General features: G+C 39.0%; 72 protein-coding genes and 2 other annotated features (1 of these 74 running past the window's edge). Of the genes, 2 read left to right on the forward strand and 70 right to left on the reverse strand.

Annotation, left to right across the window (positions count from 1 at the left end):
- Window positions 1-293 precede the first annotated feature (293 nt).
- Window positions 294-524, reverse strand: a complete 231-nt coding sequence (locus ACFSUL_RS09410; protein WP_071413612.1) for a hypothetical protein — start codon at window positions 522-524, stop codon at window positions 294-296.
- A gap of 128 nt (window positions 525-652) precedes the next feature.
- On the opposite strand from ACFSUL_RS09410, the gene pdaB reads away from it, so the two are divergent.
- Window positions 653-1,402 (forward strand): polysaccharide deacetylase family sporulation protein PdaB, encoded by a 750-nt coding sequence (gene pdaB, locus ACFSUL_RS09415; protein ID WP_377934812.1) that lies wholly within the window; start codon window positions 653-655, stop codon window positions 1,400-1,402.
- A gap of 276 nt (window positions 1,403-1,678) precedes the next feature.
- On the opposite strand, the gene ACFSUL_RS09420 is transcribed toward pdaB, so the two are convergent.
- A complete protein-coding gene (locus ACFSUL_RS09420; RefSeq protein ID WP_377934813.1) occupies window positions 1,679-2,296 on the reverse strand; it encodes a KinB-signaling pathway activation protein in 618 nt (205 codons plus the stop codon).
- Window positions 2,297-2,872: 576 nt separating this feature from the next.
- Here ACFSUL_RS09420 and gerD point away from each other — a divergent pair.
- Window positions 2,873-3,505 carry a spore germination lipoprotein GerD gene (gene gerD, locus ACFSUL_RS09425; protein WP_071413615.1) on the forward strand — a complete coding sequence of 211 codons (633 nt, stop codon included), beginning with the start codon at window positions 2,873-2,875 and terminating at the stop codon, window positions 3,503-3,505.
- Window positions 3,506-3,733: 228 nt separating this feature from the next.
- Here gerD and ACFSUL_RS09430 read toward each other — a convergent pair whose 3' ends face one another.
- The 68 genes from ACFSUL_RS09430 to clpC form a co-directional block, all read right to left on the reverse strand.
- Window positions 3,734-4,792: a P-loop NTPase gene (locus ACFSUL_RS09430; protein WP_377934816.1), complete on the reverse strand. Its 1,059-nt coding sequence runs from the start codon at window positions 4,790-4,792 to the stop codon at window positions 3,734-3,736.
- A gap of 240 nt (window positions 4,793-5,032) precedes the next feature.
- Window positions 5,033-5,743, reverse strand: coding sequence for an N-acetylmuramoyl-L-alanine amidase CwlD (cwlD, locus tag ACFSUL_RS09435; protein WP_071413617.1), 711 nt, complete (start codon window positions 5,741-5,743; stop codon window positions 5,033-5,035).
- A 371-nt stretch (window positions 5,744-6,114) separates the two neighbouring features.
- Window positions 6,115-6,561, reverse strand: coding sequence for a DUF2521 family protein (locus ACFSUL_RS09440; protein WP_071413618.1), 447 nt, complete (start codon window positions 6,559-6,561; stop codon window positions 6,115-6,117).
- 203 nt (window positions 6,562-6,764) lie between these two features.
- Complete coding sequence (gene rpsI / locus ACFSUL_RS09445) at window positions 6,765-7,157, reverse strand: 30S ribosomal protein S9 (RefSeq protein ID WP_071413619.1); 393 nt, start codon at window positions 7,155-7,157, stop codon at window positions 6,765-6,767.
- A gap of 22 nt (window positions 7,158-7,179) precedes the next feature.
- Window positions 7,180-7,617, reverse strand: coding sequence for a 50S ribosomal protein L13 (rplM, locus tag ACFSUL_RS09450; protein WP_377934820.1), 438 nt, complete (start codon window positions 7,615-7,617; stop codon window positions 7,180-7,182).
- A gap of 188 nt (window positions 7,618-7,805) precedes the next feature.
- Window positions 7,806-8,552 (reverse strand): tRNA pseudouridine(38-40) synthase TruA, encoded by a 747-nt coding sequence (gene truA, locus ACFSUL_RS09455; protein WP_377934822.1) that lies wholly within the window; start codon window positions 8,550-8,552, stop codon window positions 7,806-7,808.
- A 14-nt stretch (window positions 8,553-8,566) separates the two neighbouring features.
- On the reverse strand, window positions 8,567-9,364 hold the full coding sequence (locus ACFSUL_RS09460) for an energy-coupling factor transporter transmembrane component T family protein (RefSeq protein ID WP_377934824.1): 798 nt from the start codon (window positions 9,362-9,364) through the stop codon (window positions 8,567-8,569).
- Window positions 9,361-10,230 (reverse strand): energy-coupling factor ABC transporter ATP-binding protein, encoded by an 870-nt coding sequence (locus ACFSUL_RS09465; protein WP_377934826.1) that lies wholly within the window; start codon window positions 10,228-10,230, stop codon window positions 9,361-9,363. The genes ACFSUL_RS09460 and ACFSUL_RS09465 overlap by 4 nt, the downstream gene beginning before the upstream one ends.
- Window positions 10,206-11,042: an energy-coupling factor ABC transporter ATP-binding protein gene (locus ACFSUL_RS09470; protein WP_377934828.1), complete on the reverse strand. Its 837-nt coding sequence runs from the start codon at window positions 11,040-11,042 to the stop codon at window positions 10,206-10,208. The genes ACFSUL_RS09465 and ACFSUL_RS09470 overlap by 25 nt, the downstream gene beginning before the upstream one ends.
- Before the next feature lie 562 nt (window positions 11,043-11,604).
- Window positions 11,605-11,967 (reverse strand): 50S ribosomal protein L17, encoded by a 363-nt coding sequence (gene rplQ, locus ACFSUL_RS09475; RefSeq protein ID WP_071413625.1) that lies wholly within the window; start codon window positions 11,965-11,967, stop codon window positions 11,605-11,607.
- 46 nt (window positions 11,968-12,013) lie between these two features.
- Window positions 12,014-12,958 (reverse strand): DNA-directed RNA polymerase subunit alpha, encoded by a 945-nt coding sequence (locus ACFSUL_RS09480; protein ID WP_377934831.1) that lies wholly within the window; start codon window positions 12,956-12,958, stop codon window positions 12,014-12,016.
- A 175-nt stretch (window positions 12,959-13,133) separates the two neighbouring features.
- On the reverse strand, window positions 13,134-13,523 hold the full coding sequence (gene rpsK / locus ACFSUL_RS09485) for a 30S ribosomal protein S11 (protein ID WP_071413627.1): 390 nt from the start codon (window positions 13,521-13,523) through the stop codon (window positions 13,134-13,136).
- Window positions 13,524-13,548: 25 nt separating this feature from the next.
- Entirely contained in the window at window positions 13,549-13,914 is a 366-nt protein-coding gene (gene rpsM / locus ACFSUL_RS09490; protein WP_071413628.1) for a 30S ribosomal protein S13, read from the reverse strand.
- Between the two features lie 23 nt (window positions 13,915-13,937).
- A complete protein-coding gene (gene rpmJ / locus ACFSUL_RS09495; protein WP_000868344.1) occupies window positions 13,938-14,051 on the reverse strand; it encodes a 50S ribosomal protein L36 in 114 nt (37 codons plus the stop codon).
- Between the two features lie 38 nt (window positions 14,052-14,089).
- The gene (gene infA / locus ACFSUL_RS09500; protein ID WP_071413629.1) at window positions 14,090-14,308 is read right to left on the reverse strand and encodes a translation initiation factor IF-1; all 219 of its coding nucleotides are present in this window, start codon (window positions 14,306-14,308) and stop codon (window positions 14,090-14,092) included.
- Window positions 14,309-14,313: 5 nt separating this feature from the next.
- On the reverse strand, window positions 14,314-14,622 hold the full coding sequence (locus ACFSUL_RS09505; RefSeq protein ID WP_377934834.1) for an RNA-binding protein: 309 nt from the start codon (window positions 14,620-14,622) through the stop codon (window positions 14,314-14,316).
- A 15-nt stretch (window positions 14,623-14,637) separates the two neighbouring features.
- Window positions 14,638-15,384: a type I methionyl aminopeptidase gene (gene map, locus ACFSUL_RS09510; protein ID WP_377934836.1), complete on the reverse strand. Its 747-nt coding sequence runs from the start codon at window positions 15,382-15,384 to the stop codon at window positions 14,638-14,640.
- Complete coding sequence (locus ACFSUL_RS09515) at window positions 15,384-16,034, reverse strand: adenylate kinase (protein WP_071413632.1); 651 nt, start codon at window positions 16,032-16,034, stop codon at window positions 15,384-15,386. The genes map and ACFSUL_RS09515 overlap by 1 nt, the downstream gene beginning before the upstream one ends.
- Window positions 16,035-16,092: 58 nt before the next feature.
- Window positions 16,093-17,385, reverse strand: coding sequence for a preprotein translocase subunit SecY (secY, locus tag ACFSUL_RS09520; protein ID WP_377934839.1), 1,293 nt, complete (start codon window positions 17,383-17,385; stop codon window positions 16,093-16,095).
- A complete protein-coding gene (rplO, locus tag ACFSUL_RS09525; RefSeq protein ID WP_071413634.1) occupies window positions 17,385-17,825 on the reverse strand; it encodes a 50S ribosomal protein L15 in 441 nt (146 codons plus the stop codon). Before rplO ends, secY begins: the two co-directional genes overlap by 1 nt.
- 36 nt (window positions 17,826-17,861) lie before the next feature.
- Window positions 17,862-18,044 carry a 50S ribosomal protein L30 gene (rpmD, locus tag ACFSUL_RS09530; protein ID WP_071413635.1) on the reverse strand — a complete coding sequence of 61 codons (183 nt, stop codon included), beginning with the start codon at window positions 18,042-18,044 and terminating at the stop codon, window positions 17,862-17,864.
- Between the two features lie 12 nt (window positions 18,045-18,056).
- The gene (rpsE, locus tag ACFSUL_RS09535) at window positions 18,057-18,557 is read right to left on the reverse strand and encodes a 30S ribosomal protein S5 (RefSeq protein WP_071413636.1); all 501 of its coding nucleotides are present in this window, start codon (window positions 18,555-18,557) and stop codon (window positions 18,057-18,059) included.
- A gap of 21 nt (window positions 18,558-18,578) precedes the next feature.
- Window positions 18,579-18,941: a 50S ribosomal protein L18 gene (gene rplR / locus ACFSUL_RS09540; RefSeq protein ID WP_071413637.1), complete on the reverse strand. Its 363-nt coding sequence runs from the start codon at window positions 18,939-18,941 to the stop codon at window positions 18,579-18,581.
- Between the two features lie 32 nt (window positions 18,942-18,973).
- A complete protein-coding gene (rplF, locus tag ACFSUL_RS09545; RefSeq protein WP_071413638.1) occupies window positions 18,974-19,513 on the reverse strand; it encodes a 50S ribosomal protein L6 in 540 nt (179 codons plus the stop codon).
- Window positions 19,514-19,544: 31 nt separating this feature from the next.
- Window positions 19,545-19,943, reverse strand: coding sequence for a 30S ribosomal protein S8 (gene rpsH / locus ACFSUL_RS09550; RefSeq protein ID WP_071413639.1), 399 nt, complete (start codon window positions 19,941-19,943; stop codon window positions 19,545-19,547).
- Between the two features lie 30 nt (window positions 19,944-19,973).
- On the reverse strand, window positions 19,974-20,159 hold the full coding sequence (locus tag ACFSUL_RS09555) for a type Z 30S ribosomal protein S14 (RefSeq protein WP_071413640.1): 186 nt from the start codon (window positions 20,157-20,159) through the stop codon (window positions 19,974-19,976).
- Between the two features lie 24 nt (window positions 20,160-20,183).
- On the reverse strand, window positions 20,184-20,723 hold the full coding sequence (gene rplE / locus ACFSUL_RS09560; protein ID WP_377934845.1) for a 50S ribosomal protein L5: 540 nt from the start codon (window positions 20,721-20,723) through the stop codon (window positions 20,184-20,186).
- 27 nt (window positions 20,724-20,750) lie between these two features.
- A complete protein-coding gene (gene rplX, locus ACFSUL_RS09565) occupies window positions 20,751-21,062 on the reverse strand; it encodes a 50S ribosomal protein L24 (protein WP_071413642.1) in 312 nt (103 codons plus the stop codon).
- A gap of 37 nt (window positions 21,063-21,099) precedes the next feature.
- The gene (gene rplN, locus ACFSUL_RS09570; RefSeq protein WP_071413643.1) at window positions 21,100-21,468 is read right to left on the reverse strand and encodes a 50S ribosomal protein L14; all 369 of its coding nucleotides are present in this window, start codon (window positions 21,466-21,468) and stop codon (window positions 21,100-21,102) included.
- Between the two features lie 45 nt (window positions 21,469-21,513).
- Window positions 21,514-21,777, reverse strand: a complete 264-nt coding sequence (gene rpsQ / locus ACFSUL_RS09575; protein ID WP_377934848.1) for a 30S ribosomal protein S17 — start codon at window positions 21,775-21,777, stop codon at window positions 21,514-21,516.
- A 19-nt stretch (window positions 21,778-21,796) separates the two neighbouring features.
- On the reverse strand, window positions 21,797-22,000 hold the full coding sequence (rpmC, locus tag ACFSUL_RS09580; protein ID WP_071413645.1) for a 50S ribosomal protein L29: 204 nt from the start codon (window positions 21,998-22,000) through the stop codon (window positions 21,797-21,799).
- Complete coding sequence (rplP, locus tag ACFSUL_RS09585) at window positions 21,990-22,424, reverse strand: 50S ribosomal protein L16 (protein WP_071413646.1); 435 nt, start codon at window positions 22,422-22,424, stop codon at window positions 21,990-21,992. The genes rpmC and rplP overlap by 11 nt, the downstream gene beginning before the upstream one ends.
- Before the next feature lie 2 nt (window positions 22,425-22,426).
- The gene (gene rpsC, locus ACFSUL_RS09590; protein WP_071413647.1) at window positions 22,427-23,083 is read right to left on the reverse strand and encodes a 30S ribosomal protein S3; all 657 of its coding nucleotides are present in this window, start codon (window positions 23,081-23,083) and stop codon (window positions 22,427-22,429) included.
- Window positions 23,084-23,086: 3 nt separating this feature from the next.
- Window positions 23,087-23,428 (reverse strand): 50S ribosomal protein L22, encoded by a 342-nt coding sequence (rplV, locus tag ACFSUL_RS09595; protein ID WP_071413648.1) that lies wholly within the window; start codon window positions 23,426-23,428, stop codon window positions 23,087-23,089.
- 18 nt (window positions 23,429-23,446) lie between these two features.
- Complete coding sequence (gene rpsS / locus ACFSUL_RS09600; RefSeq protein WP_071413649.1) at window positions 23,447-23,725, reverse strand: 30S ribosomal protein S19; 279 nt, start codon at window positions 23,723-23,725, stop codon at window positions 23,447-23,449.
- Between the two features lie 60 nt (window positions 23,726-23,785).
- Window positions 23,786-24,616, reverse strand: a complete 831-nt coding sequence (gene rplB, locus ACFSUL_RS09605; RefSeq protein ID WP_377934852.1) for a 50S ribosomal protein L2 — start codon at window positions 24,614-24,616, stop codon at window positions 23,786-23,788.
- A gap of 42 nt (window positions 24,617-24,658) precedes the next feature.
- On the reverse strand, window positions 24,659-24,943 hold the full coding sequence (gene rplW, locus ACFSUL_RS09610; RefSeq protein ID WP_071413651.1) for a 50S ribosomal protein L23: 285 nt from the start codon (window positions 24,941-24,943) through the stop codon (window positions 24,659-24,661).
- Complete coding sequence (gene rplD / locus ACFSUL_RS09615) at window positions 24,943-25,566, reverse strand: 50S ribosomal protein L4 (protein ID WP_071413652.1); 624 nt, start codon at window positions 25,564-25,566, stop codon at window positions 24,943-24,945. The genes rplW and rplD overlap by 1 nt, the downstream gene beginning before the upstream one ends.
- Before the next feature lie 30 nt (window positions 25,567-25,596).
- Window positions 25,597-26,229 (reverse strand): 50S ribosomal protein L3, encoded by a 633-nt coding sequence (rplC, locus tag ACFSUL_RS09620; protein WP_071413653.1) that lies wholly within the window; start codon window positions 26,227-26,229, stop codon window positions 25,597-25,599.
- 34 nt (window positions 26,230-26,263) lie between these two features.
- A complete protein-coding gene (rpsJ, locus tag ACFSUL_RS09625; RefSeq protein ID WP_071413654.1) occupies window positions 26,264-26,572 on the reverse strand; it encodes a 30S ribosomal protein S10 in 309 nt (102 codons plus the stop codon).
- Between the two features lie 462 nt (window positions 26,573-27,034).
- On the reverse strand, window positions 27,035-28,225 hold the full coding sequence (tuf, locus tag ACFSUL_RS09630) for an elongation factor Tu (RefSeq protein ID WP_377934855.1): 1,191 nt from the start codon (window positions 28,223-28,225) through the stop codon (window positions 27,035-27,037).
- Window positions 28,226-28,355: 130 nt separating this feature from the next.
- A complete protein-coding gene (gene fusA, locus ACFSUL_RS09635; protein WP_377934857.1) occupies window positions 28,356-30,434 on the reverse strand; it encodes an elongation factor G in 2,079 nt (692 codons plus the stop codon).
- Between the two features lie 53 nt (window positions 30,435-30,487).
- Entirely contained in the window at window positions 30,488-30,958 is a 471-nt protein-coding gene (gene rpsG, locus ACFSUL_RS09640) for a 30S ribosomal protein S7 (protein WP_071413657.1), read from the reverse strand.
- A gap of 47 nt (window positions 30,959-31,005) precedes the next feature.
- On the reverse strand, window positions 31,006-31,425 hold the full coding sequence (gene rpsL / locus ACFSUL_RS09645; RefSeq protein WP_071413658.1) for a 30S ribosomal protein S12: 420 nt from the start codon (window positions 31,423-31,425) through the stop codon (window positions 31,006-31,008).
- A gap of 100 nt (window positions 31,426-31,525) precedes the next feature.
- Window positions 31,526-31,774, reverse strand: a complete 249-nt coding sequence (locus ACFSUL_RS09650; protein ID WP_071413659.1) for a 50S ribosomal protein L7ae-like protein — start codon at window positions 31,772-31,774, stop codon at window positions 31,526-31,528.
- Window positions 31,775-31,944: 170 nt separating this feature from the next.
- Window positions 31,945-35,544, reverse strand: a complete 3,600-nt coding sequence (gene rpoC, locus ACFSUL_RS09655) for a DNA-directed RNA polymerase subunit beta' (RefSeq protein WP_377934860.1) — start codon at window positions 35,542-35,544, stop codon at window positions 31,945-31,947.
- 51 nt (window positions 35,545-35,595) lie between these two features.
- Window positions 35,596-39,153 carry a DNA-directed RNA polymerase subunit beta gene (rpoB, locus tag ACFSUL_RS09660; RefSeq protein WP_377934862.1) on the reverse strand — a complete coding sequence of 1,186 codons (3,558 nt, stop codon included), beginning with the start codon at window positions 39,151-39,153 and terminating at the stop codon, window positions 35,596-35,598.
- A 233-nt stretch (window positions 39,154-39,386) separates the two neighbouring features.
- A complete protein-coding gene (locus ACFSUL_RS09665; RefSeq protein WP_377934864.1) occupies window positions 39,387-39,995 on the reverse strand; it encodes a class I SAM-dependent methyltransferase in 609 nt (202 codons plus the stop codon).
- 80 nt (window positions 39,996-40,075) lie between these two features.
- Window positions 40,076-40,438 carry a 50S ribosomal protein L7/L12 gene (gene rplL, locus ACFSUL_RS09670; RefSeq protein ID WP_071413663.1) on the reverse strand — a complete coding sequence of 121 codons (363 nt, stop codon included), beginning with the start codon at window positions 40,436-40,438 and terminating at the stop codon, window positions 40,076-40,078.
- A gap of 52 nt (window positions 40,439-40,490) precedes the next feature.
- Entirely contained in the window at window positions 40,491-40,991 is a 501-nt protein-coding gene (gene rplJ, locus ACFSUL_RS09675; RefSeq protein ID WP_071413664.1) for a 50S ribosomal protein L10, read from the reverse strand.
- Window positions 40,992-41,029: 38 nt separating this feature from the next.
- Window positions 41,030-41,179: a sequence feature (ribosomal protein L10 leader region), on the reverse strand.
- 50 nt (window positions 41,180-41,229) lie between these two features.
- Entirely contained in the window at window positions 41,230-41,931 is a 702-nt protein-coding gene (rplA, locus tag ACFSUL_RS09680; protein WP_071413665.1) for a 50S ribosomal protein L1, read from the reverse strand.
- 129 nt (window positions 41,932-42,060) lie between these two features.
- On the reverse strand, window positions 42,061-42,486 hold the full coding sequence (gene rplK / locus ACFSUL_RS09685; RefSeq protein ID WP_377934868.1) for a 50S ribosomal protein L11: 426 nt from the start codon (window positions 42,484-42,486) through the stop codon (window positions 42,061-42,063).
- Window positions 42,487-42,663: 177 nt separating this feature from the next.
- Window positions 42,664-43,197: a transcription termination/antitermination protein NusG gene (gene nusG / locus ACFSUL_RS09690; protein ID WP_071413667.1), complete on the reverse strand. Its 534-nt coding sequence runs from the start codon at window positions 43,195-43,197 to the stop codon at window positions 42,664-42,666.
- A 339-nt stretch (window positions 43,198-43,536) separates the two neighbouring features.
- A complete protein-coding gene (gene secE, locus ACFSUL_RS09695) occupies window positions 43,537-43,716 on the reverse strand; it encodes a preprotein translocase subunit SecE (RefSeq protein ID WP_071413668.1) in 180 nt (59 codons plus the stop codon).
- Between the two features lie 36 nt (window positions 43,717-43,752).
- Window positions 43,753-43,899 (reverse strand): 50S ribosomal protein L33, encoded by a 147-nt coding sequence (rpmG, locus tag ACFSUL_RS09700; RefSeq protein WP_084778514.1) that lies wholly within the window; start codon window positions 43,897-43,899, stop codon window positions 43,753-43,755.
- A 229-nt stretch (window positions 43,900-44,128) separates the two neighbouring features.
- Window positions 44,129-44,827, reverse strand: coding sequence for an RNA polymerase sporulation sigma factor SigH (gene sigH, locus ACFSUL_RS09705; protein WP_377934892.1), 699 nt, complete (start codon window positions 44,825-44,827; stop codon window positions 44,129-44,131).
- Between the two features lie 25 nt (window positions 44,828-44,852).
- Window positions 44,853-45,362, reverse strand: coding sequence for an NYN domain-containing protein (locus ACFSUL_RS09710; protein ID WP_071413669.1), 510 nt, complete (start codon window positions 45,360-45,362; stop codon window positions 44,853-44,855).
- Between the two features lie 7 nt (window positions 45,363-45,369).
- Window positions 45,370-46,113, reverse strand: a complete 744-nt coding sequence (rlmB, locus tag ACFSUL_RS09715) for a 23S rRNA (guanosine(2251)-2'-O)-methyltransferase RlmB (RefSeq protein ID WP_071413670.1) — start codon at window positions 46,111-46,113, stop codon at window positions 45,370-45,372.
- A gap of 20 nt (window positions 46,114-46,133) precedes the next feature.
- Window positions 46,134-46,535 (reverse strand): Mini-ribonuclease 3, encoded by a 402-nt coding sequence (locus tag ACFSUL_RS09720; RefSeq protein WP_071413671.1) that lies wholly within the window; start codon window positions 46,533-46,535, stop codon window positions 46,134-46,136.
- Between the two features lie 3 nt (window positions 46,536-46,538).
- Window positions 46,539-47,936: a cysteine--tRNA ligase gene (cysS, locus tag ACFSUL_RS09725; RefSeq protein WP_071413672.1), complete on the reverse strand. Its 1,398-nt coding sequence runs from the start codon at window positions 47,934-47,936 to the stop codon at window positions 46,539-46,541.
- Window positions 47,933-48,586 (reverse strand): serine O-acetyltransferase, encoded by a 654-nt coding sequence (cysE, locus tag ACFSUL_RS09730; RefSeq protein ID WP_377934871.1) that lies wholly within the window; start codon window positions 48,584-48,586, stop codon window positions 47,933-47,935. Before cysE ends, cysS begins: the two co-directional genes overlap by 4 nt.
- Before the next feature lie 373 nt (window positions 48,587-48,959).
- Window positions 48,960-49,184, reverse strand: a binding site (T-box leader).
- A gap of 53 nt (window positions 49,185-49,237) precedes the next feature.
- Entirely contained in the window at window positions 49,238-50,695 is a 1,458-nt protein-coding gene (gene gltX / locus ACFSUL_RS09735) for a glutamate--tRNA ligase (RefSeq protein WP_377934873.1), read from the reverse strand.
- An 85-nt stretch (window positions 50,696-50,780) separates the two neighbouring features.
- Complete coding sequence (gene ispF, locus ACFSUL_RS09740) at window positions 50,781-51,257, reverse strand: 2-C-methyl-D-erythritol 2,4-cyclodiphosphate synthase (RefSeq protein ID WP_071413675.1); 477 nt, start codon at window positions 51,255-51,257, stop codon at window positions 50,781-50,783.
- Window positions 51,258-51,259: 2 nt separating this feature from the next.
- Window positions 51,260-51,955, reverse strand: coding sequence for a 2-C-methyl-D-erythritol 4-phosphate cytidylyltransferase (ispD, locus tag ACFSUL_RS09745; protein WP_377934875.1), 696 nt, complete (start codon window positions 51,953-51,955; stop codon window positions 51,260-51,262).
- A 389-nt stretch (window positions 51,956-52,344) separates the two neighbouring features.
- A complete protein-coding gene (locus tag ACFSUL_RS09750; protein WP_071413677.1) occupies window positions 52,345-53,433 on the reverse strand; it encodes a PIN/TRAM domain-containing protein in 1,089 nt (362 codons plus the stop codon).
- Window positions 53,434-53,650: 217 nt separating this feature from the next.
- Window positions 53,651-54,733, reverse strand: coding sequence for a DNA integrity scanning diadenylate cyclase DisA (disA, locus tag ACFSUL_RS09755; RefSeq protein WP_377934878.1), 1,083 nt, complete (start codon window positions 54,731-54,733; stop codon window positions 53,651-53,653).
- A 4-nt stretch (window positions 54,734-54,737) separates the two neighbouring features.
- Entirely contained in the window at window positions 54,738-56,114 is a 1,377-nt protein-coding gene (radA, locus tag ACFSUL_RS09760; protein ID WP_377934880.1) for a DNA repair protein RadA, read from the reverse strand.
- A gap of 340 nt (window positions 56,115-56,454) precedes the next feature.
- Window positions 56,455-56,687, reverse strand: the end of a protein-coding gene (gene clpC, locus ACFSUL_RS09765; protein WP_377934882.1) for an ATP-dependent protease ATP-binding subunit ClpC. Its footprint extends 2,212 nt past the window's final position; 233 of the gene's 2,445 nt are visible here — the last part of the coding sequence; the start codon falls outside the window, past its right edge — the gene reads right to left on this strand; its stop codon occupies window positions 56,455-56,457.

A 56,687-nucleotide genomic window follows, 5' to 3' on the forward strand; every position in this document is an offset into this window, starting at 1 on the left:
GATTAGCTCTTTTAAAATAAAACTTGAATTAACGTTGACGTTTTGCTTTGTTCAGTTTTCAAAGTTCAATGTGTCCGGCGCTTGTTTTAAGCGACTTTTATAATATATCATGTATTTCATTTTGATGTCAACTGTTTTTCAAAACTTTTTTTAAAAGTGTTTTGTTCGTAACAGCGACGTTTAATAATATACCAAGTTTTATTATTAACGTCAACACTATTTTAAAATTTTTTTAAAAGTGATTCCCGTCCACTAAGGAACACTTTCTATATAGTAGCGGGAATCCTTACAGATTAATAAGGTGTTTTTTTATCTTTATCCGTTTTAATATATTTTAGACATTCTTTATGGCTCGCTACTCTTTTAAATAAAGAAAATAAAATTTTATAACGTTCATCCATTGCCCTTTTGACAATATGGTCAATTCTTCCGTCTTTTAAATCAAACAATATTTCATCCATTTCTCTTTTTAATAAGTATTCTATTTCTTGTTTTTCTCTCTCATTTATCAATAGCCCTAACAAAACTTTCACCCCTTCATTATGGTAGTAGTAGTTTTTTCCAATTAAGCTTTTTTTATAATTATTTTTTGTAATTTTGATTTTGAGACATGCATACGTATGTAAAGATACATGTACTATGGAGGTGCACAATGAGGTTTTTCTATACTTTAGATGCCAGAAAGGTAAAGCAACTCAGTCTTATTATTGTCATTTCTTTTTTTACAGCTTTGTTTGTGTATACGAGTTCTATTTCCACTCAATCGGTTTTCTCTACTAGCGATGGACCAAAAGCCATTTATAAAGGGGAAAAAGGGATTGCACTAACATTTAATATCGGGTGGGGAGACGAAAAAGCAGAACCAATACTGAAAGAGTTGAAAAGGTTGAAAGTTGAATCAGCTACATTTTTCCTTTCCGGTGCCTGGGCAGAAAGACATCCAGAACTTGTAGAACAGATTGCTAAACAAGGATATGAAATCGGTAGTTTAGGTTATGCTTACGAAGATTATACAGATATAGAAGACAGCAAAGTAAGGCAGGATATTTTAAAAGCAGAAGCTGTATTTAAGAAATTAAATATTAAAGATATCAAACTTTTGAGAGTACCTACAGGACATTTTGATAAAGATGTCTTAAAAGTGGCGGATAAACTGGGCTACACAGTTGTTCATTGGAGTGTCGACTCGAAAGATTGGACAAATCCCGGTGTAGAAAAAATACTCGAAAACGTTACTAAAGCCAAAAAAGGGGATATCGTTTTATTGCATGCATCTGATTCTGCTAAGCAGACAAAAAAAGCTCTTCCCGCTATTGTAAAGCAACTGTCTAGTAAGGGTAATTTTGTCAATGTAACACATATGATATCTAATGGTGACGCAAAATCGACTATTATCCCTTAAAAAGGCTAGGCGGTAGTCACCGAGACGTACAAGAAACACCGCTCCTATATAGTGGCTAAGAATAGGTGCTAAAGGGTGGCTCTTTTTGCAAAAAAGGCTACGGACCTCTAGCCATTAAAACTATACACCCTTTTAGTGAGTATCTAGTCCCGAACATTCTCGATGCCGAAGCTAAACATAATACAGTTATCCATATGAAAAGATTTTATTATCTCCTGATAGGCAATAAAAAAGACGATCTTAAGGAATAATACTCCTGAAAGATCGTCCTTTTTATTATTTCTTATTTTCCCGTTCCACTTTCGACTTTTGGATATATTTTGGCAGCGCTAATAGCTGATATGCGTTACATACTAATAAAGCAATAAGCATTAAATATAACCATTTAATGGAGTTGACGAGTAGAACCGGAAGCCATTCGAGAACTGTGACAACTACCATAAAGAATAATGCAGGGATAAACGTATTTTGAGGAGATTGTTTTGTTTTAAAGTACGCTACAATCATACCGATAATCACTATGCCGAATCCTAATAAAATATACGGTAAGTAAGAATCCCCCTCAATGGCGAAAGCTTTAAAACGGAAATAGATTAAATCGAATAAAACAAAGGCAATGATTACAACTTGAACCGGATTCCACACTGATTTAAATAATCCTAATCCAAATTGATGAAGTGTTAAGTATGCAAAATAGCCCATTTGACTTATCACACTAAAAGTAAATCCGACAAAAACGAACCATAAAAGACTAGAAAGAATTGCACCAATTTCGCCGTTTTGAATGTAAGGTTCAAATTGATCCCATCTTATAAAAAAGGATGCTAACCCGGTTACTATTCCACCAATTAGTAATGTGTTGATAAAAAAACGAATCCAATTTCGGATAGTCACTTATTTTTCCTCCAATATGTCTAGTTCCAGCGGCTAAGGGGTTGAGACCACTTCTTAAAACTTAGTGTCTGCTGACTGCTACAGTGTCAGTCCCCATTAAACATCGCCACGTTGTTAGAGTAGTGGGCAAGTCATCACGGAGACAGACCCCTTTTCCTCTTAAAAGAGTAAGTAAATCACCTTGACCAAGCCCACTTCCACTTTTCTTGTCCAGTTCTAGTGGCTAGCTCGCTATGAAAAAGATGATTCCCCTCTAAGGGCAAAAAACGCCCTTTGAGGGAACCCCCTATTTTCTTCGCGAGCTGGGCGAGCCACTTCCACTTTTCTTGTCCAGTTCTAGTGGCTAGCTCGCTGTGAAAAAGATGATTCCCCTCTAAGGGCAAAAAACGCCCTTTGAGGGAAACCCCTATTTTCTTCGCGAGCTAGGCGAGCCACTTCCACTTTTCTTGATAATATACACTCTTATGATTGTACCAACGCTTTTGTAAAAAATCTAGACAGAGCTATAGAAGCGAATATTTTTTTGAAAAATAGACATATTAAAGGTAGGATTATTTGATTGAAAGGAGACTTATTATGAAGAAATATTCCTTTCTCTTCCTGCTCACCCTACTTCTTACCGCTTGCGCTGGCGGTGGTGGAGATGCATCAGGGAGCAGTCAAGTAGATTATGATGAAACAAAAAAAATGGTTGTTGATATATTAAAGACAGATGATGGAAAAAAGGCAATTCAAGAAGTCATGAAGGATGACAAAATGAAACAAGAACTCGTGATGGATCAAGCAATTGTCACAGATACCATCTCAAAAACGCTGACATCAGAAAAAGGTACAGAGTTTTGGAAGAAGTCATTTGAGGATCCTAAATTTGCTGAATCCGTAGCGAAAAGCATGAAAGATGGAAATGAGAAATTACTAAAAGACTTAATGAAGGACCCTGAATATCAAGGCATGATGATGGATTTATTAAAAGATCCTGAAATTCAGAAAGAAGTAACGGAAGTGTTAAAGAGTAAAGAGTATCGTGAACATGTTCAAAAGGTTGTCACCGAGACATTTGAAAGTCCACTGTTTAAAGCAAAGCTGCAAGATGTTTTATTAAAAGCAGCTGGAGAGATGAAAGATGGCGGGGAAGAAAAAAAGAAAAGCGAGGAAAGTAGTCAGGGCGGTGAATCTGGAAGCTCTGAAGGCCAAGAAGGACAACAATAAGATAAAAGGACTTAGTATCAGGGCATTGATACTAAGTCCTTTTTACGTCTAGCTTCAGCATCAAGGTAATAGCCGGGATCAAAGAGCTAGGCTAGCTCTTCTGTTTTCTCCAAAAGTTAATTGTCTCTCAGTAAGTTGCTTCTGCTTTTCCTAATGCTTAAAAATAATCTCCTCACAGGTACAACATTTACTTTCCAGAACTAACTAAGACGCTTTCGCAATTATTCTTTATTTATCTGTAGAAAGCTTTTCAATCACTTGATGAGCAATATCTCCATAAATTTTCCCAAGTCGATGATCCTCTGCGTACACGGATGGAGCAAAGTCTTCTTCATTCCAATCAGGTTGCTGAAGCGGTAGTTTACCAAGTAAATCTGTTCGAAGTTCCTCAGCAAGCTTTTCTCCGCCACCTTGACCGAATACAAATTCTTTTTCTCCTGTCACTTTACTTTCAAAGTAAGCCATATTTTCCACTACACCTACTATTTCATGATCCGTACTTAGCGCCATTGCACCAGCACGGGCCGCAACAAATGCCGCTGTCGGATGTGGTGTTGTAACAATAATTTCTTTACAATGAGGAAGCATTGTATGTACATCAAGAGCAACATCACCTGTTCCAGGCGGTAAATCTAGCAATAGATAATCTAGGTCTCCCCACTCTACTTCGGAAAAGAAGTTATTCAGCATTTTCCCAAGCATTGGACCACGCCAAATAACAGGGGCATTATCTTCTACAAAGAACCCCATAGAAATTACTTTTACCCCGAAGCGCTCTACAGGTATGATACTTTCCCCTCTTACAACAGGTCTGTTTACGATTCCCATCATATCCGGAACGCTAAACCCATAGATATCAGCATCAATTAACCCAACCTTTTTACCTTGACGAGCTAAAGAAACAGCTAAATTGACAGACACAGTAGATTTCCCAACTCCACCTTTTCCGCTGGCAATAGCAATAAAGGTTGTCTTACTCGCTGGAGATAAAAGGTCTGTCCCTTCTCCCCCTGTTCCTCTATGTTTTTCTAACTCTTCTGGTGATAAGTCAGCAAACCGGATTCCAACTGATTCCGCTCCATTATCTTTTAGTAATTGAACAATTTGCTGTTGAAACTGCATTTGTTCTCCTGTCCCAGTTTTGGCAATTGCTATTTTTACACTAACATGTTTTTTCTCTTCTTTTACCTTTACCTCTAAAACACCATTCGTTTCTTGTAACGTTTTATGTAAAAATGGATCTTTCAACTCATATAACAACTCGCGTATTTGTTGATCTGCTAGCATGTCCAATCCCTTCCTTTACGTGAATTCGTTTACAACTATTATCAGTATAACATATTCTAACTATAATGAATGCTCGAAAGGTTTCGTAATCTAAAAAGCGAAAACGGCTTGGTCAGACCTGAAATCCATAAGACGCGCCTGTCTTTTTCTTTTTTATACCTTGAGGAGCTAACTAATCCCCCTTTTCACGTCGGAACTTCCACAAATAAATAGCAAATGAACAACAAAAAGCTGGCAAGGCTATTCCTCGTCAGCTTCCTCCGTTATAAACCCCATGATTCCGTCGTAAATAGATGCAGCTACTTTCTCTTGATAATCTTCATCTTTCAAATTTTTTCTTTCTTCCGGATTTGATAAAAACCCTATTTCAATAAGTGCACCTGTTTTCTTTGCATGTTTAATTAAAAATACATTTTGAATTCCTTTCGCTTCTCTTGTTGTGTTCTCTAAGTTTCTAATTAGTTCGGATTGTATTGATTTGGCCAACCGTTTATTTTCTTTATACTTTGGATTGTAAAAAGTTTGTGCACCGCTCCACTTAGAGCTCGGAATTGAATTTAAATGAATGCTTAAATAAAGATCTGCATCTGACTCATTAATAAGCTCCAAGCGTTTTTTTAAATCTTCCACTTTTCTTCTACTGTAACCCCTTGTCTCCTCCAGTGCCAAATCCTCATCTTCTTCTCTCGTTAAAAGTACAAGGGCACCTTGTTCCTGAAGGTAGTCTCTTAATATTTTAGTAACATCCAAGGCTATTTCTTTTTCTAAAGCCTCCTTATCTCCCGCCCCTCCGTCAGGGCCTCCATGACCGGGATCAAGGTAGATAATTTTTCCGGATAAGGGGAGATTCCAGGATTCCCAAGTGTCTTTATCTAATATTTTAAATTGAAAAATAAAGAATAAGGCAATAACCGCACTTACAAATCCAATCCATTTAAGCTTCTTCTTCATTCTTGTCCCCCTTTTTAAGCTGCTTAAAAATTGCAGATTAACTTACTCTCTTTTTAAAAATATGGGACAAGAATGCAATTTAGAACAGAAATTCATTAAAAGAGGAGGCAACTATACAGGGGATAACAAGCAAACAGTTTCAGTACAAGCCTTTATTTTTACTTCAGGTTTATTGGACAAATTTCTGTTTTATCTAGACACTTCCATGGGCTTTTCGGACACTTTTTACTTTTTTCGGACAAATTCCTTTGACTTCTAGACAAACTACCTTTTTCTGTAAGATAATACCCTACTGTAGCACTATTAACCCCATTGCAAATATTTTTCATGCAGAATCGACTAGCACACGGGATCCCTAGAAATAAAGATAGTTAATGTAACCGAAGCTTCAAGCGTTTAATTCCATTGTGGTAACCTTCCGCCCACCATGTCTCTACAAAATGTTCACAGCAGTAATAAAAGGATTCATCGACTTTATTAGAAACTCCCATTTCCGCCCAATAAAGCCAGAAGTTATATAATGTATCGATAAAATGCTTAAGCTCCTCATCACACCGCTTTTTCACATCATCAAGACTATCTCCTTGACGACCAAACTTACTGAGTTTTCCTCCAAGTAAATACGACTCAATTGCCACATCAAAACAGGCCTCATCAAATCCTTCTTGCATAAAGGTTCCACCTTGAACACGTATATACCCAAAGTGCTTCCTTACACTTTCTTTTAACATCTTTATGGATATTTCCTTTAGTAATTCTCGTTCCTTTTTTATTTGTTTTTCTCTTCTTTTTGAATTAAACGTTGTAATTACGTTCAAGACTATCCACCCCTTTGAACGTATTTTTTGACTTATTCCGCTACTTCATTCGAGCAAAGGTTTCCAATTTTAATCTTTTGAGGTCCGTCCCTCATTGCATTAGCACATTAAAGCAACGAGGGACGGACTTCAAATTGACCTTTAATCCCATAAAAAAAGACCCCCAACCAAAATGGTTGAGAGCCTTCTTGAACACCTGCAAATTAACGTTTTGAGAACTGAGGTGCACGACGAGCGCCTTTAAGACCGTATTTTTTACGTTCTTTCATACGAGCGTCACGAGTTAATAGTCCAGCGCGTTTTAGTGTTCCACGGTATTCAGGATCTACTTGTAGTAAAGCACGAGCGATACCGTGACGGATAGCACCTGCTTGACCAGTGTATCCTCCACCATTAACGTTTACTAATACATCATAGTTACCAAGAGTTTCAGTAGCAACTAAAGGTTGCTTAATTACTTCTCTTAATGCTGCGAATGGAATGTAATCTTCTACTTCACGTTTATTGATAACAATGTTACCGTTACCTGGTACTAAGCGTACACGAGCTACTGAGCTCTTACGACGACCAGTTCCGTAATATTGAACTTGAGCCAAGATAATAACCTCCTCTTTTTAATTATCCACGAAGTTCGTAAACTTCTGGTTGTTGAGCTTGATGCGGATGTTCCGCTCCAGCATATACGTGTAATTTTTTGAACATTTGACGACCTAGAGAACCTTTTGGAAGCATTCCTTTAATAGAAAGCTCTAACATTTTCTCTGAGTAGTTTGTACGCATTTCTAGCGCTGTACGAGATTTTAAACCACCTGGGTGTTGGCTGTGACGGTAGTAAATTTTGTCCGTAAGCTTTTTACCAGTTAGTTCAATTTTAGATGCATTAAGAATAATCACATGATCACCAGTGTCAACATGTGGTGTGTAAGTTGGTTTGTGTTTACCGCGTAGAATAGAAGCTACTTCACTAGATAGACGACCTAGAGTTTTGCCTTCTGCATCTACAACGTACCATTTACGATCGATTTCGTTCGATTTTGCCATATACGTCGTACGCATGATTTAACCTCCTAAATATAAAATCCATAGTATTTATTTTCAATCACGAATAATTTCCGGGGCTATCCGTGGGGTTAATAACATACCATATGCTATATTATCTTGTTCACAAGCTGATGTCAAGAGTATGTTACACCAGGATTAGTTGTTTTAGAGAAAAATATTCAATCCCATTGTTTTTAAGCTTATTAATTTTCCTCATACTGAACTTGCCATAAATAAAGCCCATGTGCGGCAGCAGTCTTTCCAGCCGCTTTGCGGTCCCTCTTATTCAATATAACCGGTATCTCCTCTGGTTTTTTTCTGCCAGAACCTACCTCTAATAAAGTTCCTACTATTATTCTCACCATATTGTAAAGAAATCCATTTCCGGTAAAAGAAAAAGTAAGTTCCAGATCATCTTGCTCCACTTTAATATTGTGGATAGTACGCACTTTATCTTCCTTATCCGTTTTCGTCGAACAAAAACTTGTAAAGTCGTGTTCCCCAATGAAATAGCGAGCAGCAATTTGAATTGCCTCTAGATCTAGCTGGTAGGGATAGTACAAAGAAAAATCCCTTGTAAACGGAGATCTCCTTTTCCCTAACATAACTTTATACCGGTATTCCTTTTGTTTTACAGAATATCTAGCATGAAAATCATCCTGAACATATTTTGCGGAGACAATTACTACTTCATCTGGAAGTATAGAGTTCAGTACAACAGGCCATTTTTCCTCTGGGATTGAAAAATCCGTATCAAAATGGAACACCTGGCCTATTGCATGGACCCCCGCATCTGTTCTTCCGGAGGATATTACTTTTACGAATTTCCCTTTATGCACTTTGGTAAGTGCTTTTTCTAGTACACCTTGTACTGTGCGCTGCCCTGGCTGTACTTGGTAACCATTAAAAGCCGTTCCATCGTATGAAACTGTACATTTAATTCGTTGCATAATTTACACTCCTGCTATCCTCTAAAAAGGACTAATATGGCTGCGAGAAGGACTAATGTAACTAGAATACACGTATCACTCATCCTCCACGTAAGCAGCCTATACTTTGTTCTACCTTCTCCACCCCGGTAGCCCCTTGCCTCCATTGCAATGGCAAGGTCTTCTGCCCGTTTAAAGGAGCTGACAAAAAGCGGAATAAGAAGAGGGATAATTGCTTTAAGCCTCTCTTTTATCGGCCCTGATGAAAATTCTGCTCCCCGTGCCATTTGTGCCTTCATAATTTTATCTGTCTCTTCCATCAGCGTCGGAATAAACCGTAAAGAGATCGACATCATTAACGCCAGCTCATGGACGGGAAACTTCACCTTTCTTAACGGATTAAGCAAAGACTCTAATCCATCTGTAATAGAAATAGGAGAAGTTGTTAACGTTAAAAGTGATGTTATGAGGATTAAATAAAAGAATCGAAGAGAAATAAATACCCCTTGTCTTAACCCTTCTTCATGCACAGAGATAAACCCCACTGAAAAAAGTACTTCTCCCTCTTTTGTAAATAGAACGTGAAGGAAAAAAGTAAATAGGACTAGCCATAGAATTGGCTTTAATCCTCCTAGGATAAAGCGAATAGAAAGTTTAGATAATATAAGTGCAATAAAAGTAAACGCGCCTAGGATGGCGTACGTTATAAAGTTATTTGCTAGAAATACAATACAGATAAAAGCAAAAATAAAAATGAGCTTTGACCTCGGATCAAGTTGATGTAAAAGTGACTTTGCCGGCACAAAGCGTCCAAATATCATTTTTTCCATCATTTTGAAACACCCCCACTGCGTAGAGAGTGGATTTCACTTGCGAGTTCGTCTATTGTCAGACAAGTTTTGGAAAGCTTTACCCCTGCTTTATTTTCAAACAAATATTGAAAACGAACAACATCTGGAACATCTAGCCCCATTTCGAATAATTGCTCCGGCTGAGAAAATATAGCTTGCGGCTTGTCTATTTGCTTTAACTGCCCTTTTTGTAAAATAGCAATCTTATCTGCATAACGAGCTGCATCTTCCATACTATGAGTAACGAGAATAGTCGTAAGCCCCTTTTCTTGATGCAGTTCATAAAACATGTCCATCATTTCCTTCTGACCTCGAGGATCGAGCCCCGCTGTTGGCTCATCTAAAACAATTACATCTGGTTCCATTGCTAACACACCCGCAATTGCCACTCGCCTCATCTGCCCTCCAGATAAGTCAAAAGGAGATTTGTCTAGCACCTCTTCTGGTAATCCTACTTTAGAAATAAGTTCTTTCGCTCTTTTCTTTGCCTGTTCTTCCGGGACACCAAAGTTCATCGGTCCAAAGCAAATATCTTTTAACACTGTTTCTTCAAACAACTGATGCTCTGGAAATTGAAAAACAATTCCTACTTTTTCTCTAACGCTCTTCAAGTTTTTCATTTTCTGTTTTGAATCGACTGTCATGTCTCCAATAGTTACACTACCATTTGTAGGTTTTAAAAGAGCATTTAAATGTTGCAATAACGTTGATTTACCGGAACCTGTATGCCCAATAATCGCTAAAAACTGTCCTGACGGAATATCAAGGTTTATATCTTGTAAAGCGAGCTTTTCAAATGGCGTTTTGTATGAGTAACGATATTCTACTTGTCGAAATGAGATGTGCATAGAACGTCCACCAACTCTTCTTCTGTAAAATAATTTTTGGATAATTGGATGCCTTCCCTTTTAAGTGCTCCCGCTAACTTTACTGTAAAAGGGGAATCTAACCCTAATTTCGTAAGCTCATCCTCTAATAAAAATATTTCTTCTGGCGAGCCCTCTTTAAATACAGTTCCTTGATTTAAAACAACCATTCGATCAGCCTTCGTTGCTTCTTCTAAGTCATGTGTGATGGAAATGACCGTTAAGTTCTCCTTTTCTTTTAACACTCTTACAGTCTCCAAAACTTCTTTTCTCCCTTTAGGATCCAGCATAGACGTTGCTTCATCGAGAATTATAATATCCGGCTGCAATGCAATAACCCCCGCAATCGCAACTCTTTGCTTCTGTCCTCCCGATAGATGGTGGGGCTCTTGAACAAGAAAGTCCTCCATGTTCACACTTTTTAAAGCTTCTTCTACTCTTGTTACCATCGTTTCATATGGTATACCGTGGTTTTCTAATCCAAAAGCCACATCATCCTCTACAGTCGCTCCAACAAACTGATTGTCGGGGTTTTGAAATACCATCCCGATTTTAGAGCGAATATCCCAAACTGTCTCTTCTTGCAATGAGACTCCATCGACCTCTACAGTTCCTTCTCCTGGAAAATGCATTCCATTCAACATTTTAGCTAATGTAGACTTCCCAGACCCATTATGTCCAACAATCGCTAACCATTCTCCAGCCTTTACATCTAAACTAATCCCTTTTAAGGCATATTCCTTTTGGTCAGGATACTGGAAGAAAACATCCTCTACTTTGATAATCTCCTTCATCCTTCGAAGCCTCCCCTACGCTCAACATTTCTCCACTAATCTATCTCGAATTTACTCTATTGTAAATCCTCTTTTCATATAAATGATAGTTTTTCCACTAGAAAGAAGCCTTTAAATAAATCTTTTGTGACCTCGTCTGTACTCTCTAAACAAAAATATGCTTTCAGTTTACTAGCACTATCATTCGTAAAAACAACTTTTTAAAAAGGCTATTTTCTTAAAGTTTGTTGTTTGTAGGTAATAGACCGTACTTTCCGCTCCAATCCACTCTGAGTTTTTAATTGTGATTAAGAGCAACAACATTTTAGAAAATAGCCTTAAAAAAGCTGCGTAAATAAAAAAAGCCTGCACCCCTTTCCAAAGAAAAGTAATCTTTTCTTGTTCGCAAGTGAACAGCTTCTATGTCTATAGAAGTTGGAAGGAGTGCACGAGCTAAACGAGACATTCCATTTGGAGATGCTCATCATAACGCTCTGCTTTTCATCATATTGGAATTATACAAAAAGGGCAAAGAAGCAGTTAAGTGATAACTGTCCCGCCCTTTTTATACATTACCGAATTATTAAACTAACTCGATGATTGCCATTGGAGCACCGTCACCGCGACGAGGACCAACTTTCATGATACGAGTATATCCACCTTGACGCTCGTTGTAACGAGGTGCAATATCAGCGAATAATTTTTGTACAGCATCTTGACCATTTTCAGCATTTGCTACTTCATGACGGATGAATGCAGATGCTTGACGACGCGCATGTAAGTCACCACGTTTACCTAATGTGATCATCTTTTCCACAACTGAACGAAGCTCTTTCGCACGAGTTTCAGTTGTTTCGATACGCTCGTTGATAATTAGGTCAGTAGCTAAATCACGTAGTAATGCTTTACGTTGTGCACTAGTGCGTCCTAACTTTCTGTAAGCCATTAAGGGTTCCCTCCTTTGTTGATTCGTTAAAACAACATGATGTTAGTTAGTCGTCTTTACGTAATCCTAATCCAAGGTCTTCTAGTTTAACTTTAACCTCTTCAAGGGATTTGCGACCTAAGTTACGTACTTTCATCATATCTTCTTCAGTCTTGTTAGCAAGTTCCTGAACAGTGTTGATTCCAGCACGTTTTAAACAGTTATATGAACGAACAGAAAGATCCAGCTCTTCGATCGTCATCTCTAGAACCTTTTCTTTTTGATCTTCTTCTTTTTCTACCATGATTTCAGCATTCTGCGCCTCATCTGTAAGACCAACGAAAATATTAAGATGTTCTGTTAGAATTTTTGCACCAAGAGAAATTGCTTCCTTCGGTCCAATACTTCCATCAGTCCATACATCAAGAGAAAGTTTATCGTAGTTCGTCATTTGACCAACACGAGTATTTTCCACTTGATAATTTACGCGTGAAACTGGAGTGTAAATAGAATCGATTGGGATCACGCCAATAGGAAGATCCTCACGTTTATTTTGATCAGCTGGTGTATAACCGCGTCCGCGCCCAGCAGTTAAACGCATGCGGAAGTGACCGCTCTTCGATAGAGTTGCAATGTGTAAATCTGGATTTAACACCTCGACATCACTATCATGAGTAATATCAGCAGCTGTTACAGTCCCTTCACCTTGTACATCAATCTCTAACGTTTTTTCTTCATCAGAATAAATCTTTAACGCCAATTTTTTGATATTCAAAATGATGGATGTAACGTCCTCGACGACGCCTTCTATTGTTGAAAATTCATGCAGCACTCCATCTATTTGAATAGATGTGACAGCAGCACCTGGGAGTGAAGATAGTAGGATACGACGTAAGGAGTTACCCAATGTTGTACCATATCCACGCTCAAGTGGTTCTACGACGAACTTTCCATATGCAGCATCATCGCTGATCTCAATCGTTTCAATTTTCGGCTTTTCAATTTCGATCATAATTATTTACCCTCCTTCAAAACGTCGAAATCCCGGAACGCTGGATAAATCATCCCGAAATTCCCCATGTTTACGTTCCCGATTGTGCATCAACAACTGGTCTAACGCTTTTCTTGTAAATGATCTCAATATCATATCCCATTATAGACAATGATACAAAATTTATACAAAAAAATTAAACGCGGCGACGTTTTGGTGGACGGCATCCATTATGAGGAACTGGAGTAACATCTTTAATTGCAGTAACTTCTAGACCTGCAGCTTGAAGTGCACGGATTGCTGCTTCACGACCAGCACCAGGACCTTTAACTGTTACTTCAAGAGTTTTTAAACCATGTTCCTGAGAAGCTTTTGCAGCAGTTTCAGCTGCTAGTTGAGCTGCGAAAGGAGTCGATTTACGAGAACCTTTGAAGCCTAATGAACCAGCACTTGACCATGCAACAGCGTTACCATGAACGTCAGTAATTGTTACGATTGTATTATTGAATGTAGAACGAATGTGTGCAATACCTGCTTCGATATTCTTTTTCACACGACGTTTACGAGTATTAGTTTTACGTGCCATACTAAGAAGTACCCTCCTTTACTTATTATTTTTTCTTGTTCGCTACAGTCTTACGAGGACCTTTACGTGTACGAGCATTGTTTTTAGTATGTTGTCCGCGAACTGGTAAACCACGACGGTGACGAAGACCACGGTAGCTTCCAATTTCCATTAGACGTTTGATGTTAAGAGAAAGTTCACGACGAAGGTCACCTTCAACTTTTAATTTATCAACAGTCTCACGGATTTTTCCTAATTCGTCATCAGTAAGATCACGAACGCGAGTATCCTCAGATACACCAGCTTCAGCTAGGATTTGTTTAGCAGTATTTTTACCAATACCATAAATGTATGTTAATGAAATGACAACACGTTTATCACGCGGAATGTCAACACCAGCTATACGTGCCATTTATATGTGCACCTCCTTCAATATTAACCTTGTTTTTGTTTGTGTTTAGGGTTTTCACAGATAACCATAACTTTTCCGCGACGACGAATGACTTTACATTTTTCGCAGATTGGTTTAACAGATGGTCTAACTTTCATCTTATTCTAACCTCCTTAATAGTACGGAGTGCAATAGATTATTTATAACGATAAGTGATTCTACCACGCGTTAAGTCATACGGAGATAACTCCACTGTCACTTTATCTCCTGGAAGTATACGGATGAAGTGCATACGAATCTTCCCGGAAACATGTGCTAGTACAGTATGACCATTGTCTAATTCTACCTTAAACATTGCATTCGGCAAAGTTTCAACAACTTTACCTTCAATTTCAATTACATCATCTTTTGCCATCGAACTCAGTCTCCCTTCTTCTCATCATTTATACATTCATTAACAAACTTAGAAATAGCATATCTTAGTTTTCCATTTGTTACTCGCCCGGTTTCTAAGATACTACTTTGAACTTCTGGAGAAACATAATCATATAAATGAAGATGTGAAATGTTTTTTCGCTTGGCACGATCAAACTTCCGTTTATCTCCATCCGCGATTAGTACAAACCGTTCATTCAATTGTTGAATGACGACCGAGTACTGTCCAGTGTCCCGACCTTTTTTAGTTAAAACAATCTGGCCTATCCTCGGAGTCGAATCTGACTCGTTCAATCCAATCACCTTCACTTAGGCTTTCGTTAAAATTTCATAGCCATCATCAGTAATTGCAACTGTATGTTCGAAGTGCGCACACATTTTACCATCAACTGTAACAACTGTCCAGTTATCCGATAATGTTTTTACATATCGACTGCCTGCATTAACCATAGGTTCAACAGCGAGTACCATCCCAGGCTTTAAGCGTGGACCCTTGTTAGGAGGACCATAGTGAGGAATTTGAGGATCCTCATGTAAGTCTTGACCAACTCCGTGCCCTACATACTCACGAACAATGGAAAAACCTTTTGCTTCAACATAAGTTTGAATACTATGAGAGATATTCGAAAGACGTTCGCCTGGTTTAGCTTCTTTCAACCCTAGATGTAAAGATTCTTCTGTTACATCTAAGAGTTGTTGGGTTTCTTTATCAATTTTTCCGACAGGATATGTCCAAGCAGAGTCACCGTGATAGCCATTATATTTAGCACCTATATCGAGGCTAATTATATCGCCATCCTTTAAGACTCTATCACTAGGAATACCGTGGACTAATTCATTATTGACAGAAGAACAGATACTGCCACGAAACCCATTGTACCCTTTAAAAGATGGAATTGCATCATACTTACGAATAAATTTTTCTGCTATTGCATCCAATTCTTTCGTCGTGACCCCAGGGGAAATATGCTTTTGCAATTCCTGATGAGTTAATGCGACGATTTTACCTGCATGACGCATAATCTCAATCTCTCTCGGAGTTTTACAAATGATCATTATGAAAGGCCTCCAAGAAGTTCATCAATGCCAGCAAAGACCTTTACGATATCTTGTTGACCGTCAATGTTTTTCAGATAGCCTTTGTCTTCGTAGTAATCCAAAAGAGGTTTTGTTTGTTGGATGTTAACGTCTAAACGATTTTGAACCGTTTCTTCGTTATCATCTGCGCGTTGGTATAATTCACCGCCGCAGCGATCACAAACGCCTTCTTCTTTTGGTGGATTAAAGATAAGGTGATAAGTAGCGCCGCACTCTTTACAGATACGACGACCTGTTAGACGCTCCATCAAAATATCTTTATCTACTTCAATATTAATGACATAATTCATTTTTTTACCAAGATCGGAGAGGATATTCTCAAGAGCCTCTGCTTGTGCAACCGTTCTTGGAAAACCATCTAAAAGAAATCCTTTTAGACAATCTTCTTTACTTAATCTTTCACGAACAATACCAATCGTTACCTCATCAGGAACTAGATCACCATTATCCATAAAAGACTTAGCTTTCAAGCCTAGTTCAGTACCTTCTTTTATAGCTGCACGGAACATATCTCCAGTTGAGATATGAGGGATTCCATATTTCTCTATAATCTTTTCGGCTTGTGTACCTTTACCCGCACCTGGTAAGCCCATCAGTACTATATTCACTCGAACTCCCCCTCAGTCTCTTAAGTGGTTTTAGGAACATCGTGTTCCCAAAACCTTCTTATTTAATAAAACCTTTGTAGTGACGCTTTACTAACTGTGCTTCTAACTGCTTCATTGTTTCAAGTGCTACACCGACAACGATAAGCAAGCTGGTTCCACCAATTTGAGCTGCAGGTGGAAGACCCGCAAATTTGATGAAGAACACAGGAAGAATAGAAATCACAGAAAGGAAGACTGCACCAACAAATGTTAGACGATACAGAACGCGAGTGAGATATTCTTGTGTGTTCTGACCTGGACGGATACCAGGGATATATCCACCCTGTTTCTTCAAGTTCTCCGCCATTTGTTCCGGGTTCACTTGAATGAAAGCGTAGAAATACGTAAAAGCAATAATTAGCGCTACATAGATGATCATACCAATCCAGTTTGTATAATCAAAAATGTACTGAATTGTGCTTGTGATATCATTTGTTCCAAAGAACGAAGCAATTGTCTGTGGTGTAATGATAAAGGAAATCGCGAAGATTACCGGAATTACACCAGCAGCATTCACCTTTAATGGCAGATGCGTAGACTGACCGCCTACTGGACTGCGCCCTACTAGACGTTTTGCATATTGAATTGGAATTTTACGCAATGCTTGTTGAATAAACACTACTCCAACGATAATGGCAATAACAGCTAAAACGATTAATACAAGAACCATAATATGAAGGAATAACTGATCACCAGCACCTTCTATTTGTTGAGCATAAATTTGGTTAACTGTATTGGGAATGGCAGCTACGATACCCGCGAAGATAAGGATAGAAATACCATTTCCAACACCTTTAGCAGTAATTTGTTCCCCTAACCACATAAGAAAAGCCGTACCAGCTGTAAGTACAACAGCTATTAATAGGTACGTACCGATCCCCGGGTTCTGGATTAACATCCCACCATATATACGGTTAAAACCATAGGACATACCCAATGCTTGAACAAAACCTAATATAATAGTGAAATATCGGGTGAACTGAGCTAATTTGCGACGCCCTACATCCCCTTGTTTAGACCACTCTGTAAACTTCGGAACTACATCCATCTGCAATAGCTGGACGATGATCGAAGCTGTGATATAAGGCATGATACCCATAGCAAAAATGGAGAAGTTTTGCAGAGCACCGCCACCAAAAGTATTAAGGAATCCTAAAATTCCAGACTCATCTTGCATTTGTAAGACATTAGCATCTACGTTTGGCACTGGTATAAAAGCACCAATACGAAAGATGACTAACATTAAAAGAGTGAAAATGATTTTGTTTCTTATATCACTCACGCGCATAAAGTTGGAGATTGTCTGAAACATTAAATCACCTCAGTGCTACCGCCAGCAGCTTCAATAGCTTCTTTAGCAGCATTTGAGAATTTGTTTGCTTTTACTGTAAGCTTCTTCTCGATTGAACCTTTACCAAGAATTTTGATTCCAGCTTTTTCGCTACTTACTACACCAGTTTCGATTAATAGAGCTGGAGTAACTTCAGTACCATCCTCAAAGCGATTTAATGCATCTAAATTTACAATTGCATATTCTTTACGGTTGATGTTTGTGAAACCGCGTTTAGGTAAACGTTGGAATAAAGGAGTTTGACCACCCTCGAAACCAGGGCGAACACCGCCACCAGAACGAGCATTTTGTCCTTTATGACCTTTTCCGGCAGTTTTACCATTACCAGAACCGATACCACGGCCCACACGATTACGCGTTTTGCGAGAACCTTTAGTAGGTTGTAACTCATGTAATTTCATGTCGTCGGCACCTCCTTATTTTACGAAAAAAATCGATTATTTTTCTGTTACCGTTACTAAGTGAGCAACTTTATTGATCATGCCGCGAACTGCAGCATTGTCTTGTTGTTCAACTGTTTGGTGCATTTTACGTAAGCCTAAAGCTGCAACAGTTTTACGCTGAGCTTCTGGGCGACCAATCAAGCTACGAGTGAGGGTAATTTCTAGTTTGTTCGCCATCGTTATCCCTCCTTATCCTAACAATTCTTCTACTGATTTACCACGTAATTTTGCTACGTCTTCAGCACGTTTTAATTGTTTTAGACCTTCAATTGTTGCACGTACCATGTTAATAGGTGTGTTAGAACCTAATGATTTAGATAGGATATCTTGAACCCCTGCTAATTCAAGTACCGCACGAACAGGTCCACCAGCGATAACTCCTGTACCTGCAGAAGCTGGTTTGATCAAAATACGACCAGCACCAAATTGTCCGATGATTTCGTGAGGTGTAGTTCCACCTACCATTGGTACTTCAACAAGATTTTTCTTCGCATCTTCAATCGCTTTACGAATTGCATCTGGTACCTCTTGTGCTTTACCAGTTCCGAAACCAACGTGACCATTTTTATCACCAACTACTACAAGAGCAGCGAAACGGAAACGACGACCACCTTTAACAACTTTCGCAACACGATTGATTGTAACTACGCGTTCTTCAAATTCTAGTTTACTTGGATCAATACGACGCATTTGGATTGTCCCTCCTTTTTATTAAAATTGTAAGCCGTTTTCGCGAGCAGCTTCAGCTAAAGCTTTAACACGGCCGTGATATAAATAACCTCCGCGGTCAAATACAACAGAATTTAAGCCCTTATCAGCAGCACGTTTAGCAACAAGTTCTCCAACTTTAACAGCTGCATCTACATTTCCAGTTGAACTTAAACCAAGCTCTTTATCGTTTGAAGATGCACTAACAAGAGTTACACCATTCATATCATCAATAATTTGAGCGTAGATATGGTTATTAGAACGGAATACGTTTAAACGAGGACGAGATTCTGTTCCAGTGATTTTAGAACGAACACGTGCGTGTCTTTTTTTACGGACTTTGTTCTTATCATTCTTTGTAATCACCTTCGGTCACTCCTTTCTTTGCCTAAGCGGCATTATTTACCTGTTTTACCTTCTTTACGGCGTACATATTCGCCTTCGTAACGAATACCTTTACCTTTGTAAGGCTCAGGAGCGCGTACAGCACGAATGTTAGCTGCAAGTGCACCAACACGTTCTTTATCAATACCTTTAATAGATACTTTTGTATTTGAAGGTACATCGATTTCTAGTCCTTCTTCTGGTTCGATCTCAACTGGGTGAGAGTAACCAACGTTAAGTACAAGCTTTGTACCTTGTTTTTGAGCACGGTAACCGACACCGATTAGCTCAAGATTTCTTTCATATCCTTTTGATACACCTTCAACCATGTTAGCGATTAGGGCACGAGTTGTACCATGTAATGCGCGGTGGTCTTTTGCATCAGAAGGACGAGTAATATTAAGGATGTTTTCTTCCATCTCAACCTTGATATCAGGGTTGAATGTACGAGAAAGTTCACCTTTAGGTCCTTTTACCGTTACTGTGTTGTTCTCGCTGATCGTAATTGTTACATCAGATGGAACTTCAATAGGTTTTTTTCCTACACGTGACATTCTGTTGCACCTCCATTCATTTCAAAAAATCTTACCAAACGTAAGCTAGAACTTCTCCGCCTACTTGTTTTGCACGAGCCTCTTTATCAGTAACAACACCTTGAGATGTTGATACTAGAGCGATTCCAAGACCATTTAGTACTTTTGGTACTTCGTTTGCTTTTGCATATACGCGAAGACCTGGTTTTGAGATACGCTTTAATCCAGTGATTACACGCTCATCGTTTGAACCATATTTTAAGAAAATACGGATAACACCTTGTTTGTTATCTTCGACATACTCTACGTCACGCACGAAACCTTCACGTTTAAGGATTTCAGCGATTTCTTTTTTCATGTTAGAAGCAGGAACTTCTAATCTTTCGTGACGTACCATATTCGCATTACGGATGCGAGTTAGCAAATCTGCAATTGGATCTGTCATTGTCATGTTAATTTACCTCCTTCCCAAAATAGGGTTTTACCAACTAGCTTTCTTAACGCCAGGAATTTGACCCTTATATGCAAGTTCACGGAAACAAATACGGCAAAGCTTGAATTTACGGATAACTGAGTGTGGACGCCCACAGCGCTCACAACGTGTATATTCTTGAACTTGATGCTTTGCAGTACGTTTTTGTTTCGCAATCATTGATTTTTTAGCCACATTTTCGCCTCCCTTATTTAGCGATTACTTTTGGAATGGCATTCCGATTTGTGTCAATAATTCACGAGCTTCTTCATCAGTGTTCGCAGTAGTTACAATAACGATATCCATACCGCGTACTTTTGAAACTTTATCATAATCAATTTCAGGGAAAATTAATTGTTCTTTTACACCTAATGTGTAGTTTCCGCGACCGTCGAATGCTTTTTTAGAAACACCACGGAAGTCACGTACACGTGGAAGAGAAACAGAAATTAATTTATCCAAGAATTGGTACATACGCTCTCCGCGAAGAGTAACTTTTGCACCGATTGGCATACCTTCACGAAGACGGAAGCCAGCGATAGACTTCTTCGCTTTTGTGATAACAGGTTTTTGACCAGTAATGTCCGTTAACTCATCTACAGCTACATCTAAAGCTTTTGAGTTAGCTACTGCATCGCCAACACCCATGTTAACAACAATTTTTTCAATCTTAGGTACTTCCATTACAGATTTATAATTGAATTTGCTCACTAGAGCAGGACTGATTTCACTTTGAAATTTTTCTTTTAGGCGGTTCATGTAGTGTACCTCCCTTCTTTATTAGAACTATTTATCTAGAACTTCACCTGATTTTGTTGCTACACGCACTTTTTTACCATCAACCGTTTTATATCCAACACGAGTTGGTTCATTCGATTTAGGATCTAAAGGCATTACGTTCGAAACATGAATCGCTGCCTCTTGGCTGATGATTCCACCTTGTGGGTTCATTTGTGAAGGTTTAGCGTGCTTTTTCACTACGTTTACACCTTCAACAAGAACACGGTCTTTTTTAGGGAATGCTGCTAAAACAACGCCTGTTTTCCCCTTGTCTTTTCCTGTGATGACCATGACTTTATCGCCTTTTTTCACATGCATTTCGTCGCACCTCCTTGAATGGTCCAATGCAAGTCTATTAAAGAACTTCTGGAGCTAAAGATACAATTTTCATAAAGTTACTATCGCGCAATTCACGTGCTACTGGTCCAAAGATACGAGTTCCACGAGGACCTTTATCGTCACGGATGATTACACAAGCATTTTCGTCAAATTTGATATAAGTACCATCTTGACGACGAACACCACTTTTCGTACGTACGATTACGGCTTTAACAACGTCACCTTTTTTAACAACGCCACCTGGTGTTGCTTGTTTTACTGTACAAACGATAACATCACCAATGTTAGCAGTCTTACGACCAGAACCACCAAGTACTTTAATTGTTAATACTTCACGTGCACCTGAGTTGTCAGCAACTTTTAAACGAGATTCTTGTTGAATCATTTAGTTAACCTCCCTTCGGAATTAACATAAGTCCGATCAATATAATTAGATAATAACAGCTTTTTCAATAACCTCTACTAGACGGAAACGTTTCGTAGCAGATAGTGGACGAGTTTCCATAATACGTACCACATCGCCTACTTTTGCAACGTTGTTCTCATCATGAGTCTTAAACTTCTTAGAGTACTTAACGCGTTTGCCGTATAGAGAATGCTTTTTGTAAGTTTCAACTTGAACAGTGATTGTTTTATCCATTTTATCGGAAACAACACGGCCAGTGTATACCTTACGTTGATTGCGTTCACTCATTTAAGCAAACCTCCTCTCTTTATCGATTGTTTATGCCGATCTCTCTTTCACGGATTACAGTTTTCATACGAGCGATCGCTTTACGTACTTCACGGATACGAGCTGTGTTTTCTAGCTGTCCAGTCGCAAGTTGGAAGCGAAGATTAAATAATTCTTCTTTTAGAGATTTTGCTTTTTGTTCAATTTCGGCAGTGGTTAGGTCACGAATTTCATTACTTTTCATTTGATTCACCACCAATTTCTTCACGTTTAACAAACTTACACTTGATTGGAAGTTTGTGTGCTGCAAGACGAAGAGCTTCACGAGCTACTTCCTCAGAAACGCCAGCGATTTCAAACATGATTTTACCAGGTTTTACAACTGCCACCCATCCTTCTGGAGCACCTTTACCGGAACCCATACGTACTTCTAGTGGCTTTGCAGTATAAGGTTTGTGAGGGAAAATTTTAATCCAAACTTTACCGCCACGTTTCATGTAACGAGTCATTGCAATACGAGCAGCCTCGATTTGACGGTTTGTGATCCAAGACGCTTCAGTAGCTTGTAAGCCGTATTCGCCAAAAGCAACTTCTTGACCGCCTTTTGCACGACCACGCATTTTACCACGATGTTCGCGACGATGTTTTACGCGTTTAGGTAATAACATTATTATTTTCCTCCTTCCTCAGTTTTCTTCTTTGTAGGAAGAACCTCTCCACGATAGATCCATACTTTAACACCAAGTTTACCGTAAGTAGTGTCAGCTTCTGCGTGAGCATAGTCGATGTCAGCACGAAGAGTATGAAGTGGAACAGTTCCTTCGCTGTAGTGTTCCGCACGAGCGATATCAGCACCGCCAAGACGACCAGATACTTGTGTTTTAATTCCTTTTGCACCAGCGCGCATTGCACGTTGAATTGTTTGCTTTTGTGCACGACGGAAAGATACACGGTTTTCTAATTGGCGAGCAATATTTTCTGCTACTAATTTAGCATCTAAATCAGCTTTTTTAATTTCAACGATATTGATGTGTACTCTTTTACTAGTTAGTCCGTTAAGTGCTTTACGTAAAGCCTCAACTTCTGTACCACCTTTACCGATAACCATACCAGGTTTTGCCGTATGAACTGTAATGTTAATACGGTTAGCAGCACGTTCAATTTCAACTTTAGAAACTGATGCATCTGCTAAACGTTTTGCAATATATTCACGTACTTTAAGGTCTTCGTGTAATAGTGTTGCGTAATCTTTGTCAGCGTACCATTTAGATTCCCAATCACGAATTACTCCGACACGAAGTCCTACCGGATGTACTTTTTGACCCACGGATTATCCCTCCTTCTTTTCTGATACCACAAGTGTAATGTGACTTGTGCGTTTGTTGATTTGACTTGCACGACCCATCGCACGAGGACGGAAACGTTTAAGTGTTGGGCCTTCGTTTACATAAGCTTCTGTAACGATTAGGCTATTAATGTCCATATCATAATTGTGCTCTGCATTCGCAACAGCAGATTTAAGTACTTTCTCGATTACTGGTGAAGCAGCTTTTGGTGTATGATTTAAAATCGCTACCGCTTCTCCAACTTGCTTTCCTCGGATTAGATCAACCACTAAACGAACTTTACGAGGAGCAATACGTACTGTTCTAGCAACAGCTTTTGCTTGCATTAGGATACCCTCCTCTCATTAACGTCTTGTTTTCTTATCATCACTAGCGTGACCTTTGTAAGTACGTGTTGGTGCAAATTCACCAAGCTTGTGACCTACCATATCTTCAGTAACATAAACTGGTACATGTTTACGGCCATCGTAAACTGCAATAGTGTGACCGATGAATGCTGGGAAGATCGTAGAACGGCGAGACCAAGTTTTAACAACTTGCTTACCATCCGTATCGTTCAGTTTCTCGATCTTATTCATTAAATGATCATCAACAAAAGGTCCTTTTTTTAAGCTACGACCCATGTCTGAACCTCCCTTCGCGACTGAGCTACGGCTCTGTATTTGAACCGTAGGACAATCCCGTTATTTTTTGCGTCGACGTACGATAAATTTATCTGATTTGTTGTTTTTGTTACGTGTTTTGTAACCAAGAGTTGGTTTGCCCCATGGTGACATTGGTGATTTACGTCCGATAGGAGCGCGTCCTTCACCACCACCGTGTGGGTGATCGTTAGGGTTCATTACAGATCCACGTACTGTTGGGCGTTTGCCTAACCAACGAGAACGACCTGCTTTACCAACATTGATAAGTTCATGCTGTTCATTACCAACTTGACCTACAGTAGCACGACAAGTAGCAAGAATCATACGAACTTCACCCGAGTTAAGTCGTACAAGTACATATTTACCTTCTTTACCAAGTACTTGTGCAGAAGTTCCTGCAGAACGCACCAATTGACCACCTTTACCAGGTTTCAATTCGATGTTATGAACTACAGTACCAACTGGGATATTAATAAGTGGTAACGCATTACCTACTTTGATATCTGCTTCAGGACCAGACATTACTTCCATTCCTACTACTAGTGTTTTAGGAGCTAGAATATAACGTTTTTCTCCATCTACATAATTAATTAATGCAATATTTGCGGAACGGTTTGGATCATACTCAATTGTAGCAACGCGTCCAGGTATACCATCTTTATTGCGTTTAAAATCGATGATACGGTATTGACGCTTATGACCGCCGCCTTGATGACGAACTGTTAACTTACCTTGGTTGTTACGGCCACCTTTTTTGTGTAAAGGTGCTAATAATGATTTTTCCGGTTGATTCGTTGTAATTTCAGCGAAATCGGAAGTAGTCATACCGCGACGACCATTAGAGGTAGGTTTATACTTTTTAATCGCCATGTTTTTCCCTCCTCTTCTTACTTGTTTATTATTAAGCTTTTATTAAGCTTCAAAGAATTCGATTTCTTTGCTATCTGCAGTAAGTTTAACGATAGCTTTGCGACGCTTATTTGTATATCCTGCGTGGCGACCCATACGTTTGAACTTACCTTTGTAGTTCATGATGTTCACTTTCTCAACTTTTACATCAAAGATTTCTTCAACAGCATCTTTTACTTGAGTTTTGTTTGCTCTAGTATCGACATCAAATGTATATTTCTTTTCAGCCATAATATCTGTTGAACGTTCTGTAATTACGGGGCGCTTAATGATTTCGCGTGCATCCATTATGCAAGCACCTCCTCTACTTTTTCAACCGCTGCTTTTGTCATCACTAGTTTATCATGTCCAACTACATCTAGAACGTTAATTCCAGTTGCAGAAACAACTGTTACACCAGGGATATTACGTGCAGAAAGTGCAACGTTTTCGTCAAGACCAGCTGTAACCACTAATGTTTTAGAGTTAACAGAAAGCCCTTTTAGTACGTTTGCAAATTCCTTTGTTTTTGGTGCATCAAAAGCTAACGCTTCTAATACTAAAACATTTTCTTCTGCTACTTTTGAAGAAAGAGCAGATTTAATTGCTAAACGACGAACTTTTTTAGGCAATTTATAGCTGTAGCTACGTGGAACTGGTCCAAATACAGTACCACCACCGCGCCATTGTGGGGAACGAATAGATCCTTGACGAGCACGACCTGTTCCTTTTTGACGCCAAGGTTTACGACCTCCGCCAGCTACTTCAGAACGATTTTTTACTTTGTGATTTCCTTGACGTAGAGAAGCTCTTTGCATTAACACTGCTTCAAACAATACTTGTTTGTTTGGTTCAATACCAAATACAGATTCATTAAGTTCGATATCACCAACTTGAGAACCGCTTTGGTTAAATAATGCTACTTTCGGCATTTATGTTTCCTCCTTTCCTGAGAAGTCTTATTATTTAGCTGCTTTGATTGCAGATTTCACTTTTAATAATGCTTTTTTAGGACCAGGTACGTTACCTTTAACTAAAAGAAGGTTGCGTTCTGCATCCACTTTTACGATTTCAAGGTTTTGAATCGTGATTTGATCTCCACCCATGCGTCCAGGTAATAATTTACCTTTAAATACGCGGTTTGGATCAACAGGACCCATTGAACCAGGGCGACGGTGATAACGAGAACCATGGGACATTGGTCCACGAGATTGGTTATGACGTTTAATCGCACCTTGGAATCCTTTACCTTTTGAGATTCCTGTTACATCTACAATATCGCCTTCAGCGAAAATATTTACCTTGACTTCTTGACCAACTTCGTACTCTTCTACGTTTACTCCGCGAATTTCACGGATGAAGCGCTTAGGAGCAGTTTCTGCTTTAGCAACGTGGCCTTTCTCTGGCTTGTTAGATAACTTTTCACGTTTATCTTCAAAACCAACTTGGATAGCAGTATAGCCATCAACTTCAGCAGATTTTTTTTGAAGAACAACGTTTTCAGCTGCTTCAATAACTGTTACAGGGATAAGATCGCCGTTCTCAGCAAAAACTTGAGTCATACCAATCTTTCTTCCTAAGATTCCTTTGGTCATAAGTCACACCTCCTAATAATATGTTTTTATAAGATTAAAGTTTAATTTCAATATCTACACCAGACGGTAAGTCTAAACGCATTAGAGCATCAACTGTTTGTGGTGTTGGGTTAACAATATCGATTAAACGTTTATGCGTACGCATTTCGAATTGCTCACGAGAATCTTTGTATTTGTGCACAGCACGAAGAATTGTATAAACTGATTTCTCAGTTGGTAATGGGATCGGTCCAGAAACCGTTGCACCAGAACGTTTAGCTGTTTCAACAATTTTCTCTGCTGATTGATCAAGGATTCTATGATCATACGCTTTTAAACGGATACGAATTTTTTGTTTTGCCATTATTTTCCCTCCTTTATCGCCTATTTTTAAATAGACATTCTCCACGGAAATTTCCCACACACTCGCCATGGCAAAGCGGCCGGGTGTGTCAGCAACCTTCCATTTCATCGCTGTGAAAGACCAACATTGTCTATTATAACTAAGTCACAAGAATTATGCAAGTTTTAATTGCATAACGTTTGTGCTTTGCACACTTTTACTATTATACAAATCTCTCTATATAATTTCAAGTGTATGAATTATATTCGCAATATTTATCTTTTTTCGCATATATAAGAATCGAGTGACATATAGTTATTATAGAAGAAAGTATTAGGATTTGTTTCATTTCAGGAGGAACTAATAGACTTGGAGCAAAAGGTGGCTATTTCGATTCGACATGCGCATAGGTACATAGTTTAATTTTTTCCATAAAAAAAGCAGTTGGACTAAACATCCAACTGCTTCATGTTATATAAGCTATTATTTTTGAATAGTTGCTACTACTCCAGCACCTACAGTACGTCCACCTTCACGGATAGAGAACTTAGTACCTTCTTCAATAGCGATTGGAGAAATTAATTCAACAGTCATTTCAATGTTATCTCCAGGCATAACCATTTCTACGCCTTCTGGAAGATTACAAATACCAGTTACATCAGTTGTACGGAAGTAGAACTGAGGACGGTAGTTTGAGAAGAATGGAGTATGACGTCCACCTTCTTCTTTAGAAAGAACATAAACTTCTGCTTTGAAGTTAGTGTGTGGAGTGATTGTTCCTGGTTTAGCAAGAACTTGTCCACGTTGAATATCTTCACGAGCTACACCACGAAGAAGGGCACCGATGTTGTCACCAGCTTCTGCATAGTCTAGAAGTTTACGGAACATTTCTACTCCAGTTACAGTAGTTTTACCAGACTCTTCAGCAAGACCAATGATCTCAACTTCGTCTCCTACTTTAACTTGTCCACGTTCAACACGACCAGTTGCAACTGTTCCACGACCAGTGATTGAGAATACATCCTCAACTGGCATCATGAATGGTTTGTCAGTGTCACGTTCTGGAGTTGGGATGTACTCATCTACTGCATCCATAAGTTCGTAGATTTTTTCTTCCCATTCTGCTTCTCCTTCAAGAGCTTTAAGAGCAGAACCTTTGATTACTGGAATATCGTCACCAGGGAAGTCATATTCAGAAAGAAGATCACGAACTTCCATTTCAACTAGTTCTAGTAATTCTTCGTCGTCTACCATGTCACATTTGTTCATGAATACAACTAGGTAAGGTACACCTACTTGACGAGAAAGAAGGATGTGCTCACGAGTTTGTGGCATTGGGCCATCAGCTGCAGATACAACTAGGATTCCGCCATCCATTTGAGCAGCACCAGTGATCATGTTTTTAACATAGTCAGCGTGTCCTGGGCAGTCAACGTGTGCATAGTGACGAGTATCTGTTTCATACTCAACGTGTGCAGTAGAGATTGTGATACCACGTTCTCTTTCTTCTGGAGCACCATCAATTTGGTCATATGCCATTGCTGAACCACGATTATATTTCTTATGAAGAACTGTTGTGATAGCAGCAGTTAATGTAGTTTTACCATGGTCAACGTGACCAATTGTACCGATATTAGCATGTGATTTGGAACGATCGAATTTTTCCTTAGCCATTTGGAAATCCTCCTTTAATTTTAAAAAGAAATAAGTATTTTATATGGAACCTTGAAGATGGTAAGCTACCATCTTCAAAACTGCCATTGCTTACATTAGTAGTTATACTTCATAAAAGATGAGAAATCAATTACTCACCTTTATTTTTTTTGATGATTTCTTCAGAGATTGATTTAGGAACCTCTTCATAGTGATCGAAGTGCATAGAATATGTTCCACGTCCTTGTGTGTTAGAACGTAGCGAAGTAGCATATCCAAACATTTCAGATAGTGGTACGAATGCTTTAACAACTTGAGCGTTACCGCGAGCTTCCATACCTTCTACACGTCCACGACGAGAAGTGACATCTCCCATAATATCTCCAAGATATTCTTCAGGCATAACAACTTCTACTTTCATCATTGGTTCTAAGATTGCTGGGTTACATTTTGACGCAGCGTTCTTAAGTGCCATTGATGCAGCAATTTTAAATGCCATTTCAGAAGAATCGACATCATGGTATGATCCATCAACAAGACGAGCTTTGATATCCACTAGTGGATATCCAGCTAGTACTCCGTTGTTCATTGCATCTTCTAATCCAGCTTGTACCGCAGGGATGTATTCACGAGGAACCACACCACCGACGATTTTGTTTTCGAATTCAAACCCTTTACCTTCTTCGTTAGGTCCAAATTCAATCCAAACGTGACCGAATTGACCACGACCACCGGATTGACGAGCAAATTTACCTTCAACTTTCGCTTCAGAGCGGAAAGTTTCACGGTAAGATACTTGTGGAGCACCAACATTTGCTTCAACCTTGAATTCACGTTTCATACGGTCAACAATGATGTCTAGGTGAAGTTCACCCATACCAGCAATGATAACCTGACCAGTTTCCTGATCTGTATGCGCACGGAATGTTGGATCTTCTTCTTGTAATTTTTGTAGAGCAGTAGTCATTTTATCTTGGTCAGCCTTTGATTTAGGCTCAACAGATAATGAGATAACTGGTTCTGGGAACTCCATTGATTCAAGGATAACGTTATCCTTTTCAGCACATAGTGTATCTCCAGTTCCTGTATCTTTTAATCCAACTGCTGCAGCAATATCCCCTGCATATACAGTTGAAATTTCTTCACGAGAGTTTGCATGCATTTGTAGGATACGACCTACACGCTCACGCTTACCTTTTGAAGAGTTTTTCACGTAGGAACCTGCATCTAGTGTACCTGAATATACACGGAAGAATGTTAGTTTACCTACATATGGATCCGTTGCAACTTTAAATGCTAAAGCTGAGAAAGGAGCATCGTCTGAAGAAGGACGAGTAATCTCTTCTTCTGTGTCAGCGATAATACCTTTAATATCTTCAACATCCGTTGGAGCAGGAAGATAATCAATAACAGCGTCAATCATTAATTGAACACCTTTATTTTTGAATGCTGAACCACAAAGAACTGGATAGAATTCTACAGAAAGTGTAGCTTGACGGATAGCTGCTTTCAACTCATCCGTTGTAAACTCTTCACCTTCTAAGTAGCGCATCATTAGTTCTTCATCAAAGTCAGCTATCGCTTCAATTAATTTTCCGCGATATTCTTCTGCTTGATCTTTGTATTCTTCAGGAATATCACGAGCTTCCGCACGTGTTCCTAAGTCATCTTCGTAGAAATAAGCTTTCATTTCCACAAGATCAATGATTCCTTCAAAATCATCTTCTGCACCAATAGGTAACTGAATCGCATGAGCATTAGCTTGCAAACGTTCGTTTAGTGTACCTAATGAATAGATGAAGTCCGCACCCATTTTGTCCATTTTGTTAACGAACACGATACGTGGAACTCCGTAAGTTGTAGCCTGACGCCAAACAGTTTCTGTTTGTGGCTCAACACCAGATTGTGCATCTAAAACAGCTACCGCTCCATCAAGAACACGAAGGGAACGTTCAACTTCTACTGTGAAGTCTACGTGTCCCGGAGTATCGATGATGTTAATACGATGGCCTTTCCATTGGGCTGTTGTCGCAGCAGAAGTGATTGTAATACCACGTTCTTGCTCTTGCTCCATCCAGTCCATTTGAGAGGCACCTTCATGAGTTTCACCAATTTTATGAATACGTCCAGTATAGAAAAGGATACGCTCAGTTGCAGTTGTTTTACCCGCATCGATATGAGCCATGATCCCAATATTACGAGTGTTTTCTAAGGAGAACTCTCTTGGCATGTGGTCTTTCTCCTTCCTAATATGAGTATAATTGTTTTATATAAAACGAAAGATTACCAACGATAGTGAGCAAATGCTTTATTTGCTTCAGCCATTTTGTGTGTATCTTCACGCTTTTTAACAGAAGCTCCAGTGTTGTTTGCTGCATCAAGAATTTCGTTAGCTAAACGCTCTTCCATCGTCTTCTCACCGCGAAGACGAGAGTAGTTTACTAACCAACGAAGACCTAATGTAGTACGACGCTCAGGGCGAACTTCCACTGGTACTTGGTAGTTTGAACCACCTACACGACGAGCTTTTACTTCTAATACCGGCATGATATTTTTAAGAGCTTGGTCGAATACTTCCATTGCATCTTTACCTGAACGCTCGCTAATTAAATCGAACGCAGCGTAAAGTTTCTTTTGCGCTTTACCTCTTTTACCGTCTATCATAATTTTGTTGATTAGACGAGTAACTAACTTAGAATTATAAATTGGATCTGGTAATACGTCTCTTTTTGCTACAGGACCTTTACGTGGCATGTGTTTTCCTCCTTTCAACGAAAGTTCTATTCGTTAAGTTGATTTCATTATTTTTTAGCTTTAGGGCGTTTTGTACCGTATTTAGAACGGCCTTGCATACGTCCTTCTACACCAGCAGTATCAAGCGCACCACGTACGATGTGGTAACGTACCCCTGGTAAATCTTTTACACGTCCACCACGAATTAGAACAACGCTATGTTCTTGTAAATTGTGGCCGATACCAGGAATATATGCAGTAACCTCAATTCCGTTAGTTAAACGAACACGAGCATATTTACGTAACGCTGAGTTCGGTTTTTTCGGTGTCATTGTACCAACACGAGTACAAACACCACGCTTTTGTGGAGAAGTCACATTAGTTTGTGCTTTCTTAAAGCTGTTATAGCCTTTATTAAGCGCAGGTGAGTTTGACTTTGTTGATTTTGATTGACGAGGTTTACGTACTAATTGATTAATAGTAGGCATTTTGTTTTCCTCCCTTCTTATTTGTTAAGCCCACACATCCAGGTGGTTCATTTTTGGGTAAAAGTAAAGTTTTTGCAGAAAACGATCTACAAAAACTATTTTACTGTATGATCGCAACAGCTGCAGCTCCTACATCAATGCCGCAAGATTTCCCCAGCTTTTTCATTGAATCCACCGATGTCACCTTTACGTTATGATCGTTAGCAGCCTGCACTATTTTTGAAGTTATTTTCGAATCAGCATCTTCCGCAATAACAACTTCTAGTACATGACCATTTTTCAGAGCTTTAACCGCTTGTTTTGTTCCTACAATAATCTCATTGGCCTGTGATACTTTTTCATAAGACATTTTTTACATCCTCCAAAGTTACAGGAGTATTAATAGGAGCAACCTTGAATATATTATCATCTTATATTTTCATTGTCAACAAAGAAAACAAAAGATTTAAAAGAGCTAACTCTCAAGATAGAGAGTTTCAGTGATGATGACTCTTATCTAAAGAGTTAGCTCAACATAGATTACTCTACTGTTACTGTTTCTGCACTATCATCTTCCGTTAATACAGGTTCTGCATTACGGTAACGCTGCATACCAGTACCCGCAGGAACAAGCTTACCAATGATAACATTTTCTTTTAATCCAAGTAACTCGTCACGTTTTCCTTTAATTGCTGCATCCGTCAACACACGAGTTGTTTCTTGGAAGGAAGCAGCAGATAAGAAGGAGTCTGTTTCAAGTGATGCTTTTGTAATTCCAAGTAATACTGGTCGACCCGTTGCAGGTGTCGTACCTTTAAGTATGGCATTTTCATTAGCATCTCTAAATTGATGGATATCCATCAATGTTCCTGGAAGAACATCTGTTTCACCAGCATCGATTACACGAACTTTACGAAGCATTTGACGAACCATTACTTCTACGTGTTTATCTCCAATTTCTACCCCTTGCATACGGTATACTTTTTGTACTTCACGAAGCAGATATTCCTGTACAGCTGAAACATCACGAACTTTAAGAAGTTCTTTTGGATCGATAGAACCTTCTGTGATTCCATGACCACGTACAACCCTATCGTTTACGCCATATTTCAAACGAGCTGTATAAGGAGCTGTGTAAGATCTAGTTTCCACGTCACCTTGTACTGTTATTTCATATTGACGGTCTTTTCCTTCTGAAATAGAAGTGATGACCCCATCAATCTCGGAAATAACTGCTTGACCTTTAGGGTTACGTGCTTCAAAGATCTCTTGGATACGAGGTAAACCTTGTGTGATATCGTCTCCTGCAACACCACCGGTATGGAAAGTACGCATTGTTAACTGTGTACCAGGCTCACCGATAGATTGAGCAGCGATAATACCAACCGCTTCCCCGACTTCTACTTTAGAACCAGTAGCTAAGTTAGTGCCGTAGCACTTCTCACAGACACCATGTCTAGTGTTACATGTGAATGCCGAGCGGATAGATACTTCTTCAATACCAGCATCAACAACAGCCTTAGCCAAGTCTTCTGTAATCAACTGATTCTCACTTAACATAACTTCTTGTGTTTCAGGGTGACGCAATGTTTTACGTGAGTAACGACCAATTAAACGTTCATCAAGCGGTTCAATTGTTTCGTTGCCCTCTTTAATTGCTCCTACAAGAAGACCTCTATCTGTTCCACAATCCTCTTCACGTACGATAACATCTTGAGCAACATCTACTAGGCGTCGAGTTAAGTAACCTGAGTCAGCTGTTTTTAGTGCTGTATCGGCAAGACCTTTACGAGCACCATGTGTGGAAATAAAGTATTCTAGAACGGTTAGACCTTCACGGAAGCTTGACTTGATCGGTAACTCAATGATACGTCCAGCCGGGTTGGCCATTAGTCCGCGCATACCCGCAAGCTGAGTGAAGTTGGACGCGTTACCACGTGCACCAGAATCACTCATCATGAAGATTGGGTTGCGTTTATCAAGCGTTGCCATTAGCTTGCCTTGAATTGTATCTTTCGCAGCACTCCATATAGAGATAACCCGATCATATCTTTCATCTTCCGTAATTAGTCCACGTTTAAATTGCTTTAGAACATTGTCAACTTTCCCTTGTGCCTCATGAAGAATTTCTTCTTTTTCCGCTAATACAACGATATCCGCGATACCAACAGTGATACCTGCTTTTGTTGAATAACGGAAACCTAAGCTCTTCATTTTATCCAGCATGCGGGAAGTTTCAGTAATTTGGAATCGTTTGAATACCTCAGCAATGATGTTTCCAAGGAAGCCCTTTTTAAACGGGTTGATAAGTTCACGTTTTTTAAATTCTTCCTTTACATCAGCCGCAGCATCAACGAAATACATTTCTGGTGTGGCCACCTCTAAGTTTTCTTTCGTCGGTTCATTCATATACGGGAATGAATCAGGCAAAATTTCATTGAAAATTATTTTACCAACTGTTGTTAATAACAATTGGTTATTTTGTTTTTCAGTAAATGTTTTATTGTTCAATGTACCTGCATTAATCGCTACACGAGTATGCAAATGAACATATCCATTTTGATATGCTAATAACGCTTCATCAGCATTACTGAAGATAATTCCTTCACCAACTGCATTTTCACGTTCTAAAGTTAAGTAGTAGTTACCTAATACCATATCCTGTGATGGTGTAACAACTGGTTTCCCATCTTTAGGGTTTAGAATGTTTTGGGCAGCTAGCATAAGCATACGTGCTTCAGCTTGAGCTTCTGATGATAATGGTACGTGAACTGCCATTTGGTCTCCATCAAAGTCGGCGTTATAAGCAGTACATACTAGCGGATGGAGGCGAATAGCACGTCCTTCTACTAGTGTCGGCTCAAATGCCTGGATTCCAAGTCTATGAAGTGTTGGTGCACGGTTTAATAACACAGGATGCTCTTTAATTACTTCTTCAAGTACATCCCAAACTTCTGGCTGAACACGTTCAATTTTACGTTTTGCACTCTTAATGTTATGTGCTAATCCTTTTTCAACAAGATCTTTCATCACAAATGGTTTGAATAATTCAAGAGCCATCTCTTTAGGAAGACCACATTGATACATCTTAAGGTTTGGTCCTACAACGATAACCGAACGACCAGAATAATCTACACGTTTACCTAATAGATTTTGACGGAAACGTCCTTGCTTCCCTTTTAGCATATGGGAAAGAGATTTAAGTGGACGATTACCCGGTCCAGTTACTGGACGACCACGACGACCATTGTCAATCAAAGCATCTACTGCTTCTTGAAGCATACGCTTTTCATTTTGAACAATGATGCTCGGTGCCCCTAAATCTAATAAACGTTTTAAACGGTTGTTCCGGTTAATAACGCGGCGATATAAATCGTTCAAATCAGATGTCGCAAATCTCCCACCATCTAACTGAACCATTGGACGAAGCTCTGGAGGAATAACAGGTAGAACATCAAGGATCATCCAATCTGGATCGTTTCCTGAATTTCTAAAAGATTCCACAACTTCCAAACGTTTAATTGCACGCGTTCTACGTTGACCTTGTGCAGTTTTCAATTCTTCTTTCAAGAAATCTGCTTCTTTATCAAGATCAATATCTTTTAACAACTTTTTAATTGCTTCTGCACCCATAGCAGCTTGGAATTTCACACCGTATTTCTCACGATAAGCACGATACTCTTTCTCAGATAGAAGTTGTTTCTTTTCGAGAGCAGTATCGCCAGGATCCGTCACTACATAAGAAGCGAAGTATATAACTTCTTCCAATGCACGAGGGGACATGTCTAAAACAAGACCCATACGACTTGGAATCCCTTTGAAATACCAAATATGAGATACAGGAGCAGCAAGTTCGATATGTCCCATACGTTCACGGCGAACTTTCGCTTTTGTTACCTCAACACCACAGCGGTCACAAACTACACCTTTATAGCGTACACGTTTGTATTTTCCGCAATGACATTCCCAGTCCTTTTGTGGACCAAAAATACGTTCACAAAACAATCCATCTTTTTCTGGCTTTAATGTACGATAATTTATCGTTTCAGGCTTCTTTACTTCCCCGAAAGACCAAGAACGGATCTTATCAGGGGAAGCAAGCCCAATCTTCATGTATTCAAAGTTATTAACATCTAGCAAGGGGCCTACCTCCCTTTTAATCTACAGGTTCTAACCCTTATTGCTTAAAATCTATTCCTTAGACCCTACTGTCTCTGACTCTTGTTCATTGGTTTCAGCAACATTTAGTGTGTCTGCTTGCTGTGATTCTTCTTCATCCTCTAAGTCACGCATTTCAATTTCTTCTTCGTTACCTGAAAGGATTTTAACATCTAAGCCTAAACTTTGAAGTTCTTTAATCAATACTTTGAATGATTCAGGAACTCCAGGTTCTGGTACGTTTTCACCTTTAACGATGGCTTCGTACGTTTTAACACGTCCAACAACATCATCCGATTTCACAGTAAGGATTTCTTGGAGTGTATAAGCTGCACCATACGCCTCTAAAGCCCAAACTTCCATTTCACCGAAACGTTGTCCACCAAACTGTGCTTTACCGCCAAGAGGCTGTTGCGTAACAAGTGAATATGGACCTGTTGAACGAGCGTGAAGTTTGTCATCAACCATGTGTGCTAGTTTGATCATGTACATGATACCAACAGATACACGGTTATCGAACGGTTCACCTGTTCTACCATCATAAAGTATTGTCTTAGCATCTCTTGCCATTCCAGACTCTTCAATTGTTGCCCATACATCTTCCTCACGAGCACCATCAAATACTGGGGATGCAACATGGATACCTAAGTATCGAGCTGCCATACCTAAATGAAGTTCAAGAACCTGTCCAATATTCATACGAGACGGTACACCAAGTGGGTTTAACATGATATCAATCGGTGTTCCATCGGGTAGATACGGCATATCCTCTTCAGGTAAAATTTTCGAAATAACACCTTTGTTACCATGGCGTCCTGCCATTTTATCCCCTTCGTGGATCTTACGTTTTTGAACAATGTATGCACGAACTAATTGGTTTACTCCTGGTGGTAATTCATCTCCATCCTCACGGTTGAAGACTTTTACATCAAGGACAATTCCTCCACCACCATGCGGCACACGGAGTGATGTATCACGTACTTCACGAGCCTTTTCACCAAAGATTGCGTGTAATAATCTTTCTTCAGCTGTTAATTCCGTAACACCTTTTGGCGTAACTTTACCAACAAGTAAATCTCCATCTTTCACTTCTGCCCCAATGCGAATGATTCCACGTTCGTCAAGATTACGTAATGCATCTTCTCCGACATTTGGAATATCACGAGTGATCTCTTCTGGCCCTAATTTCGTATCTCGGGACTCAGACTCATACTCTTCAATATGAATAGATGTATAAACGTCATCTTTTACAAGACGTTCACTCATAATAATTGCATCTTCATAGTTATAACCATCCCACGTCATAAAACCAACCATAACGTTTCTTCCTAGAGCAAGTTCACCTTTCTCCATAGAAGGACCATCAGCAAGGATTTCTCTTTTTGTTACACGATCTCCTTCGCTAACGATAGGACGTTGGTTGTAACATGTTCCTTGGTTAGAACGAATGAATTTTTGCATACGATATTTATCAAGGTCACCTTTTACCTCTTGACCGTCAATTTCTTTCACACGTCTTACCCAAACTTGTTTCGCTTCTACTTTCTCTACAATACCGTCATGTTTACAAATCACAGCTGCTCCAGAATCTCTTGCTGATACGTGTTCCATACCAGTACCAACAATCGGCGATTCTGGATTCATCAAAGGTACTGCTTGACGCTGCATGTTTGCTCCCATTAGTGCACGGTTAGAGTCATCGTTTTCTAAGAATGGAATACACGCTGTCGCAGCAGATACTACCTGCTTAGGAGAAACGTCCATATAGTCAATTCTTTCTCGCTTCACTGCAGTATTTTCACCGCGGAAACGTGAAATGACCTCCTCATCCATGAATGCACCATTGTCATCAAGGCGAGAATTGGCCTGAGCGACTACATAGTTATCTTCCTCGTCAGCCGTTAAGTAATCAATACGAGATGTTACTCTACCTGTTTCAGGATCTACTCGTCGGTAAGGTGTTTCGATGAATCCGAAACGATTCACTTTCGCAAAAGATGAAAGTGAGTTTATCAAACCGATGTTTGGACCCTCTGGCGTTTCAATTGGACACATACGGCCATAGTGAGAATAGTGAACATCACGTACTTCAAATCCAGCACGTTCACGAGTTAAACCACCTGGTCCTAATGCAGAGAGACGACGTTTATGCGTTAATTCTGCAAGCGGATTCGTTTGGTCCATAAACTGTGATAACTGGGAGCTCCCGAAGAATTCTTTAATAGAAGCAATTACAGGACGAATATTTATCAGTTGTTGTGGAGTAATTGTGTTCGTATCTTGAATAGACATTCTTTCACGAACAACTCGCTCCATACGCGACAAACCAATACGGAATTGATTTTGAAGCAGTTCACCAACCGAACGTAAACGACGGTTACCTAAATGGTCAATATCATCTGTCAATCCTACTCCATGTAACAAATTAAAGAAGTAAGAAATAGAAGATATGATATCTGCAGGTGTAATATATTTAATTTCCTCTTCTACATAAGCATTACTAATTACATTAATCTCTTGCTCTCCTTCTTCATTAGGAGAGTAGATTTTAATAGATTGAAGAAGAACATCTTCTTCCAACACTCCGCCAGTTTGTTGAAGTGTTTTGAAACCAATACCTTTTTCAAGATATGGGATTACCTTATCTAGCATGCGACGATCTAGCACAGTGCCCTTTTCTGCAAGAATTTCTCCAGTTTCAGGATCTGCAAGCGTTTCTGCTAGAGTTTGCCCAAATAAACGGTTCTTAATATCTAGCTTTTTATTCATCTTATAACGTCCAACATTTGCTAAGTCGTAACGTTTCGGATCAAAAAAGCGGGATACAAGAAGACTCTTCGCATTCTCTACTGTCGGAGGCTCTCCAGGACGAAGGCGCTCATAAATTTCAAGTAATGCTTTCTCGGAAGTCTCTGTGTTGTCTTTCTCAAGTGTGTTACGAATGTACTCGTTATCACCAACTAAATCGATGATTTCTTGATCAGAGCCAAACCCAAGGGCACGTAAAAGGACCGTTACCGGCATTTTACGAGTTCGATCAATTCGCACATGTACTACATCTTTTGCATCTGTTTCATACTCCAGCCAAGCTCCGCGGTTTGGTATGACGGTAGCAGTGAACCCTTTTTTTCCGTTCTTATCTACTTTTCCACTAAAGTAAACACTAGGTGAACGAACTAACTGAGATACGATAACACGTTCGGCTCCATTAATAACGAACGTTCCAGTTTCCGTCATTAGCGGAAAGTCACCCATAAATACGTCTTGATCTTTTACTTCTCCAGTTTCTTTGTTCACAAGACGGACTTTTACTCTAAGCGGTGCAGAGTAAGTTACATCTCGTTCCTTTGATTCTTCCACCGAGTATTTTGGCTCTCCTAAACTATAGTCGATAAACTCTAAGGAGAGATTACCAGTGAAGTCCTCAATCGGAGAAATGTCACGGAACATTTCTCTTAACCCCTCATCAAGAAACCACTGATAGGAGGATGTTTGGATCTCGATTAGATTTGGTAATTCTAAAACTTCACTGATACGCGCAAAACTTCTGCGTTGGCGGTGTCGTCCATACTGAACTAGTTGACCTGTCAACTGATTCACCCCTCAAATCAAGCGTTATGGTTGCGTCTATATGCCCTTATTGTAGTGACACTTGTCTACTCAAGGCAAAAAGAAAAAGGGTTTTATTGATAAAACCTCAATTTCACATGACGAGCTATTATTTTATAATCTTTTCCAATATATCCAGTATATATACATACAGACATAATTCCGGAAAATAATATTTTTGCATTTTATAATGTTAACATAGCACTTTTACTACGTCAACGAATTTCTTTTATTGATCTTAGTATATAGTAACCCTTTTTTCGGGCGACGATTTCTACGTTTCCGAAGACAGTTTCGAGCTTATCCATTGCCGATGGAGCACCTTGTTTCTTTTGAATGACGACCCAAATTTCTCCACTTTCACCTAAGTAATTGTAACTGTCTGCAAGAATGCTATGCACCACTTCTTTACCAGCACGAATAGGCGGGTTAGTTATAATAGCAGCAAATCTATTTTCTTTCACCTTACTAAACACTTCACTATAATAGACTTCCACATTCTTCACGTTGTTGAAATTTGCGTTTTCTTTCGCTAAAGCCAGTGCTCGTTCATTTACATCTATCATATGAACAATATGGTCCTTTTCCGCTTTCGCTACCGACAGCCCAATTGGTCCATATCCACAGCCAACATCTAAGAAAGGCCCTTCTACACGAGGAGCAACAAAACTTTCAATTAATACTCTTGAACCAAAGTCTACTTCCTTTTTAGAAAACACACCTTGATCTGTTTTAAAACGAAACGAGTGACCACGTAATTGGAAGTCTACAAATTGAGGGTTACTCTCCACATTAGGTTGCTGTGAGTAATAGTGATTCGTCATAAATAACCACTCCATATACGTTATGTTTAAAAAGTAGAAAAAAGCTCGCTTAAGAAGCGAGCTTTCTATCTATATTGTTATTACTTAACTTCAACAGCAGCTCCAACTTCTTCAAGCTTAGCTTTAAGTTCTTCAGCTTCCTCTTTAGAAGCACCTTCTTTAAGAGCTTTTGGAGTGTTATCAACAAGTTCTTTCGCTTCTTTAAGTCCAAGACCAGTGATTTCACGAACAACTTTGATAACTTTAATTTTTTGAGATCCAGCACCTTCAAGTACTACATCAAATTCAGTTTTTTCAGCAGCAGCGTCGCCAGCAGCTCCACCAGCTACAGCTACAGGTGCAGCAGCAGTTACTCCAAATTCTTCTTCAATTGCTTTAACTAAATCGTTTAATTCAAGAACGGACATTTCTTTAATCGCGTCAATGATTTGCTCTTTACTCATTATTATTTCCTCCTTAAATATATGTTTGCTAGTTTATATGACTTGCTTTAACTTACGCGCCTTGCTCTTCTTTTTGGTCTGCAACTGCTTTTGTTGCCAATGCGAAGTTGCGGATTGGTGCTTGTAACACACTGAGAACCATAGAAAGAAGTCCTTCACGAGAAGGAAGTTCAGCAATTGCTTTAACTTCTTCAACTGAAGTAATCGTACCTTCGATGATACCAGCTTTAATTTCAAGAGCTTCGTGATCTTTCGCAAAGTTATTTAGGATCTTTGCAGGTGCTACAACCTCTTCGTTACAGAATGCAACGGCATTAGGGCCTGTAAGGACTTCTCCTAACCCTTCAAAACCAGCATCTTCAGCCGCACGACGTGTCATTGAGTTTTTATAAACTTTGAAGTCGATACCAGCTTCACGAAGTTGTTTACGAAGTTCTGTAACCTCAGATACATTTAATCCACGGTAGTCAACAATAATAGTAGACACACTGTTTTTAAATTTCTCAGAGATCTCTTCAACGAGTTGTTTCTTTTGTTCAAGAATGCTGCTCATCATTACACCTCCTGTAGATTTACTGATGAACATTTATACCGTCCAATAAAAATGCTCCTATTTCTAAAGTAGACATAGGAGCATTGCAAACCCACTTTCGCAAGCGGATATTTTATCGCAATTACCTCGGCAGGGAATTAAGTTCTAAATAGAACACCTACTGTCTACGGTACAAATGTAATTGTTTTTTTACAACAGAACTAATTATATTAAATAGCTTTTATAAAGTCAATACCAATTATTGCTTAACTACAAAAGTTGATGGGTCCACTTTGATTCCAGGTCCCATAGTTGAAGTTACGGAAACGTTTTTCACGTAAGTTCCTTTAGCAGCTGATGGTTTTGCTTTAAGAATGGTATCATACATAGTCGTGAAGTTCTCGATAAGTTTTTCGTTATCAAAAGAAACTTTACCAACTGGAACATGTACGTTACCAGCTTTATCTGCACGGTATTCAACTTTACCAGCTTTAATTTCTTTAACCGCTTTATCTACATCAAACGTTACTGTACCAGTTTTAGGGTTTGGCATTAAACCTTTAGGTCCTAATACACGACCAAGTTTACCAACTTCACCCATCATATCTGGTGTCGCAACGATAACATCAAATTCAAACCAACCTTGGTTGATTTTGTTGATTAAATCTGCATCTCCAACGAAGTCTGCTCCAGCAGCTTCCGCTTCTTTCGCTTTCTCACCTTTAGCAAATACAAGAACAGATTGCGTTTTACCAGTTCCATTAGGAAGCACAACCGCTCCACGGATTTGTTGGTCGTTCTTACGAGTATCTACACCAAGACGGAATGCTACTTCTACAGTTGCATCAAATTTTACTGTGTTTGTTTTCTTTACTAATTCAATTGCTTCTTCTACTGAATAAGCTTGAGTACGTTCTACAAGTTTTTGAGCTTCAAGAAATTTCTTACCTTTTCTAGCCATTATAATATCCTCCTCGAATGTGGTTTTAGCGGAATAACCTCCCACGAAATAAGGTTGCGAGTGAAAATATCATTTCATCATCGCAACCTCGTTCATCAGGAACAATTTAGAAAAGCTTTTGAGTATCGATTAATCTTCGATAACGATACCCATGCTGCGCGCAGTTCCTTCTACCATGCGCATAGCCGCTTCAACGCTAGCTGCGTTTAGGTCAGGCATTTTTGTTTCAGCAATTTCACGTACTTTGTCGCGCTGTAATGTTGCAACTTTTTTGCTGTTTGGTTCGCCTGAACCTGACTCGATACCAGCTGCTTTTTTAAGAAGAACAGCAGCAGGTGGAGTTTTAGTGATGAATGTAAATGAACGGTCTTCAAATACCGTAATTTCTACAGGAATAATCAAACCAGCTTGGTCTGCTGTACGAGCATTAAACTCTTTACAGAATCCCATGATATTAACACCAGCTTGACCTAATGCAGGACCAACCGGTGGAGCTGGATTAGCTTTACCAGCAGGAATTTGTAATTTAACCATTTTAATTACTTTTTTAGCCACGAGACACACCTCCTTAAGTCCGTGATGTGGTTAGTAGGGTTTTTTTACCCTCCCACTCATTTAAATAATGTCTTTATCAACATAAAGAACTATAATCAATTTCAGTATCGTTTTGTATTGACGCACTGACTTTAGAAATATTATCATTTTTCTTGAATGATTTCAAGTTCTTTTCCATTATAATTTGTCAATTTGTGTGAAGTCAAGCTCAACCGGTGTTTCTCTTCCAAACATATTGACAAGCACTTTCACTTTTGTTTTCGTAGCATCTATTTCTTCGATAGATCCAGAGAAATTTGCAAAAGGGCCTTCGTTAACTTTTACAGTCTCACCAAGTTCAAAGTTAACATCAACCTTTTTCTCTTGCATTCCCATCTGTTTAAGAAGATTCGTTACCTCTTCAGGAAGTAATGGTGTCGGTTTTGACCCACCTCCGGATGATCCAACGAAACCAGTTACACCTGGTGTATTGCGGACAACATACCAAGAATCATCTGTCATGACGATTTCTACAATAACATAACCAGGAAATACCTTTTTCTTCACTACTTTCTTTTTACCGTTCTTAATTTCTGTTTCTTCTTCTTCAGGTACGACTACACGGAAAATTTTATCTTGCATCCCCATTGACTCTACACGTTTCTCAAGGTTAGCTTTCACCTTGTTTTCGTAACCTGAATAAGTATGGACAACATACCAATTCTTCTCCATTTCATAGGACTAAACGTCCGTCCCTCCTTTTATAATCGAATACCTTTTTCTCCAAAAAACAAAAGCGGAAGCGCCTTGATTAGACTCAGACATAGCATAAGACAAGCATCCCCAAAAGGCGTTTTTTCCTTTCTGGGGTAATCAGCTTATGACCTCGAGAGGCTAGGCGCTGTAGCTAGACGCAAACCGCTTTGATAATGGAGTTATTCACAAACGAATAGTTAACAATTTTAAAAGCAAATGAAAAAACCCGTAAAACGGGCTTAAGGACATGTACTCTATTAATGTTCATTATACCATGCTTTTTATTTATATATACAATAAAAATCTAGCAGCCTCTTATTTAGAACCAATAATAACACGCATTAATTCAGAAATCCCTAAATCAATAACAGCGAAAAACACTGCTACAAATACGACAGTTGTAATAACCGTAATTGTATAACGAGTCAATTCTTTCCGCTTTGGCCAGCTAACTTTTCTCATTTCCGATGAAACATTACGAAAGAACTTTATCATTCGTTTGTAACCTCCAACTTATATCAATACGATGACTTACTTGGTTTCTTTATGGATTGTGTGCATGTTGCATTTAGCACAAAACTTTTTAAGCTCTAATCTATCAGATTGACTGCGTTTTCCAGGAACTGAATAGTTTCTAGATCCGCATTGACTACATGCTAAAATCAATTTATTTGACATACTTTTCACCTGTGTGTATGAATTAAGTCCTACCAAAAAAATAACACGGGGACCCTTCCATGTCAATAACTCTTGAAAAGTGGAAGCGGCTCATTCAGAGGCGACAAGCATAAGATGAGTATCCCGGAAAGGCGCTTTTTACCTTTTTGGGATACTCGGCTTGTAGCATTGAGTCTCTAGCCGCTCGAACTAGACATACTCAAAAAGCGGAAACGTCTGTAACCAGACACTACAGTGTAAATTCTCGAACTTCCAAGTAGCGTTCAAGCTTTCGCTTTACCCGTTGTAAGGCGTTGTCTATTGATTTCACATGACGATGAAGTTCTTCTGAAATTTCTTGATAAGATTGTCCATCTAAATAGAGGGCCAGTACTTTCCTTTCAAGATCACTTAGAAGCTGTGCCATTTTATCTTCCATATTATCAAATTCTTCTCGACTAATAATTAATTCCTCTGGATCTGTAACTTTTGCTCCGGATATTACATCTAGCAGGGTGCGGTCCGATTCCTCATCGTAGATCGGCTTGTCTAAAGAGACGTAGGAATTCAGCGGTATATGCTTCTGCCTTGTGGCTGTCTTAATTGCCGTTATGATTTGTCTCGTAATACACAATTCTGCAAACGCTTTAAAAGAAGTGAGCTTGTCCTCTTTATAATCACGAATCGCTTTATACAGCCCAATCATACCTTCTTGAACAATGTCTTCCTTATCTGCACCAATTAAAAAATAGGATCTAGCTTTTGCACGTACAAAATTCCGATACTTTTTTATCAAAAAGTCCAATGCTTCACTGTTCCCTTGATGAACAGACTCTATTATTTGCTCATCATCCATCTCTCCAAACTTATTATTCCCTAATCCCAATCTGATGATATTGCTCACACGTATCCCCCCCAGCGCAAAACAATAGATAGAATTATTATACATGACTGAATTTTCAGCCGTCAACTAGTCATTCTTCTCCCCGGCGCCATTTTTCAAAAATTTCCGCCACTTCACTTGATAAAGAAATTTTGGATGACGGCCGTTTATCAGTAGTTAGTTGAACTTTCTTTTCTATCTTCTTCTCAATTATATTCATTTCATTGAAAAGTTCGCGGGCAGATATTCTAAGTGCTCCCTGTCCAAAAATCGCCCATTGTTCTGTATAGTCGGAGGTAGCAACATAAATTTGTGTTTTAATATTATTTAATTCTATTGCTAATTTTTCGATTCTCTCATCCGCTGTTTCATTCTCTCTAGTATAAAGTACCTCCACTTTATAATTTCTATATTTCTGCTCTACTGTTTTCACAAAATAGGCATCGAAAACAACGATTACTCTATAGCCTGTGTAGCCCTGGTATTCCGCCATCTTTTCTATTAACCGATCCCTTGCCGCAGAAAGATCTTTGTTTTTTAAATCTCTTAATTCTGGCCAGGCACCAATAATGTTGTATCCGTCCACAAGGAGAATATTCATCGCAACTTTATTCTCCTAACGGATGGCGTTTTCGATAAACCTCATACATTAGTATACTTGCCGCCACCGATGCATTTAGTGATGTTACATGACCTATCATTGGAAGTTGAACTAGAAAGTCACACTTATCTCTTAACAGACGGCTCATCCCTTTCCCTTCACTTCCGATAACTAAACAAATCGGCAATGTACCATCCAACTGTCGGAAATCTTGATCTCCCTTCGCATCAGTTCCAGCAACCCAAAGACCTCTTTCCTTCAACTCATCAATCGTACGGGAAAGATTTGTTACACGTGCCACCGGAATATGCTCGATCGCACCCGTAGAAGCCTTTGCTACTGTCTGTGTTAACCCTACGGCTCTTCGTTTAGGAATAATAATTCCATGTGCACCTGCTGCATCTGCTGTTCTCATGATTGACCCAAGATTATGAGGATCTTCTAATTCGTCAAGCACTAAAAAGAAAGGGTCCTCCCCCTTCTTCTCTGCCTTTCGAAAAAGATCATCTAACTCCGCATATTCATACGCTGCAACGGCAGCAACAACCCCTTGGTGGTTATCCGAAACCATTTGCTCAATTTTTTGTTTCGGTACATATTGGACAAGTACATTTGACTGCTTAGCCAGTTTTATTATTTGCAGCATTGATCCTTTTTGTGACCCTTCTGCTATCCATATCTTATTGATTTCACGCTCTGATTTTAGTGCTTCTATAACAGGATTTCTTCCTGCGATAAAATCCTTTTCCATCGTTTATTCCTCCCTTCTAATTACTTTTCAGCAAAAATCTTTGATAGTAGTTCTTCAAGTCTGTCCGTACGGTTTAATAAAAACAAATAACCAATTAAGGCTTCGAATGCAGTGCTATGCTTATACGTTTGCACATCGGTATTTTTAGGAGTTGTCCCTGATTTCGCATTTCTCCCTCGCTTTACAATCGCTTGTTCTTCTTCTGTTAATTCGTTATTCTCATATAACTTTCTTAGTATAGCCGCTTGCGCTTTTGCTGAAACATAGCTTGTTGCTGCTCTATGCAGCTGATTAGGTTTGATTCTTCCTTTAGTAAGGAGGAGTTGCCGTACGTACGTTTCATATACAGCATCTCCCATATAAGCTAAAGCAAGAGCATTTATTTGCTTTGCATCTATTTTTGTGTTTGTGTCGTATAACATTGTTTATCCTCTTTTCCAACGAGTGCCTTGAGGAGTGTCTTCTAGAATGATATTCATCTCTTTTAATTTATCACGAATATCATCCGCTAATTGGAAGTTACGGTCTTTCCGAGCTTGAATTCTCTTTTGAATCAATTCCTCTATTTCTTCATCCAGCAACTCCGCTTCTCCAACCGTTAAACCTAAAACAGAGAAGAAATCATCAAACTGCTGTATAAAAGCATCAATTATTTTTGTATCTGTATTTTTTTCCATCAAATAATAATTAGCTTGTTTCGACAGTTCAAAGAGAACGGAAATACCGTTTGCAGTATTAAAATCGTCATCCATTTCCGCTATAAATTGGCTTTTTAACTCCTCTAGTTTCTCCAACCAACTTTCATTTTGTTCACTTAAATTTGCACTCGTTTCTTTTCGATGTTGTAAATTTTCATAGGATGTTTTTAATCGATCTAGACCTGCTTCTGCATTTTGGAGTAGTTCCAAATTGTAGTTGATTGGATGGCGATAATGTACGGATAGCATGAAAAAGCGCAGTACTTGAGGATCCTGCTCTTTAATGATGTCATGTACCAACACAAAGTTACCAAGTGATTTAGACATCTTTTCGTTATCGATATTAATGTATCCATTATGCATCCAATAACGAGCAAACGTTTTCCCTGTTAATGCTTCCGTTTGTGCAATTTCATTTTCATGGTGAGGGAAAGCCAAATCTTGCCCACCAGCATGAATATCAATTGTTTCACCTAAGTATTTTTTTGCCATTGCCGAGCATTCAATATGCCACCCCGGACGCCCTTCTCCCCACGGGCTTACCCAAGAGATTTCCCCTTCTTTCGCCGCTTTCCATAATACGAAATCAAGAGCATCTTCCTTTTTATCTCCTACATCGATACGAGCACCAACCTTTAGTTCATCAATAGATTGATGGGAAAGCTTCCCGTAACCATCGAACTTTCTAGTACGGTAGTAAACGTCTCCTTGTGACTCATATGCATAGCCCTTATCAATCAGAGCAGTAATGAATTCAATAATTATATCGATATTTTCTGTCACTGTCGGATGAATATCTGCTTTTTTGCAACCTAATGCACTTGTATCTTCAAAATACGCATCAATAAAACGGTTGGCAATCGTCGGAACGTCTTCTCCTAATTCCTTTGCGGCTTTAATCAACTTATCGTCTACATCTGTAAAATTAGAAACAAATTGCACATCATACCCTCTATATTCTAAATAGCGACGAACTGTATCATAAACAATCGCTGGTCTTGCATTCCCAATATGAATGTAGTTATAAACCGTTGGACCACAAACATACATTTTCACTTTACCCTCTTCTAAAGGCTTAAATTCTTCTTTCTCTCTTGTTAATGTATTGTACAAACGGATAGTCACGCGTGTTTGCTCCTTTCTTTTTCCATGTCTAGAATGATTTCTCTTAGTTGTTTCATCTCATTTTCCATTTGCTCAAGTCGATCATACATTGGATCCGGCAAATCACTATGATTTAAGTCTTTTCTTATTTTCACCCCATCTTGAATGACGACTTTTCCTGGTATTCCAACAACCGTAGAGTTGGGAGGTACATTTTTTAAGACAACAGACCCTGCACCAACTTTCGAATTTTCTCCAACCACAATGGACCCTAAAACCTTTGCACCTGTCGCTACTAGTGCGTTGTCTTTTATAGTTGGATGACGTTTCCCTTTTTCTTTACCCGTACCCCCAAGAGTGACTCCCTGAAATATTGTCACGTTATCTCCAATTTCACATGTTTCCCCAATCACTACTCCCATACCGTGATCAATAAAGAAGCGACGACCAATCTTTGCACCAGGGTGAATTTCCACTCCTGTAAAAAAGCGGCTGATTTGTGAAATAGAACGGGCTAAAAAGAAAAATTTACGGTTAAAAAAAGCATGAGCAATCCGGTGAGCCCAAATCGCATGTAATCCCGAATACGTTAAAATGACCTCAAAATAATTGCGCGCAGCAGGATCTTGATCGAAAACCGTCTCAATATCTTCTTTAATTTTTTTAAACATAAGAAGATCCCCCTTTCTACAATAATTCCCCAAAATAAACCAGAACAAAATCTAATCTTACCTTGTTCAGTTCCGATAGGTCGTCTCCAAGAAGTGTTACCTCATCTAAAGTTGATCGTTTAAACAAGCTAGATGTAGATAGTTCAACTAAAATTCTTACGAAATCAAAACAAAAGCGGAAGTGCCTTGAACAGCTCCGTCAAGCATAAGATGAGCATCTCAGAAAGGCGCTCTTTGCCTTTTTGGGATGACTGGCTTATGACCTCCGAGGGGCTAGCACTGGATCTGGACCTAAACCACTTTAATTTTTGAGTTATCCGCATGCGAACATTTTATAATTTCCTTAACCATAAAAAAACGCCTCTGTCTAAAAGACAGAGACGCTAGTTCCGCGCGGTTCCACTCTGATTGAAGAGAAAATACACACACTTCTCTTCCGGCTCATGTCTATAACGGCAGATACCGCCTTTCCCTACTTTATTCGGGAAAGGACTCAGAAGGTGCATTTCAAAAAGCGAGGGGCTTAAACCACTTTCAGCCGGTGATGGTTCTCTCTTATCAGCATCGCTCTTTTACTTCTCCTCTTCAACGCTTTGCATATAGATTCATTTTTTAATGGTATATTTACTATATTACATTTTGTGAGAAATGTTAACCTAAAAGATTCTGAAGACGATGTTTTACTTTATCTTTTCCTAAAAGTTCAATTGCATTCGGTAATTCAGGTCCATGTGTTTGTCCCGTCACAGCAGCACGGATAGGCATAAATAGCTTCTTCCCTTTATGTCCTGTTGACTTTTGAACAGATTTAATAGCCGATTTAATTTCTGCAGCCACATAATTTTCTAAACCGTCTATCTCTGTTAAGAATGCTTGGAGCACTTCCGGAACTTGTTCTTCCTCTAATACAGCTTTTGACTCTTCATCATAATCAATATCTTTCTTAAAGAACATATCCGACAGTTCCACGATTTCTGCACCAAAACTCATTTGCTCTTGGTAAAGCGCAATGACCCGGCTTGTCCAATCTTTATCTTCATCTGACAAATTTCCGTCAAGCTTCCCAGCTTTAATTAAGTGAGGAAGAGACAATTCCACTACTTCGTCAAGGTCAAGATTTTTCATGTATTGGTTGTTCATCCAAGTAAGTTTCTGATTATCAAATAATGCTGGTGAAGTAGACAATCTTTCTGGATCAAATATTTTAATAAATTCATCTTTAGAGAAAATTTCCTCTTCGCCTTTTGGAGACCAGCCAAGTAGAGCAATGAAGTTAAAGAGTGCCTCAGGCAAATACCCTAATGCCTCGTATTGTTCAATAAATTGAATAATACTTTCATCTCGCTTACTTAACTTTTTACGGCTTTCATTTACGATAAGTGTCATGTGACCATACACAGGAGCTTCCCAACCTAATGCTTCAAAAATCATCAGCTGTTTTGGTGTGTTGGAAATATGGTCATCTCCACGTAGAACATGTGAAATTTTCATTAGATAATCATCTACTGCAACGGCAAAGTTGTAAGTTGGAATACCATCTTTCTTCACAATAACAAAATCACCAATTCCATCTGATTCAAATGAAACCTCTTCCTTTACCATATCGTTAAAGGAGTACACTTTCCCTGCAGGAACTTTAAAACGAATGCTCGGCTCACGCCCCTCAGCCACAAGCTTAGCTTCTTCCTCTGCTGTCAGGTGGCGACACCTTCCAGAATAGCGAGGCATCTCACTGTTAGCGATTTGCGCTTCCCTCTCCGCCTCTAATTCTTCCTCTGTACAATAGCATTTATATGCAAGACCTTTTTCTATTAACTCATCGTAATATTTTTTATAAATATGGTTACGTTCTGATTGACGATAAGGGCCATATTCCCCTTCATTATCAATACTTTCATCCCAATCCATTCCAAGCCACTTCAAATATTTTAATTGGCTCTGTTCGCCGCCTTCAATATTACGCTTTTTATCGGTATCCTCAATGCGGATAATAAATTTACCATCAACACTGCGTGCAAACAAGTAATTAAATAAAGCTGTTCTTGCATTTCCAATATGTAAATGTCCTGTTGGACTAGGAGCATAACGTACACGTACTTCCTTAGTCATTCTGTTTCCTCCTCAAATAAAATATAAAAAACAATCCAATACCTTGACTATTTTATCACCGTTAAATTAAAAGCTCTATGACAAATTACTTCTTTTTAATTAAAATTGTCGTCTGTGTAGCAATTCCTTCACCACGACCAGTAAAACCCAGCTTCTCTGAAGTCGTTGCTTTTACATTGACTTGCTCAACACTAGCTTCTAACAACTCTGCTATACGTTGTCTCATTTCTCCTATATAAGGAGCCATCTTCGGCATTTGAGCGATAATCGTACAATCGATATTACCTAGTTCATAGCCTTCCTCTTTCACAAGCTCCCATACATGTGTTAATAGCTTGGCAGAATCGGCATCTTTAAACTCTGGGTCGGTATCAGGAAAGTGCTTCCCAATATCTCCTGCTGCAATGGCTCCTAAGCAAGCATCCGCTACAGCATGTAGCAACACATCTGCATCAGAATGCCCTAATAACCCCTTTTCATACGGAATGGTAACTCCCCCCATAATGAGTGGGCGACCTTCTGTCAATTGATGAACATCAAATCCTTGTCCTATTCTAAACATCGTCATTCTCCCTTATTACTGATTTCACGCTTCTTTATAATTGCTTCTGCAAAATACAAATCTTCTGGTGTTGTCAACTTAATATTATCATAATCACTCTCAACAACGGACACTTGAACATCTGTCCTCTCTACTAATGAAGCATCATCTGTTCCAACAAAATCATCCTCCACCGCCTGCTGATGTGCCTTTTTCAATAGAGAGACGCGAAAAGCCTGCGGTGTTTGGACCATCCAAAGACTAGAACGGTCAATCGTTTCTTCTACTTCTTCCTCTAACACTTTTTTTATTGTATCTTTTACCGGTACAGCAGCAATCGCCGCTCCTGTTTGTTGTGTTTTTACCACTAACCCCTCTATCACATCTAAATGAATAAAAGGTCTCGCTCCATCATGTACTAATACAATTTCATGACTAACTTCCTTGAGAGCATTATAAACACTATGCTGCCTCTCAGGTCCACCATCAACTAACTTTTTCACGTTTTTTATATCATATTTTTTCAGAAGTTCTTTAAATGTTTCCCGATCACCTGGATCAATTGCGAGGAAAATCCCTTTACATCGCGGATCGCTTTCAAAAACTTTTAATGTATGTACGATGATAGGAGTACCATTTAGTTCAAGCAACAGTTTATTTTTACCTGCATTCATTCTCTTTCCTTTTCCAGCAGCGGGGATCACAACTTGATATTCCATCCTATTTCTCCTTTATCGTTGAGGAATTATGAAGCGACATTTTGTCACTTATCTCATTAAGGTCAAAAGTCGCTTCACTGAACGGGTACCATACGTAAACCCGCAGCGAAACGACTCTTGAAAAAGCTATGAAGCTTTTGTTTTCATCCAGCTCCAGCGGCTAGCTCGCTGTGAAAAAGATGTTTTTACTCTAAAGGCAAAAAGCGCCTTTTGAGTAAAAACCCTTTTTTCTTCACGAGCTAAACGAGCCGCTTCCGCTTTTGTCTCCATCCAGCTCCAGCGGCTAGCTCGCTGTGAAAAAGATGTTTTTACTCTAAAGGCAAAAAGCGCCTTTTGAGTAAAAACCCTTTTTTCTTCACGAGCTAAACGAGCCGCTTCCGCTTTTGTCTTTACAGTGCTTTTTCTAACTGCTTTGGTTTGGCAAAGATCATTCGGCCTGCTGATGTCTGTAGTACACTTGTGACTAATACATCGATGTATTTACCGATATAGTTTCTGCCTTCTTCTACCACAATCATCGTACCGTCATCTAAATAAGCGACACCTTGATTTTGCTCTTTTCCATCTTTGATCACCTGAACCTTCAATTCTTCTCCTGGAAGAACTACTGGTTTCACCGCATTAGCTAAATCATTAATATTAAGAACTTGTACACTTTGGAAATCACAAACTTTATTCAAGTTAAAATCATTTGTTACAACGATCCCATTTGTTATTTTAGCTAATTTTACAAGTTTCGAATCAACCTCTTGGATTTCTTCAAAATCACCCTCATAGATTTGCACTTCAACAGGCAACTCTTTTTGGATTCTGTTCAAAATATCTAAGCCACGTCTACCTCGATTTCTTTTTAATACATCAGAAGAGTCAGCTATATGTTGAAGCTCTTCTAGTACAAATTGAGGGATAACAATAATGCCCTCTAAAAAACCGGTTTGACAAATATCTGCAATTCGTCCATCTATAATAACACTTGTATCAAGGATTTTTAAGGTTTTGGCAGGGGCCTCTTCCAATTCATCCTCTGTCCCCTTCTTTTTCCCTCTAGTAGCAGAGAATAGATTTATTAATTCATCGCGCTTTTTAAAACCAACTTGAAACCCTAAATAGGCTAATAATAATGTCAGTAAAATTGGCACAACTGTATTAATAATAGGGATTTCCATCTGATTAAGCGGGATCCCAACTAAGTAAGCAACAAATAAGCCTAATATAAGACCGATAGTTCCAAATAATAAATCCGTGACAGGTGCTTTGACCAATGTATCTTCAAACCATTTTACAAAATTCACAACATAATCGACTGCCCAAAAAGTAATAACATAAAAAATAATAGCTCCTAAAAATGCAGTCACATAGGGATTATTGATTAAAGGACTATCAGATAAATTAATAATAGTAAATAATTCGGGAAGTAAAAAAATTCCTAGCGTACCTCCGAGAATAACAAAACACGCCTGGACGATTCTCTTTAACATCCCATCACCTCCTTCTTCTCATTATAAACAATTTCATTAATTTGAAACCTCTTATAGTTGAATATTTTTTGAATGTAACCAAAAAGAAACATGTTTGTTATATTAAAATATCAACTGTAAAAGTTTCACTTTAGAAAAAGGCTAACACTTTCGGATGAGATTTGTCAATTTATAGAAAATCACCATTGTAACATATAGGTATTTAGTTTGACTACCCTTAAAGTTGACGATCAGCGAATATTTGCTCCTTTATCAGCTTCATTCCCTCTTTTATTTTCCTAGCTCTTACTTCTCCAATACCTTCCACTTCATCAAGCTCTACTACAGATGCTTTTACTATTTCAGGAAGCTTACCAAATGCAGAAATAAGATTTTCTATAATGATGATTGGAAGTCTAGGAATTTTATTCAACACCCTATATCCTCGTGGACAAATTCCATCATCTACATGAACATATCCATTGTACCCAAGCATTTTTAATAGAACTGTATCATCGAGCACCTCAGAATGGACTAGCTCTTGAAACTTAAACAATACTTCAAACGGCTTTATATTTCTTTCATGAGCATAATCTCTTATAATTAGCATCGCTTCGTCTTCAATATCCGACAATAACTCATTCATTTGCAATCGAATAAGCCTTCCTTCGGTACCCAATTCACTTAAATAGGTTAGTAGTTCATTTTTTATCCGCAAAACCATTTCAAAGCGATGAAGCACTTGAAGAAGGTCACTGTAAGTCACAAGCTCCTCGAACTCTAGTACGGATAGATTGGAAATACTCTGATCAAGCACTACTTTATATTTCTCCAATGTTTGGATAGCTTGATTTGCTTTTGTAAGAATGACTGAAATATCCTTTAAGGCATAGCGGAAATTTCCCTGATATAGCGTAATAACGCTTCGACGCTGCGAAATGGCAATAACAAGTGAATTCGTTTGTCTTGCTACCCTTTCTGCTGTACGATGCCGCATACCTGTTTCAGAGGATGCAACGGTTGTACTTGGTGCGAGTTGGGCATTTGCCAGTATTATTTTACTTCCTGCTTCATTTAAAATAATAGCTCCATCCATCTTTGCTAACTCATATAAATAACTTGGCGAGAAGGAACAATTAATATGGAAGCCTCCATCTAAAACAGCCTTTACCTTTTCGTTATATCCGACAACAATAAGCCCCCCCGTATTGGCACGCAATACATTATCGATTCCCTCTCTTATTGGGGAGCCGGGAGCAACAAATTGTAATATATCCGACATTGGCGACATAGGTTTATCGCCTGTTTTTTTTTCACTCATATTACTATCCTCCTAAAATAATCCCCAAGGCTTCATTAATATTCGAAACACCAACAATTTCAATACTAGAAGGTGACTGCCATTCTCCGATATTATTCTGTGGAATAATAATTCGTTTAAAGCCTAATTTTGCAGCTTCCTGAACTCTTTGTTCAATTCTTGACACTCTACGAATTTCTCCTGTTAAACCTACCTCTCCTATAATACAGTCATGAGGGTTAGAATACTGATCACGGAAACTCGAAGCGATGCTAGCCGCTACTGCTAAATCAATTGCTGGTTCGTCTAACTTTACACCACCCGCAACTTTTAAGTAGGCATCTTGTTGCTGTAGTAAGAGCCCTACTCTTTTTTCTAAAACAGCCATAATAAGAGAGACCCTGCTATGGTCTATTCCTGTGGCCATTCTTCTTGGATTATTGAAGCTTGTTGGTGTTACAAGCGCTTGTATTTCTACCAGAACAGGGCGTGTCCCTTCCATAGATGCTACTACTGTAGAACCTGCAGCTCCTTGAGACCGCTCTTCTAGAAAGATTTCTGAAGGATTTGCAACTTCTTCTAGTCCAAGTTCCTTCATTTCAAAAATACCCATTTCATTAGTAGAGCCAAACCTATTTTTAACCGCTCGTAATATCCGATAAGAATGATGCCTTTCTCCTTCAAAGTATAAAACCGTATCTACCATATGCTCCAAAAGACGTGGACCAGCAATGGATCCCTCTTTTGTGACATGACCGACAATAAAAATGGCAATTCCTTTTGTCTTTCCAATTCGCATCAATTCCGCTGTGCATTCTCTCACTTGGGAGACACTACCCGGCGCAGAGGTAACTTCTGGGTGATAAACAGTTTGAATGGAGTCTACGATGACAAAGTCAGGGTCAAGACTTTCTATCGTTTCATGTATGGATTGAAGGTTTGTTTCAGCGTATATATATAGCTCATCTGCTTGAACTTGAAGCCTATCAGCTCGTAGCTTTGTTTGCTTAATGGATTCCTCTCCAGATATATATAAAACCTTTTGTTTTTGACTGGCTAATTGGGAAGAAACTTGAAGGAGCAAAGTTGATTTTCCAATTCCAGGATCTCCTCCTATTAAAACCAGCGAGCCCGGTACTACCCCACCACCCAGTACTCGATTTAATTCCTTCGAATCCGTTAATACCCTCGGCTCCTGTTGCGTTTCAATGGAAGCAAGACGTTCTGCTTTCGACGGCCCTGCAGATGCAGAGTGCAAAAAGGCACCTCTTGGCTGCTTTCCTGTTATTGACACTTCTTCGACCATCGTATTCCACTCGTTACAACCAGGACACCTTCCCATCCATTTGGGTGATTCGTATCCACAAGAATGACACATAAACTTTGTTTTCTTTTTAGCCAAAACGCTTACTCTCCTCTTTCCTATAGTTATGACCTAGAAAGATAGACAATGCTTCTTTCTGAAAGATCCATAATGGTTTCATATAAAATAATACATAATCTTTTGTTAATTTTTTTCCATGTATATCAGTGGATAATTAAGGGCTGTTTTTATAAGGTGTGTTGTTTGTGAGAAGTGGACCGTTCCTTTCCACTCTGTCTCTTCAACGGTTGTTAAAAGCAACAATTCTTTAGAAAACAACCTAGTTAAATTAGAAAAGGTGAACTTTTCTATTCTACAAAAACACCCCTAGTAAAAAAGAGGTACACGAAACATAATACGTGTACCTCTACTCCAACAATTAAGTCGGTGTGTTCGTTGCCTCTTGTTTTAATTTTACCACAAAGTCATTATTCTCTACATCGATAAGGACACTTCCACCTGTTAGGACTGTTCCCTTTAACAACTCTTCCGAAAGCCTATCTTCTACATGTTTTTGGATTGCACGACGTAATGGACGGGCACCATATTCAGGGTCAAATCCTTCATCTGCAATTTTCAACTTCGCTGCATCTGTTAACTCAAGCTCAATAT

Source organism: Bacillus seohaeanensis (assembly GCF_042684945.1).
GTDB classification, from domain to species: domain Bacteria; phylum Bacillota; class Bacilli; order Bacillales; family Bacillaceae_B; genus Rossellomorea; species Rossellomorea seohaeanensis.

Bases quoted from the DNA above. Each gene is read 5' to 3' on its own strand.
- rpsM (WP_071413628.1), bottom strand. From the start codon at position 13,914: ATGGCACGTATAGCTGGTGTTGACATTCCGCGTGATAAACGTGTTGTC.
- fusA (WP_377934857.1), bottom strand. From the start codon at position 30,434: ATGCCAAGAGAGTTCTCCTTAGAAAACACTCGTAATATTGGGATCATG.
- truA (WP_377934822.1), bottom strand. From the start codon at position 8,552: ATGCAACGAATTAAATGTACAGTTTCATACGATGGAACGGCTTTTAAT.
- rpmJ (WP_000868344.1), bottom strand. From the start codon at position 14,051: ATGAAAGTTAGACCATCTGTTAAACCAATCTGCGAAAAATGTAAAGTC.
- rpsG (WP_071413657.1), bottom strand. From the start codon at position 30,958: ATGCCACGTAAAGGTCCTGTAGCAAAAAGAGACGTATTACCAGATCCA.
- infA (WP_071413629.1), bottom strand. From the start codon at position 14,308: ATGGCAAAAGATGATGTAATTGAAATTGAAGGTAAAGTTGTTGAAACT.
- rplE (WP_377934845.1), bottom strand. From the start codon at position 20,723: ATGAACCGCCTAAAAGAAAAATTTCAAAGTGAAATCAGTCCTGCTCTA.
- rplL (WP_071413663.1), bottom strand. From the start codon at position 40,438: ATGAGTAAAGAGCAAATCATTGACGCGATTAAAGAAATGTCCGTTCTT.
- rplF (WP_071413638.1), bottom strand. From the start codon at position 19,513: ATGTCACGTGTAGGAAAAAAACCTATTGAAGTTCCATCTGATGTAACA.
- sigH (WP_377934892.1), bottom strand. From the start codon at position 44,827: ATGTATAATAATTCTATCTATTGTTTTGCGCTGGGGGGGATACGTGTG.
- map (WP_377934836.1), bottom strand. From the start codon at position 15,384: ATGATCATTTGTAAAACTCCGAGAGAGATTGAGATTATGCGTCATGCA.
- rpsQ (WP_377934848.1), bottom strand. From the start codon at position 21,777: ATGAGTGAACGCAATCAACGTAAGGTATACACTGGCCGTGTTGTTTCC.
- rplX (WP_071413642.1), bottom strand. From the start codon at position 21,062: ATGCATGTGAAAAAAGGCGATAAAGTCATGGTCATCACAGGAAAAGAC.
- rplW (WP_071413651.1), bottom strand. From the start codon at position 24,943: ATGGATGCACGCGAAATCATTAAGCGCCCCGTAATTACAGAACGTTCA.
- rpsH (WP_071413639.1), bottom strand. From the start codon at position 19,943: ATGACAATGACAGATCCAATTGCAGATTTGCTAACTCGCATCCGTAAT.
- rpsE (WP_071413636.1), bottom strand. From the start codon at position 18,557: ATGCGTCGTATTGATCCAAGTAAACTAGAATTTGAAGAACGCGTAGTT.
- rplD (WP_071413652.1), bottom strand. From the start codon at position 25,566: ATGCCGAAAGTAGCATTATTTAACCAAAGCGGTTCTCAAGTTGGTGAT.
- rlmB (WP_071413670.1), bottom strand. From the start codon at position 46,113: ATGGAAAAGGATTTTATCGCAGGAAGAAATCCTGTTATAGAAGCACTA.
- pdaB (WP_377934812.1), top strand. From the start codon at position 653: ATGAGGTTTTTCTATACTTTAGATGCCAGAAAGGTAAAGCAACTCAGT.
- ACFSUL_RS09750 (WP_071413677.1), bottom strand. From the start codon at position 53,433: ATGTTAAAGAGAATCGTCCAGGCGTGTTTTGTTATTCTCGGAGGTACG.
- rpsS (WP_071413649.1), bottom strand. From the start codon at position 23,725: ATGGGTCGTAGCTTAAAAAAAGGACCTTTTGTTGATGATCATTTAATG.
- rpmC (WP_071413645.1), bottom strand. From the start codon at position 22,000: ATGAAAAGTAATGAAATTCGTGACCTAACCACTGCCGAAATTGAACAA.
- rpmD (WP_071413635.1), bottom strand. From the start codon at position 18,044: ATGGCGAACAAACTAGAAATTACCCTCACTCGTAGCTTGATTGGTCGC.
- ACFSUL_RS09460 (WP_377934824.1), bottom strand. From the start codon at position 9,364: ATGATGGAAAAAATGATATTTGGACGCTTTGTGCCGGCAAAGTCACTT.
- secY (WP_377934839.1), bottom strand. From the start codon at position 17,385: ATGTTTCAGACAATCTCCAACTTTATGCGCGTGAGTGATATAAGAAAC.
- ispF (WP_071413675.1), bottom strand. From the start codon at position 51,257: ATGTTTAGAATAGGACAAGGATTTGATGTTCATCAATTGACAGAAGGT.
- ACFSUL_RS09710 (WP_071413669.1), bottom strand. From the start codon at position 45,362: ATGAATATTCTCCTTGTGGACGGATACAACATTATTGGTGCCTGGCCA.
- rplJ (WP_071413664.1), bottom strand. From the start codon at position 40,991: ATGAGCAGCATTCTTGAACAAAAGAAACAACTCGTTGAAGAGATCTCT.
- ACFSUL_RS09480 (WP_377934831.1), bottom strand. From the start codon at position 12,958: ATGATCGAAATTGAAAAGCCGAAAATTGAAACGATTGAGATCAGCGAT.
- ACFSUL_RS09470 (WP_377934828.1), bottom strand. From the start codon at position 11,042: ATGAAGGAGATTATCAAAGTAGAGGATGTTTTCTTCCAGTATCCTGAC.
- cysE (WP_377934871.1), bottom strand. From the start codon at position 48,586: ATGTTTAAAAAAATTAAAGAAGATATTGAGACGGTTTTCGATCAAGAT.
- rplM (WP_377934820.1), bottom strand. From the start codon at position 7,617: ATGCGTACGACGTATATGGCAAAATCGAACGAAATCGATCGTAAATGG.
- ACFSUL_RS09665 (WP_377934864.1), bottom strand. From the start codon at position 39,995: ATGACGAATCACTATTACTCACAGCAACCTAATGTGGAGAGTAACCCT.
- ACFSUL_RS09720 (WP_071413671.1), bottom strand. From the start codon at position 46,535: ATGTTATACGACACAAACACAAAAATAGATGCAAAGCAAATAAATGCT.
- ispD (WP_377934875.1), bottom strand. From the start codon at position 51,955: ATGGAATATCAAGTTGTGATCCCCGCTGCTGGAAAAGGAAAGAGAATG.
- secE (WP_071413668.1), bottom strand. From the start codon at position 43,716: ATGATAAAGTTCTTTCGTAATGTTTCATCGGAAATGAGAAAAGTTAGC.
- rplN (WP_071413643.1), bottom strand. From the start codon at position 21,468: ATGATTCAACAAGAATCTCGTTTAAAAGTTGCTGACAACTCAGGTGCA.
- rplB (WP_377934852.1), bottom strand. From the start codon at position 24,616: ATGGCGATTAAAAAGTATAAACCTACCTCTAATGGTCGTCGCGGTATG.
- rplA (WP_071413665.1), bottom strand. From the start codon at position 41,931: ATGGCTAGAAAAGGTAAGAAATTTCTTGAAGCTCAAAAACTTGTAGAA.
- rplP (WP_071413646.1), bottom strand. From the start codon at position 22,424: ATGTTATTACCTAAACGCGTAAAACATCGTCGCGAACATCGTGGTAAA.
- ACFSUL_RS09430 (WP_377934816.1), bottom strand. From the start codon at position 4,792: ATGCTAGCAGATCAACAAATACGCGAGTTGTTATATGAGTTGAAAGAT.
- tuf (WP_377934855.1), bottom strand. From the start codon at position 28,225: ATGGCTAAGGAAAAATTCGATCGTTCCAAATCACATGCTAATATCGGT.
- rplV (WP_071413648.1), bottom strand. From the start codon at position 23,428: ATGCAAGCAAAAGCTGTTGCTAGAACAGTACGTATTGCTCCTCGTAAA.
- gltX (WP_377934873.1), bottom strand. From the start codon at position 50,695: ATGACTAAGGAAGTACGTGTACGTTATGCTCCTAGTCCAACAGGACAT.
- disA (WP_377934878.1), bottom strand. From the start codon at position 54,733: ATGAGTGAAAAAAAAACAGGCGATAAACCTATGTCGCCAATGTCGGAT.
- rpsJ (WP_071413654.1), bottom strand. From the start codon at position 26,572: ATGGCAAAACAAAAAATTCGTATCCGTTTAAAAGCGTATGATCATAGA.
- ACFSUL_RS09650 (WP_071413659.1), bottom strand. From the start codon at position 31,774: ATGTCTTATGAAAAAGTATCACAGGCCAATGAGATTATTGTAGGAACA.
- nusG (WP_071413667.1), bottom strand. From the start codon at position 43,197: ATGGAGAAGAATTGGTATGTTGTCCATACTTATTCAGGTTACGAAAAC.
- gerD (WP_071413615.1), top strand. From the start codon at position 2,873: ATGAAGAAATATTCCTTTCTCTTCCTGCTCACCCTACTTCTTACCGCT.
- ACFSUL_RS09465 (WP_377934826.1), bottom strand. From the start codon at position 10,230: ATGCACATCTCATTTCGACAAGTAGAATATCGTTACTCATACAAAACG.
- rpmG (WP_084778514.1), bottom strand. From the start codon at position 43,899: ATGTCAAATAAATTGATTTTAGCATGTAGTCAATGCGGATCTAGAAAC.
- rplQ (WP_071413625.1), bottom strand. From the start codon at position 11,967: ATGGCTTACAGAAAGTTAGGACGCACTAGTGCACAACGTAAAGCATTA.
- rplC (WP_071413653.1), bottom strand. From the start codon at position 26,229: ATGACCAAAGGAATCTTAGGAAGAAAGATTGGTATGACTCAAGTTTTT.
- rpsK (WP_071413627.1), bottom strand. From the start codon at position 13,523: ATGGCACGTAAAACTAATACTCGTAAACGTCGTGTGAAAAAGAATATC.
- rpsL (WP_071413658.1), bottom strand. From the start codon at position 31,425: ATGCCTACTATTAATCAATTAGTACGTAAACCTCGTCAATCAAAATCA.
- cwlD (WP_071413617.1), bottom strand. From the start codon at position 5,743: ATGAAGAAGAAGCTTAAATGGATTGGATTTGTAAGTGCGGTTATTGCC.
- rplO (WP_071413634.1), bottom strand. From the start codon at position 17,825: ATGAAATTACATGAGTTACAACCTACTAAAGGTTCTCGCAAAACGCGT.